The organism is Marinobacter nitratireducens, from assembly GCF_000708045.1.
GTDB classification, from domain to species: Bacteria; Pseudomonadota; Gammaproteobacteria; order Pseudomonadales; family Oleiphilaceae; genus Marinobacter; species Marinobacter nitratireducens.
Window position 1 is genome coordinate 1 of record NZ_ANIE01000004.1, and the last position, 56,598, is coordinate 56,598.

General features: G+C 57.8%; 53 protein-coding genes (1 of these 53 only partly in view). 21 read left to right on the top strand and 32 right to left on the bottom strand.

Annotation, left to right across the window (positions count from 1 at the left end; genetic code table 11):
• Window positions 1–193: 193 nt before the first annotated feature.
• From D777_RS06320 to D777_RS06360, 9 genes are all read right to left on the bottom strand, one after another.
• Window positions 194–907 carry a Crp/Fnr family transcriptional regulator gene (locus tag D777_RS06320; RefSeq protein ID WP_036129647.1) on the bottom strand — a complete coding sequence of 238 codons (714 nt, stop codon included), beginning with the start codon at window positions 905–907 and terminating at the stop codon, window positions 194–196.
• Window positions 908–1,075: 168 nt separating this feature from the next.
• Window positions 1,076–2,590 carry a nitrite reductase gene (locus D777_RS06325; protein WP_081849482.1) on the bottom strand — a complete coding sequence of 505 codons (1,515 nt, stop codon included), beginning with the start codon at window positions 2,588–2,590 and terminating at the stop codon, window positions 1,076–1,078.
• 43 nt (window positions 2,591–2,633) lie between these two features.
• Window positions 2,634–3,470 (bottom strand): uroporphyrinogen-III C-methyltransferase, encoded by an 837-nt coding sequence (gene cobA, locus D777_RS06330; protein WP_036129648.1) that lies wholly within the window; start codon window positions 3,468–3,470, stop codon window positions 2,634–2,636.
• A gap of 11 nt (window positions 3,471–3,481) precedes the next feature.
• The gene (gene nirJ, locus D777_RS06335) at window positions 3,482–4,678 is read right to left on the bottom strand and encodes a heme d1 biosynthesis radical SAM protein NirJ (RefSeq protein ID WP_036129649.1); all 1,197 of its coding nucleotides are present in this window, start codon (window positions 4,676–4,678) and stop codon (window positions 3,482–3,484) included.
• 13 nt (window positions 4,679–4,691) lie between these two features.
• The gene (ahbB, locus tag D777_RS06340) at window positions 4,692–5,225 is read right to left on the bottom strand and encodes a siroheme decarboxylase subunit beta (protein ID WP_160171426.1); all 534 of its coding nucleotides are present in this window, start codon (window positions 5,223–5,225) and stop codon (window positions 4,692–4,694) included.
• Window positions 5,200–5,691: an Lrp/AsnC family transcriptional regulator gene (locus tag D777_RS06345; RefSeq protein ID WP_051668978.1), complete on the bottom strand. Its 492-nt coding sequence runs from the start codon at window positions 5,689–5,691 to the stop codon at window positions 5,200–5,202. The genes ahbB (D777_RS06340) and D777_RS06345 overlap by 26 nt, the downstream gene beginning before the upstream one ends.
• Window positions 5,675–6,214, bottom strand: a complete 540-nt coding sequence (gene ahbB, locus D777_RS06350) for a siroheme decarboxylase subunit beta (RefSeq protein WP_051668979.1) — start codon at window positions 6,212–6,214, stop codon at window positions 5,675–5,677. The genes D777_RS06345 and ahbB (D777_RS06350) overlap by 17 nt, the downstream gene beginning before the upstream one ends.
• Window positions 6,211–6,675, bottom strand: coding sequence for an AsnC family transcriptional regulator (locus tag D777_RS06355; protein ID WP_036129650.1), 465 nt, complete (start codon window positions 6,673–6,675; stop codon window positions 6,211–6,213). The genes ahbB (D777_RS06350) and D777_RS06355 overlap by 4 nt, the downstream gene beginning before the upstream one ends.
• A gap of 26 nt (window positions 6,676–6,701) precedes the next feature.
• Complete coding sequence (locus D777_RS06360; protein WP_036129651.1) at window positions 6,702–8,426, bottom strand: nitrite reductase; 1,725 nt, start codon at window positions 8,424–8,426, stop codon at window positions 6,702–6,704.
• Window positions 8,427–8,641: 215 nt separating this feature from the next.
• Here D777_RS06360 and D777_RS06365 point away from each other — a divergent pair, with 215 nt between their 5' ends.
• The 5 genes from D777_RS06365 (at window position 8,642) to D777_RS06385 (ending at window position 12,129) form a co-directional block, all read left to right on the top strand.
• The gene (locus D777_RS06365) at window positions 8,642–8,998 is read left to right on the top strand and encodes a c-type cytochrome (RefSeq protein ID WP_201443347.1); all 357 of its coding nucleotides are present in this window, start codon (window positions 8,642–8,644) and stop codon (window positions 8,996–8,998) included.
• Between the two features lie 67 nt (window positions 8,999–9,065).
• Window positions 9,066–10,250, top strand: a complete 1,185-nt coding sequence (locus D777_RS06370; protein WP_036129970.1) for a cytochrome D1 domain-containing protein — start codon at window positions 9,066–9,068, stop codon at window positions 10,248–10,250.
• Window positions 10,251–10,269: 19 nt separating this feature from the next.
• Complete coding sequence (locus tag D777_RS06375) at window positions 10,270–11,004, top strand: PhnD/SsuA/transferrin family substrate-binding protein (protein WP_051668980.1); 735 nt, start codon at window positions 10,270–10,272, stop codon at window positions 11,002–11,004.
• Window positions 11,001–11,789, top strand: a complete 789-nt coding sequence (locus tag D777_RS06380) for a CbbQ/NirQ/NorQ/GpvN family protein (protein ID WP_036129652.1) — start codon at window positions 11,001–11,003, stop codon at window positions 11,787–11,789. The genes D777_RS06375 and D777_RS06380 overlap by 4 nt, the downstream gene beginning before the upstream one ends.
• Entirely contained in the window at window positions 11,755–12,129 is a 375-nt protein-coding gene (locus D777_RS06385) for a hypothetical protein (protein WP_036129653.1), read from the top strand. Before D777_RS06380 ends, D777_RS06385 begins: the two co-directional genes overlap by 35 nt.
• A gap of 173 nt (window positions 12,130–12,302) precedes the next feature.
• On the opposite strand, the gene D777_RS06390 is transcribed toward D777_RS06385, so the two are convergent.
• Genes D777_RS06390 through D777_RS06415 form a run of 6 tightly spaced genes read right to left on the bottom strand, consistent with a single transcriptional unit; the run spans window position 12,303 to window position 17,854 of the window.
• The gene (locus D777_RS06390) at window positions 12,303–12,542 is read right to left on the bottom strand and encodes a cytochrome C oxidase subunit IV family protein (protein ID WP_036129654.1); all 240 of its coding nucleotides are present in this window, start codon (window positions 12,540–12,542) and stop codon (window positions 12,303–12,305) included.
• Between the two features lie 12 nt (window positions 12,543–12,554).
• A complete protein-coding gene (locus D777_RS06395; RefSeq protein WP_036129655.1) occupies window positions 12,555–13,133 on the bottom strand; it encodes a cytochrome c oxidase subunit 3 in 579 nt (192 codons plus the stop codon).
• A 2-nt stretch (window positions 13,134–13,135) separates the two neighbouring features.
• Entirely contained in the window at window positions 13,136–14,959 is a 1,824-nt protein-coding gene (locus tag D777_RS06400) for a nitric oxide reductase activation protein NorD (protein WP_036129658.1), read from the bottom strand.
• A 9-nt stretch (window positions 14,960–14,968) separates the two neighbouring features.
• Window positions 14,969–15,922, bottom strand: coding sequence for a 4Fe-4S binding protein (locus D777_RS06405; protein WP_036129660.1), 954 nt, complete (start codon window positions 15,920–15,922; stop codon window positions 14,969–14,971).
• A 56-nt stretch (window positions 15,923–15,978) separates the two neighbouring features.
• A complete protein-coding gene (locus D777_RS06410) occupies window positions 15,979–17,394 on the bottom strand; it encodes a cbb3-type cytochrome c oxidase subunit I (RefSeq protein WP_036129662.1) in 1,416 nt (471 codons plus the stop codon).
• A 10-nt stretch (window positions 17,395–17,404) separates the two neighbouring features.
• On the bottom strand, window positions 17,405–17,854 hold the full coding sequence (locus D777_RS06415) for a c-type cytochrome (protein WP_036129663.1): 450 nt from the start codon (window positions 17,852–17,854) through the stop codon (window positions 17,405–17,407).
• 190 nt (window positions 17,855–18,044) lie between these two features.
• On the opposite strand from D777_RS06415, the gene D777_RS06420 reads away from it, so the two are divergent.
• Entirely contained in the window at window positions 18,045–18,962 is a 918-nt protein-coding gene (locus D777_RS06420; RefSeq protein ID WP_036129665.1) for an AEC family transporter, read from the top strand.
• Here D777_RS06420 and D777_RS06425 read toward each other — a convergent pair.
• From D777_RS06425 to D777_RS06440, 4 genes are all read right to left on the bottom strand, one after another.
• Complete coding sequence (locus D777_RS06425) at window positions 18,959–19,606, bottom strand: cation diffusion facilitator family transporter (protein ID WP_036129667.1); 648 nt, start codon at window positions 19,604–19,606, stop codon at window positions 18,959–18,961. The genes D777_RS06420 and D777_RS06425 overlap by 4 nt on opposite strands.
• A gap of 75 nt (window positions 19,607–19,681) precedes the next feature.
• The gene (cadR, locus tag D777_RS06430) at window positions 19,682–20,146 is read right to left on the bottom strand and encodes a Cd(II)/Pb(II)-responsive transcriptional regulator (protein WP_036129669.1); all 465 of its coding nucleotides are present in this window, start codon (window positions 20,144–20,146) and stop codon (window positions 19,682–19,684) included.
• Between the two features lie 24 nt (window positions 20,147–20,170).
• Window positions 20,171–21,502: an ATP-binding protein gene (locus D777_RS06435; RefSeq protein WP_036129678.1), complete on the bottom strand. Its 1,332-nt coding sequence runs from the start codon at window positions 21,500–21,502 to the stop codon at window positions 20,171–20,173.
• A complete protein-coding gene (locus tag D777_RS06440) occupies window positions 21,495–22,154 on the bottom strand; it encodes a response regulator transcription factor (RefSeq protein ID WP_036129680.1) in 660 nt (219 codons plus the stop codon). Before D777_RS06440 ends, D777_RS06435 begins: the two co-directional genes overlap by 8 nt.
• 198 nt (window positions 22,155–22,352) lie before the next feature.
• Here D777_RS06440 and D777_RS06445 point away from each other — a divergent pair, with 198 nt between their 5' ends.
• From D777_RS06445 to D777_RS06475, 7 genes are all read left to right on the top strand, one after another.
• Window positions 22,353–22,910 (top strand): cupredoxin domain-containing protein, encoded by a 558-nt coding sequence (locus D777_RS06445; RefSeq protein WP_036129682.1) that lies wholly within the window; start codon window positions 22,353–22,355, stop codon window positions 22,908–22,910.
• A 77-nt stretch (window positions 22,911–22,987) separates the two neighbouring features.
• Window positions 22,988–24,724, top strand: a complete 1,737-nt coding sequence (locus tag D777_RS06450) for a copper resistance system multicopper oxidase (RefSeq protein ID WP_036129683.1) — start codon at window positions 22,988–22,990, stop codon at window positions 24,722–24,724.
• 68 nt (window positions 24,725–24,792) lie between these two features.
• A complete protein-coding gene (locus D777_RS06455; RefSeq protein WP_406564764.1) occupies window positions 24,793–25,464 on the top strand; it encodes a copper resistance protein B in 672 nt (223 codons plus the stop codon).
• A gap of 167 nt (window positions 25,465–25,631) precedes the next feature.
• Window positions 25,632–25,985, top strand: a complete 354-nt coding sequence (locus tag D777_RS06460) for a hypothetical protein (RefSeq protein ID WP_036129687.1) — start codon at window positions 25,632–25,634, stop codon at window positions 25,983–25,985.
• Between the two features lie 10 nt (window positions 25,986–25,995).
• Window positions 25,996–27,351, top strand: a complete 1,356-nt coding sequence (locus tag D777_RS06465; protein WP_036129695.1) for an APC family permease — start codon at window positions 25,996–25,998, stop codon at window positions 27,349–27,351.
• A gap of 26 nt (window positions 27,352–27,377) precedes the next feature.
• Entirely contained in the window at window positions 27,378–27,620 is a 243-nt protein-coding gene (locus tag D777_RS06470; RefSeq protein WP_036129697.1) for a hypothetical protein, read from the top strand.
• Window positions 27,613–29,922 carry a heavy metal translocating P-type ATPase gene (locus tag D777_RS06475; protein ID WP_051668981.1) on the top strand — a complete coding sequence of 770 codons (2,310 nt, stop codon included), beginning with the start codon at window positions 27,613–27,615 and terminating at the stop codon, window positions 29,920–29,922. The genes D777_RS06470 and D777_RS06475 overlap by 8 nt, the downstream gene beginning before the upstream one ends.
• A 63-nt stretch (window positions 29,923–29,985) precedes the next feature.
• Here D777_RS06475 and D777_RS18000 read toward each other — a convergent pair whose 3' ends face one another.
• On the bottom strand, window positions 29,986–30,171 hold the full coding sequence (locus D777_RS18000) for a hypothetical protein (RefSeq protein WP_160171427.1): 186 nt from the start codon (window positions 30,169–30,171) through the stop codon (window positions 29,986–29,988).
• A gap of 687 nt (window positions 30,172–30,858) precedes the next feature.
• Here D777_RS18000 and D777_RS06485 point away from each other — a divergent pair.
• The 4 genes from D777_RS06485 to D777_RS06500 all read left to right on the top strand — a co-directional run bounded on the left by D777_RS06485 (window position 30,859) and on the right by D777_RS06500 (window position 37,163).
• The gene (locus D777_RS06485) at window positions 30,859–32,109 is read left to right on the top strand and encodes a TolC family protein (RefSeq protein ID WP_227501699.1); all 1,251 of its coding nucleotides are present in this window, start codon (window positions 30,859–30,861) and stop codon (window positions 32,107–32,109) included.
• A 24-nt stretch (window positions 32,110–32,133) separates the two neighbouring features.
• Entirely contained in the window at window positions 32,134–33,429 is a 1,296-nt protein-coding gene (locus D777_RS06490; RefSeq protein ID WP_036129706.1) for an efflux RND transporter periplasmic adaptor subunit, read from the top strand.
• Window positions 33,426–36,554, top strand: a complete 3,129-nt coding sequence (locus D777_RS06495) for an efflux RND transporter permease subunit (RefSeq protein WP_036129708.1) — start codon at window positions 33,426–33,428, stop codon at window positions 36,552–36,554. The genes D777_RS06490 and D777_RS06495 overlap by 4 nt, the downstream gene beginning before the upstream one ends.
• Window positions 36,555–36,689: 135 nt before the next feature.
• Window positions 36,690–37,163, top strand: a complete 474-nt coding sequence (locus D777_RS06500; RefSeq protein ID WP_036129711.1) for a hypothetical protein — start codon at window positions 36,690–36,692, stop codon at window positions 37,161–37,163.
• Window positions 37,164–37,174: 11 nt separating this feature from the next.
• Here D777_RS06500 and D777_RS06505 read toward each other — a convergent pair whose 3' ends face one another.
• From D777_RS06505 to D777_RS06530, 8 genes are all read right to left on the bottom strand, one after another.
• Window positions 37,175–38,698: an FAD-binding domain-containing protein gene (locus D777_RS06505; RefSeq protein ID WP_036129714.1), complete on the bottom strand. Its 1,524-nt coding sequence runs from the start codon at window positions 38,696–38,698 to the stop codon at window positions 37,175–37,177.
• Window positions 38,698–38,841, bottom strand: a complete 144-nt coding sequence (locus D777_RS18305; RefSeq protein WP_081849484.1) for a DUF2256 domain-containing protein — start codon at window positions 38,839–38,841, stop codon at window positions 38,698–38,700. Before D777_RS18305 ends, D777_RS06505 begins: the two co-directional genes overlap by 1 nt.
• Window positions 38,842–38,905: 64 nt before the next feature.
• Window positions 38,906–39,814 carry a cation diffusion facilitator family transporter gene (locus D777_RS06510; protein ID WP_036129717.1) on the bottom strand — a complete coding sequence of 303 codons (909 nt, stop codon included), beginning with the start codon at window positions 39,812–39,814 and terminating at the stop codon, window positions 38,906–38,908.
• Window positions 39,815–39,941: 127 nt separating this feature from the next.
• On the bottom strand, window positions 39,942–41,144 hold the full coding sequence (locus D777_RS17815) for an SO2930 family diheme c-type cytochrome (protein WP_051668982.1): 1,203 nt from the start codon (window positions 41,142–41,144) through the stop codon (window positions 39,942–39,944).
• Window positions 41,145–41,207: 63 nt separating this feature from the next.
• Entirely contained in the window at window positions 41,208–42,701 is a 1,494-nt protein-coding gene (locus D777_RS17820) for a parallel beta-helix domain-containing protein (protein ID WP_051668983.1), read from the bottom strand.
• A gap of 199 nt (window positions 42,702–42,900) precedes the next feature.
• A complete protein-coding gene (locus D777_RS06520; protein WP_036129719.1) occupies window positions 42,901–43,938 on the bottom strand; it encodes a helix-turn-helix domain-containing protein in 1,038 nt (345 codons plus the stop codon).
• Between the two features lie 56 nt (window positions 43,939–43,994).
• Complete coding sequence (locus tag D777_RS06525) at window positions 43,995–44,579, bottom strand: SCO family protein (RefSeq protein ID WP_036129721.1); 585 nt, start codon at window positions 44,577–44,579, stop codon at window positions 43,995–43,997.
• The gene (locus D777_RS06530) at window positions 44,576–45,418 is read right to left on the bottom strand and encodes a cytochrome c oxidase assembly protein (protein WP_036129724.1); all 843 of its coding nucleotides are present in this window, start codon (window positions 45,416–45,418) and stop codon (window positions 44,576–44,578) included. Before D777_RS06530 ends, D777_RS06525 begins: the two co-directional genes overlap by 4 nt.
• Window positions 45,419–45,535: 117 nt before the next feature.
• On the opposite strand from D777_RS06530, the gene D777_RS06535 reads away from it, so the two are divergent.
• The gene (locus D777_RS06535) at window positions 45,536–47,224 is read left to right on the top strand and encodes an HAD family hydrolase (protein ID WP_036129728.1); all 1,689 of its coding nucleotides are present in this window, start codon (window positions 45,536–45,538) and stop codon (window positions 47,222–47,224) included.
• Here the strand turns inward: D777_RS06535 and D777_RS06540 are convergent.
• A complete protein-coding gene (locus D777_RS06540; protein ID WP_160171428.1) occupies window positions 47,166–48,458 on the bottom strand; it encodes a type 2 periplasmic-binding domain-containing protein in 1,293 nt (430 codons plus the stop codon). The genes D777_RS06535 and D777_RS06540 overlap by 59 nt on opposite strands.
• 57 nt (window positions 48,459–48,515) lie before the next feature.
• Window positions 48,516–50,048 (bottom strand): cryptochrome/photolyase family protein, encoded by a 1,533-nt coding sequence (locus tag D777_RS06545; RefSeq protein WP_036129730.1) that lies wholly within the window; start codon window positions 50,046–50,048, stop codon window positions 48,516–48,518.
• Window positions 50,049–50,259: 211 nt separating this feature from the next.
• Here D777_RS06545 and hemN point away from each other — a divergent pair, with 211 nt between their 5' ends.
• The 3 genes from hemN to D777_RS06560 all read left to right on the top strand — a co-directional run bounded on the left by hemN (window position 50,260) and on the right by D777_RS06560 (window position 53,115).
• Window positions 50,260–51,678, top strand: a complete 1,419-nt coding sequence (gene hemN, locus D777_RS06550; protein ID WP_036129732.1) for an oxygen-independent coproporphyrinogen III oxidase — start codon at window positions 50,260–50,262, stop codon at window positions 51,676–51,678.
• A gap of 178 nt (window positions 51,679–51,856) precedes the next feature.
• A complete protein-coding gene (locus tag D777_RS06555; RefSeq protein WP_036129979.1) occupies window positions 51,857–52,396 on the top strand; it encodes a sigma-70 family RNA polymerase sigma factor in 540 nt (179 codons plus the stop codon).
• On the top strand, window positions 52,396–53,115 hold the full coding sequence (locus D777_RS06560; protein WP_036129981.1) for an anti-sigma factor: 720 nt from the start codon (window positions 52,396–52,398) through the stop codon (window positions 53,113–53,115). The genes D777_RS06555 and D777_RS06560 overlap by 1 nt, the downstream gene beginning before the upstream one ends.
• 57 nt (window positions 53,116–53,172) lie before the next feature.
• Here the strand turns inward: D777_RS06560 and D777_RS06565 are convergent, their stop codons facing one another.
• Window positions 53,173–55,218 (bottom strand): hypothetical protein, encoded by a 2,046-nt coding sequence (locus D777_RS06565; protein WP_036129735.1) that lies wholly within the window; start codon window positions 55,216–55,218, stop codon window positions 53,173–53,175.
• 94 nt (window positions 55,219–55,312) lie between these two features.
• Window positions 55,313–56,598 carry the 3' portion of a methyl-accepting chemotaxis protein gene (locus tag D777_RS06570; RefSeq protein ID WP_036129737.1) on the bottom strand. 745 nt of this gene lie beyond the right edge of the window, so the window shows 1,286 of its 2,031 coding nt (coding positions 746–2,031); its start codon lies off the right edge, out of view; its stop codon occupies window positions 55,313–55,315.

Here is a 56,598-nt window from a genome sequence, read left to right on the forward strand (position 1 = left end):
GGCCTCAATTTACCCAAAACACGGAAGGAATTGTCCATACAAGTCGCTTAAGGTCGTTCCCGGCCTATCGTCCGTCCACCGGACGCCACTGTCGTGGCGCCGCTTAGCTCAGCGTTATCGCTCCATCTGAATGTTCGCTTTGCGACCTAAGCGAACACTAGGAACCTGAACGAATGAGGCGCTAACGGCTTAGTTACCGCGGGTCGCTGGTCCGAGCGGTACGGGTTTTCAGTCGTGAGTAGGTGGCCGGAACTACGCCCAGCCAGGACGCCAGTTGATTATCCGGTACCCTTTTGACCAGCTCCGGATACTCTTCCAGCAGGAGTTGGTAACGCTCTTTTGCGGACATCGTGTGCTTCCGGAATTCCCTCATGCTTGTCAGCTCAGCCAGTTCTTCGGTGAGGGCCAGGGCAAAGGTCGGCCAGAGGCCTTCTCCATGGGACCGGATTGCCGAGCGGAAGGCGGAAAAGTCTGCAACCCAAGTGGTTACCGGGGTAACCGATGTCAGGCACAGGGTATTCCGGACGGTTCGGGTTCGCCCGAATACGGGCCAGACGATATCCCCTTCGGTGAAGAAATGGTGAACCGACACCTTACCGCTGGAAGCCTCCCGGAATAGCCGCAGGATTCCGTGCTGAACGAGATAGACGTTCCGCCAGGGAGTGTCGTGCTTTTCAAGATTGCTTTCCATGCCGACCCGTTGTTGATGGAACAGGCGGGATAGGTCGTTGAGCATCCGGGTTTCCGGATCGCTTGGGTTGTCACTCAGTCGAATGCCAAACACTCGGCTTAGGCCGTTCAGCAATGCTGTCGAACTGGGGGCATTGTCCGGAAGGGCGATGTCCGGATTCTGCTCCCCCAGCAAACAGGGCGATGAGCTGACGTCGGGCCTGAAATGGGAGTTCATAGCGTTGACCCTGATAAAATTGATTAGGTCATTATCGTATCAGTTGGTCATCTTCTGAAATGACTTAAATCATTAACGCTATTTGACCTGGTCGATTAATAGTTCAGGGGTTATCGAGAAATGGGGATAACCGCACGCGGCCCGGGACATTTCGTTCGCCGGATGACTCTAGTGACTGGTGCCTTCCTCGTAGTGAGTCTTGTTCCAGACGTTGTATTTGCCGGAGGGCTTGTTCATGGGTATCCGTTTCTCTTCCTCCAGGGTCTTGGCGTCATAAACAATGACCGCGCCGTCTTCATCCCAGATGCTTAACAGCAGTTTTTTACCGTAGCGATCGAATTCCACATGGGCGGCGACCTTGCCCGGTGCCGGCTGCAGGGTTTTGACGATCTCCAGGCTCTGCTTGTCGATGATGTGGACCTTGTCCTTGTTGGTTCCGAAGAACACGTCCACCCAGGCGTAGGGGGAGTTCTCGTGGCTGCGCATGAAGAACCCGGGGCCCTCGGTTTTCAGGGTCTTGATGACTTCCCATGTGTCCATGTCGATGATCGAGACTGCGCCGGTCCGGAAGTGGGGAGTCGCCATGACCCGGTGGCCCTGGTATTCCCAGGTGATTCCCGAGCCCAGATGGGGCATGCCGGGAAGGGGAAGTTCTGCAATGGTTTTGCCGGTATCCAGGTTGATGACATAGCCGCGTTTGCCGTCTCGGGCAGCACCAATTACGTGCTGGTAGTCCGGATCAAAGAAGAAGTCGTCGAGCCAGGTGTCTGTCTGCATCCGCCGGACATCCGGCTTGCCATCGCTCACGGTGATTTCCCAGGCTTCGGGGATATCTTTCAGCGCTGCGATGAAGCTGCCCCTGGGCGGGGCGGCGTATACGGCGCTCACGCGGGAGCTGTCGCCGGTGTCGTTCTCAACCGGGATAACGTCCATCAGTTCCAGGTTTCGTGCGTCGAACAGCACCAGTGAGTGAGGCAGGTAGTTGGCAGCCATGACGTATTGGCCATCGGCTGACACAGCGATGTTGCGCATGTTGATGCCCGCCCGGACTTCCGCCACCACTTTCAGGTTGTATAGATCGTATTTGGTGATCCAGCCGTCCCGGGAGCCAAAGTACACGTAACGGCCGTCCGGGCTGTATTTGGGGCCGCCGTGAAGGGCATAGCGGCTCTGGAATCGGTGGATGGGTTCCATCCGGTCACCGTCCATCAGGGTGACGTGGTGGTCGCCGATTTCCACCACCAGGAACAGGTTCATCATGTCGGCTTTGTACACCGGCTTGTCAGGAAGGCTGCCTTCCGGGTGCGGCAATAAATGGCTGGACTGTATCTCGTTCCGGTCCCACTCCGGAGAAACCGCTGGCGGCTGATAGATGAACTCAGCCAGCGCAGTAATGGAGCCCTGGTCCAGGGTGTCGCCAAAGGCGGGCATCTGGGTGGCCGGGCGACCGTTGGCGATGGTTGTTTCGGCGTCCGCCCGGCGCAGGCGCGACAGGTTTTCCGGTAACAGGGCGGGGCCCATGCCACCGAGGCGCTCGGCTCCGTGGCAGCTGGCGCAGTGCTTTTGGTAGAGCGACTCGGTGGATTTCGAGCCCGCCGCCAGGCTCGGGAGCAGCACCAGGGTGCTGATGGCGAGAGCCAGAATGGGCTTCAGTGCGCGGATTGGGCTTGGTCTTGCGTGCATGGGTCGTTGCTGCTCCGGTTAGTCGGGTCGTATTGGCTGGCGGTTATGCCTGCTGGGTCAGGGCACTGTCCCAGCCTGCCTGGCCGGGGCGCGCCAGCTTGTTCGCCAGTTGCACCACTTCGCCGACGATGATCAGCGTCGGCGGTTTGAAGTCTTCCTGGCGAATGGTGTCTTCGAGCTGTTCCAGTGTGGTGACGGTCATGTGTTGCATGGGCGTAGTGCCGCGCTCGACCAGCGCCACCGGACAATCCGGGCTGAGGCCATGCGCGGTCAGCTCACGAACGATTGTTGGAGCATTGTGCAACCCCATGTAGAACACCCGGGTCTGTCCCGGCGCCGCCAGAACGGCCCAGTTCAGCTCCAGAGACTGATCGGATTTCCGGTGCCCGGTGACGAAGGTCACGCTCTGGGAGTAATCCCGATGGGTCAGTGGAATGCCGCAATAGGAGGCGCACCCAGCGGCGGAGGTGATGCCGGGCACGACCTGGAAGTCCACGTCGTTGTCCACCAGGAATTCTGCTTCCTCGCCGCCGCGACCGAAAATGTAGGGGTCGCCACCTTTGAGCCGGACCACCCTTCGCTGCTGCATTGCCAGCTGGACCAGAATCTCGTTGGTCTGTTCCTGCGGCACGTAATGGCAGCCGCTGGCCTTACCGACATGAATACGCTCGGCCTGAGGGTTGACCAGTTCCATGATCTGGGGGGAGACCAGGCGGTCATACACCACGGCCTCGGCTTGCTGAATCAGCATCAGCGCCCGAAGGGTCAGCAAACCGGGATCACCGGGGCCGGCGCCGACAATGGCCACTTCGCCTGGGCGCAGTGGTTGCTCCGCCAGTTGAAATTCGACCAGGCACTTCTTCCGTTGAATGGGGGGCATGTTGCGGCTCCTTAGAGGTTATTGACCGGGATTTCGATGGCCGGAGCCGCAACCCGTCGGGGGATATCCACCACCCCGATTTCGTCGTTGGTGAGGTAGCAGCCGGGATCTTCTTCCCAGAAATCCCCGGATACGCTATAGGCCCTGACTCGGGTGTTGCCGTTACAGATGGCCAGGTAGCGGCAATCGGCGCAACGGCCCTTGACCGGGCGGGGTGATTGCCGGAATCCCAACATCAGGTCGTCGGATGCTTCGGACCATATCCTGGAAAACGGCTTGTCCCGGACATTTCCGAGATCGTAGTTCCACCAGAACGTGTCGGGATGGACGACGCCAAGGTTATCAATGTTGGCGATATTGACCCCTGAGGCATTACCTCCCCAGAACCTGAGGCGCTGGGCCAGCGCCGGCACCTGGTTCGGATAATGTTTTTTTGCCCATTGCAGCAGGAAAGGGGCGTCCGCATCGTTATTGCCGGTAACGTACTCGCGATGGATGCCGCGCTTGAGTTCGTCGTGGCAGTGATCAAACAGCAGGTTCATGGCCTCGCGGGTCATGTCATACCAGGCATCCCGCTTGCGGTTGCGTCCGCCACGGCCGGAGTAGTTCAGGTGTGAGAGGTAGAACTTGTCGATATCGTGCTCATCCAGTAGCGCGAGGATGTCCGGAAGTTGCGGGAAATTATCCTGGGTCAGTGTGAACCGAAGCCCAACCTTGATGCCGGCCTGCTTGCAGAGGCGGACGGCCTTCATGGAGGCGGCAAACGCGCCCTGTTTCTGCCTGAAGTCGTCGTGGGTTTTCTCCAGGCCGTCGATGCTGATGCCGACGTAGTCGTAACCAGCCCGGGCAATCCGGTCGATGTTGGTCTCGTCGATCAGCGTGCCATTGGTGGACAGGCCGACATAGAAGCCCATGTCTCTGGCTCTCTCCGATATGTCGAAGATGTCCGGTCGCATCAGGGGCTCGCCGCCGGACAGAATCAGCACTGGCACACCGAAGTCTTTGAGATCATCCATCACCGTGTAGACTTCATCGGTACTGAGTTCACCCTTGAAGTCGATGTCCGCCGAGATCGAATAACAGTGTTTGCAGGTGAGATTGCAGCGGCGAATCAGGTTCCAGATCACCACTGGCCCCTTCGGCTTGGGAATGGGACGCACCGGGGTCGGTTGCATCAGGCTCTGTATATACCGTGTCATTCGGAACATAGTGGTTCTCTCATCAGGAGCCGTTTTTTTTGAGTCTCAGCCCGGTCTTTTTCAGGATCGCCGAGCTGTAGAGAATGGTGTGGCCATGGCAGGCGTCACCCAGCAGAGTGCGGATTCGATCGGCTTTCGACTCCACTTCGTCCCGGCTGGTACCGTGAACCATGGCAAACAGGTTGTAAGGCCAGTAGGGCAAGTGCCTGGGGCGGCGATAGCAGTGGCTGACAAACAGCAGTTCGCCAACCTGACGGCCCAGCCGCCCGATGGCCAGTTCGTCGATATCCCAGACCGTCATCCCGTTGTAGCGATACCCAAGGCGATAGTGGTCGGGCACGGCGGCGACGCGCCGGATAACACCGGCTTCCTGCATCCGTTGGAAGCGGGCCAGCACTTCGTCCGCAGGCATGTTCAGTTTCTTGCCCAGAGCGTCCCAGGGATCAGGCACGAGGGGGAGCCCGCTCTGGGTCGCGAGAATAAGCTGACGGTCCCGGTCGCAGAGGACGTAGTCCTCAACCGTGGATTGCTCAGACGGCAAAATGGAGACGGACATGGAACTCCTCCTCCTTGGGCATGTTGTAGACCGGGAAACCGGTTACTTCCTCGATTTGTTCCAGCACTTCAGCAATGCGTTCTTCCGCTTCGGTGGCCACCACAAACCACATGTTCAGCTCGTGTTCGCGTCGATAATTGTGGGCAACTTCGTCGAACTCATTGACCTTCGCTGCAATTCGGTCGAAGTCGTCTTCGGGAAGGCGCATGGCCGCCAGGGTGAGGCCTCCGCCCATTTCTCCAGCGTGGAACATAGGGCCAAACCGAGTGAGTATGCGCCGGTCCAGCAGGGACTTGAGGGTGTCCAGGAGTGCCTGCTCGGAGGTGCCCAGTTCCTGAGCGATGGCGGCATAGGGATGGCGCTCGAGGGGCATCCCGTGCTGCAGGCGATTGATCACCTGGCGTTCGAGTTCGGTAAAGTGCGGGCGCTCAAGGTTCCCAAGTGCCCGTTCAGTCATGACTGACATAACGTCCTCCGCATTGCCGGTAGGCCTTGGTGCTGAACAGCACCGAGTGGGGGAACTTTTTCAGATGGGCGCTGGCCACCAGGCTCTCCAGTTGAGCCAGGACCCGTTGGCGATCAACGCCGTGAATCATGCAGAACAGGTTGTAGCGCCAGTCCGGTAACTGACGTGGCCGCTGGTAGCAAAGGGTGACGAACGGCGCGCTGGAAATCGCCTCTGCGGCAGAGCCGACCCAGGCATCCGGGATATCCCAAACCACCATTGCGTTGGCGGTATAGCCAAGAGTTCGATGTTTGACCACCAGGCCCATGCGCTTGATCAGACCCTGTGCCTGCCACTGGTCGACGGCGGTGATGACTTCCCGCTCGGTGAGCCCGGTCTGTTCGGCCAGGGTCTGGTAGGGACGTGCGGTCAAGGGCAGCCCCTTTTCCAGATGCTGCCTGAGCCGCAGCAAGCCCCAGGCACTGATGGCGCCCCGGCCTGCGACGTCGGGCACGACGGCCAGGTAGTCGATGGAGGTGTTCATGCCAGTGCCTCCCAGTCGATGTCGAAACCGAGATCGATGTGGTACTGCCGCACCATGGGGAGTCTCAGCATCGGTAACCGTAACTGGTGTTCGAGTTCGTCCAGCCGCTCGTCCAGGGTGTCTTCGTCGGGCGCGGTCATGACGAACCAGAGGTTGTAGGTGTGCTCGCGGGCGTAATTGTGATTGACGCCCGGAGCGCGGTTGATTCGGGCCGCAACCAGATCCAGCTGCTCGGTTGGTGCTGCCACCGCTGCAAGGATGCTGGCGCCGGCCCGGTGGTGTTCAAATACCGGCCCGACCCGGCTGATGACCTGGTGATTCTGGAGTGATTGCAATCGATCGATGACCTCACTTTCTGGAATGTCCAGCTGCTGAGCCATTTCCTGAAATGGCCGTTCGCACACCGGCAGATTCCGTTGGTACAGGTTGATCAGTTGCTTATCGGTATTGTCCAGTTTCATCGGTGTCTCCTCCGGGCCGGATCCGATCAGTACACGTCGTGCTGGGTGTTGTAGACGTTGAACTTGCCGGTTGGGGTTACCAGCCGCTCGTCCTTGATCACCTTCTTCAGCTTGCGTGTCTTGTCGTCGACAACCACGATGGCGGATTTCTGGTCTTTGGCATTCCAGACGGAGAACCAGACCTCATCGCCAGCCAGGTTGTACTCCGGCTGCACGACCCGCTTGGGACCTTCGCCCACGTCCGCCCATTCTGCGATTGGCAGAACCTCGTAACCGGCGTCCAGATTGTTGACATCAAAAACCGCGACACTCTGACTGACGGCCTCTGCCGGGTTGAGTGCTGTGTCCACATAAAGGTTCTCGGACTTGGGATGAGTCTTGATGAACAGTGAACCACCGCCCTGACCATCGAGCGTGCGCACCACTTTCCAGGCGCTGTCCGGATGACCTTCAGGGTCAGTACCGATTAGCTGAATGGTTTGGTCACCCAGGTGGCTGGTTGCCCAGACCGGCCCAAACTCCGGATCAACGAAGTTGGCGCCACGGCCCGGATGCGGGATCTTGCCGACGTCGACAAGGGCTTCCAGATTACGGTCCTTGGAATCCACCACCGCGATCTTGTTGGACTGGTTGGCGGCGGTCATGAAGTACCGCATGCTGCTGTCCCAACCGCCGTCATGCAGGAAGCGGGCAGCGTCGATGGAGGTAATGTCCATGTTGTCCAGGTCTTCGTAGTTCACCAGCATGATCTTGCCGGTTTCCTTGACGTTGACGATGAACTCGGGGTTTTCATGGGAAGCCACAATGGCGGCAACACGCGGCTCAGGATGGTATTCCTGGGTGTCCACGGTCATGCCTCGGGTGCCGACAATTTTCTTCGGCTCCAGAGTCTCACCATCCATGATCACGAACTGGGGCGGCCAGTAGGTGCCGGCGATCGCGAACTTGTCTTCGTAACCCTTGTACTTGGAGGTTTCCACGGAGCGGGCTTCCATGCCGACCTTGATCTTGGCAACGGTATCCGGCTCTTCCATCCACAGATCCACCATGTTGATCAGCGCATCGCGTCCGATCACGAACAGGTAGCGTCCAGAGGCGGACATCCGGGAGATATGGACGGCGTAACCGGTATCAATGATCTTGGCGATTTCGTGGGTGTCGCCGTCAATCAGTGCGATCTGGCCAGCATCCCGCAGAGTCACGCTGAAGACGTTTTTCAGGTTCAGGTCATTGAGCTGCTTCTTGGGACGCTTCTCGGGAGGCACGATGACTTCCCAGGTTGCCTTCATGTCGGCCAGGCTGTACTCGGGCGGCTGGGGTGGCTCGTGCATCACGTACTTCGCCATCAGCTCGACTTCGTCTTCGCTCAGATCGCCGGAGGTGCCCCAGTTCGGCATACCGGCCGGGGATCCGTAAGTGATAAACGCTTTCAGGTAGTCGATGCCCCGCTCCTGGGTGATGTCGGGCGTCAGGGGTTTACCGGTCGCGCCTTTGCGAAGTACCCCGTGGCAGCCTGCGCAGCGCTGGAAATAGATCTGTTTGGCTTTTTCGAACTCGGCGTCCGTCAGATCAGGAGCGCCCGGAGAGCGAACGATTCTGGCGGATTCCGGTTCAACAGCACTGGGAGCGCCCTCATACGCTGTGCTGGAGGGATCCGGGTCTTTGGGAGCGGCATGAGCTGTCAGTGCGCCGAAGGATGCGACGGCAACAGCCAGTGCCAGTGGCTGGAAAAGTTTGTTGGTTACTCTCATCAGGTCTCTCTCCTTGGATTAAAGAGTCCCTGTAGGTTTCGCTTCTTTTGACTCTTGAACATTGATTAATGTCAGATGAATGTTATTTATCGGCGGACTACCCGAAAGGGGGTATGCCAAATGATTTCTTGTGTTCGTTTGTTGGGTTAACCAATATCAAGGATGATTGAATAGGGCGTTGCGACGATGCAGGAAAACCTTGGGGAGAGCAGGCTTTGAACGATGGACTTCCATACCGGTTGATCGGCTTGGTCTGGACTCTGGCGGTTGCTTTGAGCCCGGCGGCCCTGGTGGCTTCACCGGAAAGCCGGCCCGGGCAGGAACTGGCAAACCTGGTGCTCCAGGATTGCGGGTCCTGCCACGGCATGACTCTGAAGGGCGGCCTGGGGCCCGCCCTGAGACCTGATGACCTCGAAAACCGTTCGGTGGATGCTATCGCAGCGATCATTCGCGATGGGGTTCCCGGTACCGCAATGCCTCCCTGGAAGCCCCTGCTTGCACCTGAAGATATTGAGTGGATCAGCCAGCAACTGAAGGCCGGTTCTCTTGTCTCGACACGAGTCTCGGATTGAACCTGACATTGAATGACCAACCGGAGGCCAAAGCGCCATGTATCTGATTCGGAATGTTCGGCTCCTGATGGTGGGAGCGTTATTGCTGTTCGGTTTGCTGGGTTGCCAGAGCCTGGGTGATACGACAGCTTCCCGCCCGCTGATGGGTACCGGTGATCTGGGCCTTATTGTCGAGCGGGCGACAGGGTCGGTGCTGGTGATCAATACCACCCGGCATGAGCTCCTCGGGCGCGTTGAGGGGCTTGGTGATTTGTCCCATGCCTCGGTGGTCTACTCCCGGGATGGTCGCTTCGGCTACGTGTTTGGTCGCGACGGCGGATTGAGCAAGGTCGATCTGCTGACCCGGACACTGGCTGGCCGGGTCGTCCAGTCGGGCAACAGCATCGGCGGCGCCATTTCCCAGGACGGCCGCTACGTGGCAGTTTCCAACTACGAGCCAGGCGGTGTGAAGGTGTTCGACAGCAACACACTTGAATTGGAAGTGGAGGTGCCGGCCGTTTACGTCGGCGAGGACGGTGGGCCCGCGCGCTCGAAGACCGTAGGCCTTGTGGATGCGCCGGGCAACCGGTTTGTGTTCAGCCTGTTCGATGCCAATCAGATCTGGACCCTCGACATGGCTGAAGACACCCCGCAGATTGTCCGCCTTGAGGCGGGCGATGCGCCCTATGATGCCCTGATCACGCCGGACGGTCGTTATTACATTGCCGGTTTGTTCGGTGAAGATGGGCTGTCCATGCTGGACCTCTGGCACAGTGGCCAGGGCGTGACTGAGATTTTGCCTGGCTATGGCAAAGGGGAGCAGAGGCTGCCTGTATACAAGATGCCCCATCTGGAGGGCTGGGCGGTGGCCGATGGCCGTGCCTTTTTCCCGGCCGTGGGACATCACCAGGTTCTGGTGGCCAACACGGAGGACTGGTCGCTTTCGGATCGCATTGATGTGCAGGGCCAGCCGGTATTTGTGATGGCCAGCCCGGATAACCGACAGATCTGGGTCAGCTTTGCGCACCCCAGGAATGATGTGATTCAGGTGATCGACAGCCAGACCCTTGAGGTGATCAAAACCCTGGAGCCGGGCAAGGCAGTGCTCCATATGGAATATACTCCGAGGGGGGAAGAAGTCTGGGTCTCGGCCAGGGACAGCAACCGGGTGACGGTCTATAACACCCGGACCCTGGAGCCGGTTGCGGAACTGGAGGCCGAAAAGCCCAGCGGTATTTTCTTTACCAGCCGGGCCCACACTCTTGGTCTCTGAGAGACAACCCAGGTGGATCATGGCTGGCGTCCTGTTGATGCTGGTCACGCCTGATCCGGCCAGTGCCGACGGAAACGGCGTGGTGATTGGGGTGGTCTCCGACAAGCAGCAAGCCGTGGTCGCACATAACCGGATGACGGCTTACCTGCAGCGGGCGGGCTGCAATGCCACGGTCAGGATCGGGAGTAGGGTTGAAGACGCTGCTCTGGTGTTTCACCCGGGGGAAGCCCCGGCAGATCAACGGTCGGTATTACTGGCCGCCAACCGGAAGAGCGAGTTGCCCCGGTCGGTCTGGGTCAGCCGTCGCACCGCAGGCGTGCGTTCGCTTTCGGAGCTTGAGGGCCGGGATCTGGCTGTTGTTTCGGGGCCCGACCCCGTGGGTTCCGATCAGGCCCTTGCCGCGTTGGCCGACGCTGGTGTCACCCCTGCCGGGGAACAACTGTATCAAACCGGGGATTTCAGCTCAGCGCTTGGCCTGGTGCTGCACAACAACACCCATGCGGCCGTCTCGGAGTCAGGCTTTGTAGAGCCGATGCTGGAGTCCAATGACCTGGTCGTGAACTGGGTCGGTGACAGGATGCAGACCGGCGGGTGGTTCCGGGGGGAGAGTTGGGATCTCTCGGCCGTCGTGTGTGAGGATGCTCTGGCGGCAATGACACGTTCAGATGATCGCCAGATCTTTGCGATTTTCCCGGAATGGGTTCATGGTTTTATCAGGCCTGAGGGCCTGAAAGCAGAGGAAGGTTCAAAATGACGTTCTATCAGCCGGTCGGCAATGAGATCGATCTTTTCCAGGCCGCGGCAGACAACGGGCTGCCAGTACTGATCAAGGGGCCGACCGGGTGCGGGAAAACCCGGTTTGTCCGTTATATGGCCGAGAAACTGAACCGGCCGGTGTATACCGTTGCCTGTCATGATGATCTGACAGCCGCGGATCTGGTCGGCCGCCACCTGATCGGCCCCGACGGTACCTACTGGCAGGATGGTCCACTGACACGGGCCGTTCGCGAGGGCGGCATCTGTTACCTCGACGAAGTGGTGGAAGCCAGAAAAGACACGACCGTGGTGCTGCATCCGCTGGCGGATGATCGCCGCGAGCTGCCCATCGAACGCACGGGAGAGTTGCTCACCGCAGCACCGGGCTTCATGCTGGTCGTTTCCTACAACCCCGGTTACCAGAGCCTGCTCAAGGGCATGAAACCCAGTACCCGGCAGCGCTTTGTGTCCCTGAGATTTGATTATCCGTCGGAGGCTGAGGAACAGCTCATTGTTGCCGAGGAAGCCGGCTGTGATCGGGACCTGGCGGCACAACTGGTCAGCCTGGCTTCTGCTTTGAGGAATCTGAAGGACCACGATCTGGAAGAAGCGGCGTCTACCCGCCTGCTGATTCACACAGCGATGATGATCAAAGCCGGTTTGCCTCCGCTGGACGCCGTTCGGGCGGGCATGATCGAGCCGTTGTCCGATGACGAGGCAACCGTGGCTGCACTCATGGAGGTGGTGTATGCAGTATTCGGGAGGCCGGGAGAAGGCCGCTAGTGGCGCGGTTGTTCCGGTTGTCTGGTATTTGCTGAATCTGTTGCTGATTCCGGTCATCGGGTTTGCGGTGCTGGCTTGGTTTTACCTGTGCCGGAGTGGAGAGAACCCTCTTCGGCGAGCCCATACCCGGGCTTCGTTTTTTATGTCCATAATCGGTGCGTTTCTGATCGGATCGGGCGTTGCCTTGGCCTGGCTTGCCTTCGGCAACACCGGTCACTTCTGGACGTTTGCCCTGGTTTGGGCAATTGTCCTGCACACCGGGTTCGTTTTGTGGGGAGTGGTTTCCCTCGCATTCGCCATGTCTGATAAGCCGCCGTTGTTTCCGGCTGGATTGTTGTAGCCTGAGCGGATTGGAGTTAGAGGCTTTGGAAAGGGCTGTCCAAAACCCGCTCCTTCGGCACGTCCATGTGACGCTTGAGCTCCGCCATCCATGGCTCCGCACAGTTTTGGACAGCCCTTTCCAAAACCTCTTTCCACACTCTTGAGTTATCGCCTTACTGAGTGGCTTTTTCTTCAGCCCCAGGTACGAAACCCTGAGATAACCGCGACGACCACTGGCGCCCACGCCTGGGCCGCCAGTCTCCAGCCCCGTGGCGCTTTTCGCATTTCCATGAAGTGATCAACAAGTAGCATTGCTTTCATGACGACAAGGCCAAACACCAGCCACGCCAGAAAATCAGCTCCCATGCCGGTTTGCAGCGCGACCACAGGCAACGCAGTGCAGATCATCAGTGTGAGGTAGATCGTCAGCATCTTTTCATCTCGTTACGCCAGCACATAAACCATCGGAAACAGCACCAGCCAGACCAGATCCACCATGTGCCAGTAGGAGGCACCGGATTCCATGCCGTTCATGTCGCTGCCGTCGTAGTCGCCGCGGCCGACTTTTACCGCAAGCACGACCAGGATGATCTGCCCCAGCACAACGTGCATGAAGTGGAAGAAGGTCAGGAAGAAATAGAACATGAAGAAGGTGTCGGTGCCGAGGTTGTAGCCGAGGCTGTAGAGGTCACTGTATTCCCAGAGTTTGCCGAGGGTGTAGACGCTGGAAACCGCGATGGCGAGCCATAATCTCAGGTGGCTGCCGGGCCGGCCATGGCGAAGCTGGTGGACGGCAGTGGCGACGAAGTAGCTGGCGGTGATCAGGGCAGCGGTGTTTAGCAGACCGATCCAAGGATGCAGGACTTCCCGGCCGGCGTGGAAGGTGGCCGGGTCGAGGCTGCGGGCGACGGTGAAGCCGATGAACAATATGCCGAAGACCGCCAGTTCGGCGAAGATGAACATCCAGACCGCGATGTCGCCAGGCAGGTGTCGGGTCTTGGTCGTTGCTGATGCCGTGTTCATGGTCACCGGGTCAGATTCAGGTAGAGTTTGGGTAGCTGCAGCGGGAGCTGCGCCGGGTCGCGGATGACGACGTAGTTGTTGCTGCCGAAGACGTAGGGCAGGTATGCGCTGGCCTCGTCATCAATGGTGACACAGAACGGCGTAAGGCCGGCCTTCTGGGCTTCCTGAACCGCCATTCGTGTGTCCTCTATGCCGTAGCGTCCTTCGTAGAGGTCAAGGTCGTTCGGTTTGCCATCGGTGAGCAGCAGCAGGATTTTCTGGTGTTCGTGGCGGCTCTGGAGCAGCCGTGTCGCTTGCCGGATGGCGGTGCCCATACGCGTATAAAAGCCCGGTTCCAGGGCCTGGATTCGGCCGCGAATGGTGCCGGTGTAGGCTTCGTCGAACCCCTTGATGTGATGAAAGCGCACGTGGTCTCGTCGTCTCGAGGAGAAGGCGAACAAGGCGAATGGGTCCCGGCTGGCGCTCAGGGCCTCGCTGAGCAATTGCAGGCCATCCCGGGCAACGTCGATGACCCGCTGGTGGTTGTTAATGTAGGACTCAGTGGACAGCGACACGTCGGCCAGTACCAGGCAGGCGAGGTCTCGCTGGCTTTGCTGGCAGCGGCGGAACAGCTTCTGGTCGATGGCGCCCTGGCGCTGGCGGTGCTGTACTTCCCGCTCCAGGCAGGCATCCAGATCCAGCTCTTCTCCCTCTACCTGGCGCTTCTGCCATTGCTTGAGTGGTTTCAAGGCGCTGAACTGACGTTGCAGATGTTTGGCGGGCCGCCGCAGGGGTTCTGGTAGCTCAGCAGGCTGCGCATCCCGTGCCAGCATGGGTTGCAGGCAGCAGAATTTCTCCCGGTAAGTCTGCCTGCGCCAGTCCCATTCCGGCAGGTGGATGCCGGGGCCGAGACGGAGGTCATCGTTTTCCTCGGATGGCAGGTCCAGATCGAACTTGATGGACGCCGAGGTCTCGCGGCGATCACTGGACACCGACATCATGTCCATATCGTCCGCCACGGCTTCGGCATCCTCTTCTTCCGTGTCGTCGCCGGCCCTGTCCACCGGAATAAATTCGGTCCATGAGAACAGGCTTTCCAGCCGGAAAATCATCAGCCCCTGGTCCCGGTCGAAGGCTTCGACCCGTTCAGCCTGGCGGCGCTTTCGTTTTTTCGCCAGACCACCGGGGTTGCTCTGATTGGTGTCATCGTCACTGATCTGGCTGGCCGAGACGGCCTTATCCAGGGCCGGGTAGAGCCACAGTATTACTGGCCAGGGATCGTGGGCCGCTCCGGGAAGGTTAGGAACGCTGCCCGGATGAATGAGGGCCTGACGGATGGCGTCTTCCCGGCGGGCTTCGTCGGTGGGCAGGTCCTCCGGCTGCGGTCGCCATTGCAAGGTGTGGCTGACCAGACGTTGATAAAGCCGTTCAAGCCCCGGCCACCGCGCCAGCAGGTTTTCCACCATCGTCTGGTTGTCGGTAAACCAGTCGCCGTCATTTGGTTGGGGTGAGGCCGCCAGGGCAGCCAGCCACAGGTACAGGTCCCGGTTGAGTTCCCGGGACGGAAACAGGGCGATTCGTTCCGGCAGGCGCAGATTCTGTTCGTCGCGCCAGGCCAGTTCAAACTTCCGGTGGGTGCCCGCCAGTTTGTGCAGGAATCGGCGACGCAGGCGGAAATGCCGGGGCTCGGCGGTCACCAGACTCAATGCCGGGTCGCCACCAAGCGCCCGGAACAGCACCCCCAGAGGGCGCGCCTCGTCTTTCAGGGTGACGGCGTGCTCAGGAAACTCTCCGAGAGCCTGGCGGGTGATGTATTCGTGCCATTTGTAACCAACCCATTCTTCCATATCAGCTCCTTATCCGCCCCGTCGACCGGCGGGTTCACTGTCCAGCTGGTGGACCGGGATCAGTACGGTCTGTCGGTTGGCTTCTCCCGGCTCCCAGTGCAGCAGACTCCCCTCGGGATTGTTCTTCTGAACCTCGCGGCATGCGCTGACGCATTGCAGGCATTGGGTACAGGTGAATTTCGCCCGCTTGTGGCTGCGGGTTGGCAGCCGCATGGGGCAGGCTTCGTCACAGGCTTTGGTGCAGTCCCGGCAGGCGGCGGCCCGCTCGGTGTCGAAGGTCACCATGCGGGCCCGTCCGTTGGTCATCCAGGCAATGCTTTGTACCACCCCGAAGGCACACCCGTATTTGCAGAACAGGTGGCGGGCAAACAGGAAATCCAGGGTGAACAGTGTGCTGGCAACGCCCAGAAATACAGCGGGATAAAAGCCAAGGTTTCCGGTTATCAGGTCGGTGTACAGCGGAATCGGTGGCAACAGGTACGACAGCATGGCCAGCGCCCAGGAAAAGCCAATCAGTCCGCACACCAGGGTCAGGCCAGCCCAGTGAATGGCCTTACCCCGCCGCCCCTTCTTCAGCGCCTCCCAGAGAGTAGGACGGCCGGTGATTCGGGTCATCAGGTGGTTGACCGTTTCCACTACCGAGAAGTGGGGGCACAGCCAGCCGCAGTAAATTCTTCCCCATCTCCAGGCGACCCACAGGACCAGGGGCACGAGAACCAGAATGGGAAGTATGAACCAGAACAGGATCTGGCCAGCGACATCGGCCGGCGAGCTTTGAGCGACCCAGGTCAGATCCAGATTAAAAGACAGTGGAAACCCGAAAACGATAAACCGGGTTTCGGTCAGGTCATAACGAAAAAGGTTTAACGCTGGCGCAAGCAGGAACAACAGGAAAAAACCGCTTCGGGTAACCAGCCGTTTGGTTTGGAGTCTGTCCTTGTGTTGGTTAGCTTGAGCTTGCATGGTGTTGGCCGGATGTTGGCAGGGCCGGGGTAAACCACGGCCCTGCTCGGGAGGGATCAGGCGTCTTCGGTGGCAGGGCCACGGACTTCTTCAGCCGGGGATGCCTGCCCCTTGATGAAGAAGCTGCTGAAGTACACCGCGAGGCCGCCAAGGAAGAAACAGCCGGCCACAAGTCGCATCCAGTAGAACAGCGAAATGTTGTCCTGGGTGGCCATGAATGAAAGCGCCTGGCCGCTCTCCGGGATGCGCTGCAGCCAGACCTGCAGGATGCCAGCGCCGGTCAGGAACAGGGTGATGAAGACCATGGAGATGGTCATCAGCCAGAAGCCCCACATTTCCAGTACCTGCGCGGTATTGCTGTTGCCGTAGGGTCGGCCCCGCATGATCGGCATGGCGTAGGAGATGATGGTCAGCACGATCATCACGTAGGCACCATAGAACGCCATGTGGCCGTGGGCGGCCGTGATCTGGCTGCCGTGGGTGTAGTAGTTCACCGGCGCCAGGGTATGGAGGAAGCCCCACACGCCCGCACCAAGAAATGCCATCACGGCAGTACCCATGGCCCAGAGCATGGCCGCTTTATTGGGGTGGTTGCGCCGGCGACGGTTGATCATGTTGAAGGCGAACAGCACCATCATGAAGAATGGCAGCGGCTCGATTGCCGAGAACACGGAGCCCAGCCACAGCCAATACTCGGGCGGCCCGATCCAGAAGAAGTGGTGGCCGGTTCCAATGATGCCGGATATCAACGCCATGGCGATGATGACATACAACCATTTCTCAATGACTTCCCGGTCTACCCCGGTAATTTTAATCAGTACATAGGCCAGGATGGCGCCCATGATCAGTTCCCAGACACCCTCAACCCAGAGATGAACCACAAACCACCAGAAGTACTTGTCCAGGGTCAGGTTGCTCGGGTTGTAGAAGGAGAACAGCCACAGGGCGGCGAGGCCAACCAGACCGGTGACCAGAACGATGTTGACCACGGTCTTGCGGCCTTTCAGGGCCGTCATCAGGATGTTGAACAGGAACCCGACCGCCACAATGGCAATGCCTATCTTGGTGATGGTGGGCTGTTCAAGGAACTCCCGGCCCATGGTGGGCAACAACTTGTTCATGGTGACATCCGCCAAGGTGGCGTAGTCCACCAACAGGTAACCGAGGATGGTCAGGGTGCCTGCCACGGCAAAGACCCAGAACAGGATCCAGGCAAGCAGAGGACTGTATAGTTCAGTCTGGGCTTCTTCCGGCACCAGGTAGTAGGTGGCGCCCATGAAGCCGAACAGCAGCCAGACAATCAGCAGGTTGGTATGCACCATCCGCGCAACGTTGAAGGGGATTTCAGGGAACAGAAAATCTCCCACAACGTACTGGAGCCCGAGCACCAGGCCGAACACAATCTGGCCGGCAAACAGGATCAGGGCAAAGATGAAATAGGGCATGGCGACCCTTTGGGATTCGTATCTCATGTCGGTTCCCTCAGCCTTCGATGTTGGGTGGCCAGTTGTTGTCATCGATCTTCGAAGTCCATTCCAGGAACTCCGCCAGATCCTCAATTTCCTGGTCGGTCAGGTTGAACTGCGGCATTTGCCGGCGACCTGGAACGTTGGTCGGCATGGCATTCATCCAGGCGTTCATGAAGGATTTGAAGACCTCGGAATCCCCGGCCCCACGGCGGTCGAATACGTTGGCGAGTTCAGGAGCAAAGTAAGCGCCTTCTCCCATCAGCGTATGGCAGCCAATGCAGTTGTTTTCTTCCCAGACATGTTTTCCCCGGACAACCTGCTCGGTGATCTGGTCCCGGTTATCTCGTTCGGGCATGGCCCGTGATTGGGTGTCAAAAGTCAGAGCCAGGAACAGCAATACGAAGAAGGCACTGCCCCCCAGGTAAATGTTCCTGGCCATGCTTTTGGTAAAGCGCTCGGCCATTGGTCTCTCTCCTTGGTCGTTTTGGAATACCTGACTACAGCACTAGGATATAAAGATTCATCTGAAATGCTGTTGATGATTGTCAAGCATGGCCATCCATCACACCATTGCGCTGGAGAGTTACCTCTGAAGGGATAGTTGATAGAATCTGCGGCCCAATCCGAATTCATTCCTGATCCCCGGAGCCCTCATGGCCGCAGCGCTGGCGTTGTTTCTCAAGTTGATTCCCCTGTATGTCACCGTTGCTCTGGGGTGGATTGCGGGGCGTTACCTGGAAGCCAGTGGCCGACATATAGCCGGCATCATGCTCTACATCATCACGCCGTCGGTGGTGTTTTCCGGAGTGATGGCGGCTCCTTTATCGCCCGCGGTGGTGCTACTGCCGTTGCTGGTGTTTGGTATCTGTTCGGTCATGGGGCTGCTCCACCTGACACTAGCCCGCAAGGTCATTCATGACGGCAGCGCGAGCATCATTCCGCTGAGTGTTGGTACCGGGAATACCGGCTATTTCGGTATCCCCGTAGCCCTGCTTTTGTTTGGCGAGGAAGGGCTCGGGCTGTATATCGTCTGCATGTTGGGCACCACCCTGTTCGAGAACTCGGTGGGTTTCTATCTGGCGGCAAGGGGGCGTTATGAGCTCAGGGATGCGTTAAAACGGGTGGCGAAGCTGCCTTCCGTATATGCCTTCCTGGCGGCTGTGGCACTGAAGCTGGCCGGTTTCGAAATACCGGATATCTTTACGCCCCTGTTTGATAATCTCCGCGGTGCCTACAGTGTGTTCGGCATGATGATTATCGGGATGAGCATTACGTCATTCCGCGGGCTGGCCGGCAATATCCGGTTTACGGGTATGGCTTTCTTCGGAAAGTTTGTGTCCTGGCCGCTGGTTGCCCTGACACTCTGGTGGCTGGATGCCAATGTGTTCGGTATCTACGAAGCGGCGGTGCATCAGGCGATATTCCTGATTTCCATCACCCCGATCGCGGCCAATACCGTCGTTATCGCCACCCTGCTGGATACGGCGCCCAAACAGGCAGCAGGGACGGCACTGCTGAGCACCCTGTTTGCCCTGCTGTATATCCCGGTGATGATTTCCCTGGCACTCTAGCGGACGTGTTCTGAGGTGGCGGGCGTGGCACAGGCCCGGGCTTCAGACATATCCTGGCGGGCATGGCGGATGACGCTGGTGCCGGCTGTAACAGCCAGGGTGCCCATGATGGCCGCGACGATCAGGTCAGGCCAGGCACTGCCGGTGCCGAATACCCCAAGTGCTGCGCCCATGACGGCGATGTTGCTGATGGCGTCATTACGGCTGCATAACCACACCGAGCGCATATCCGAATCGCCTCCCCGGAAGCGGAACAACATCACCGCGACACTGACGTTGGCCACCAGCGCCAGCAGGCCCACGGCTCCCATGGTCAGTGGTTCGGGAGTAATTCCACTCTGAACGACCCAGACCGCGCGGATCCAGACCACCAGCCCGAACACGGTCATGGTCAGCCCTTTCACAAACGCCGCACGCCCACGCCAGAGCATACCCATCGACAGCACGCTCAGAGACAGCAGGTAATTGGCGCTGTCTCCAAAGAAGTCGATGGCATCCGCCATCAGGGAAACAGAGCCGGACTGAATACTGGCGAAGCCTTCCACCAGAAACATGGCGAGATTGACTGCCAGGGCAATCCACAGGGCCTTTCGGAAGCCCGGTGCGGGGGATTTGGGTTCAGGTGCGGAGCAGCTGCAGGCCATTGTCGTCTCCTGTGTTTCGATAGCCTGCATTAAAAACCCTGTAGCTGCTATAGGGTCAAGCGTCTGTGAGCAGGTTTATTTGTGGGCCTGGCCGTGGGTGCCCGGTACATGGTTTTCGCTACCTTGCTGGCCACCTTTCAGTTCGCCGAGTTCTGTGGCCAGACCGTCCAGTATTCCGCATTCACTCACGGTGCGCCCTTCGGTGCAGGCGGATTGGAGGCGAACCAGTGTCTGTTCCAGGCTCTTGAGCTCCTTGAGGCGTTCGCGGACATGATGAAGGTGCCTGGCCAGCAGGGCGTCCACATCACTGCAATCGGCTTCGGGTTGATCCGCGAGACGGATCAGTTCGCGGATTTCATCCTGAGCCATATCCAGATTGCGGCAGCGCTTGATGAACAACAACCGATCCAGATGGGCCTGGCGATAGCTGCGATAGCCGCTTTGTTCGCGATCCGGTTCGGGCAATAAACCGATCTTTTCATAGTAACGGATCGTCTCGACCGGAATGCCCGCGGTTTTCGCGATGGCGCCAATTCTCACTGCTCACTCCTCAGGTAATTCAGGTCAGCTCCAGGGGATGTCGACGGTTGCCAACAGACCGCCACAGGTACCTGTGGCGAAGGTCAGTTTGCCGCCATAACGCTCGGTTATTTCACGAACGATTGCCAGCCCCAGACCGTGGCCGGGGATCTGCTCATCCAATCTTAGCCCTCGGGTGCCGAGTGATGCCAGCGACTCTGAGCTTACGCCTGGGCCATCGTCATTCACCAGAATCTTCATGTGCTCGTTTACTTCCTGAAGCGAGAGCTCAACCGTGCTGAGTGACCACTTGCCCGCGTTATCAAGGAGATTGCCCAGGATCTCATTCAGGTCGTGTTCTTCCAGGGGCCAGCGGCGTTCTTCCGTCAGGTCGGACGACAGCTCAAAGGACTTCTCCGGGTGCAGACGACCGAGCATCCAAAGCAGATCTCGCGCCTGGCATACCGGATGGGCGCTTTTCCCGACCTGGGGACCGGCAAAGCGACTACGGCGCATTTCCGCCTCAAGTTGCCTGTCGATATCCCCGAGACGCGCGACCATCTCTTTCCTCAGGTCCGCATCCAGCGGGCGGCTGGAGTCTTCAAGGGTTTGCCGGACGGCGGCAATCGGAGTCTTGATGCTGTGGGACAGGTTGGCGAGGTTATCCCGAGAGCGTTCAAGCCGCTGGTCCAGAGAGTCCAGCAGTTGGTTCAGTTGCAGCACCAGTGGCCGGAATTCGTCAGGTGCCTGAACGTTGATTCTTGATATCTCGCCTTCCTGAAGTCGTTTCAGTGCAGCTTTCAACGTCACCACCGGTCTCAGAGAAAAATTGATGCCGAGCCAGATAACCCCCACAAGGAGCAGGATCAACAGAATCGAGACGATGGCTGTCCAGGCATGGAGTTCTGCCTGGCTGCTCTTCAGCGCGTCCAGGTCTTCCGACACGATGACGACGATGGGGTTGCCCTCTACTGTGAATGATTGCCGAAAGGCCAGAATGTCAGAGGGCGCATCGGGGACATCCAAGTCATGCAGTCTGACACTGCCATCCTGCTCGGCCCTCAGTATTGGAGAGAGCAGTGGTGTCCAAGCAGCGGGGCTGATCAGGGTTTTGTCTGGCGAGTGAATGGCGAAGGCATGGTGAAAGACGTCCTGAAAATAATCTCCGGTTTGAAGGGTGTCTATATCCCCCCGGGACTGGCGAATCTGGTGCTCGAGGAAGGCTACCTCGTCCTTGAGCCGGCTTTCGACAAACTCCTGTGCCATTCTCTCGAGTAACAGGCCGTGGACCAGCCAGGCAAGGGCCATCAAGCCGATGCCCGCTGGCAGAAGCAGTACCAAAAGGGCGGCTTTCACCGAGGAAGGCTTGCTAAACATTGAACAGATAGCCCTGACCACGCCGTGTGGTGATGGTGTCTGCGCCCACCAATTTCCTCAGCCGTCGGATATAGGCCTCGATGACATTCTCATTGGGGCTGTCGTTGAGGTTGTAGAGCTGCTCCATCAGCTGTTCCTTTGAAAAAACATGCCCGGGCCGGCTCATCAGGCAACGCAGCAGGCGAAATTCCGTTCCCGTCAGGCTGTGTTCGCTTCCGTCGTCCAGTTTCAGGCTTTGCCGGTTTTCGTCCAGTTCAAATCGACCTGCTTTTACATGGGACTGTGGTCGCCCCTCGCTTCTACGCACAATGGCATGCAGACGGGCGATGAGCTCCTCGGTCTGAAAGGGTTTGGCGAGGTAGTCATCGGCACCCGCCTTCAAACCATTGACCTTGTCCTGCCAGTCGCCCCTGGCTGTGAGGATCAGAACCGGAAAACTGACGTTGTTTGAACGCCACTGCCGAAGCACATCAAGCCCGTTGCCATCGGGCAGCCCAAGGTCGAGAACGCCCACCCGATAGTCTTCCTGCTTACCGAGAATTTCCGCTTCTCGAGCCGTGCAGGTGCTGTCGACACTGAATCCCGCTTTCTCAAGCTGGCTTTCAAGCCCTTCAGCCAGAAGGCGGTCGTCCTCAACGAGTAAAAGTCGCATCGCGTATCCCTTGGTTGGCGTTTGATTGGCGGCGCCAGTATCGCTGAACAAGCTGAATCCAGCCTGAACAATATTTAGTTCGGTATTTTCAGAAAGAATTCAGGTTAGTGCGAGATGGTAGCAACCGTTTCTGGATATTGCTCAATTTTCCTGGGCACCTGTGTTGAACCTTGTAACCTAAATTGTGGAGAAAACCCGATGAAAATATCCAAGTTCTGTCTTGCAGCGGCTGCGATGTCCCTTTCCGCGACTGCGTTTGCTGGCGGCAGCCATGGTGGCGGCCACGGTGGTGGCTTCGGTGAAGCTGGCAAGGCCGAGGACGTATCCCGGAGCATCCAGGTGGAAATGTTTGATAACTACTTCGAGCCGGAAGCAATCGAGGTGTCCCAGGGCGAAACCGTGCGTTTCGTTATTGAGAACAACGGCAGCCTGGTACATGAGTTCAACATCGGTACCCCGGAAATGCATGAGGCACATCAGAAAGAAATGATGATGATGGTCGAACACGGCGTGATCCAGGGCGGCAAGCTCAATGAAGACATGATGAACATGGACATGGGTAACGGCCACACCATGAAGCATGACGATCCCAACAGTGTTCTGCTGGAGCCAGGGCAGAAGAAGGAGATTATCTGGACCTTCAGCGCCAAAACCAGCATGGAATTCGCCTGCAATGTTCCGGGCCACTACCAGTCCGGCATGTACGGTGATGTTAACTTTGGTGGCGGTGCCGATACCCACGCCAGCGCTCACTGACAGCCTACCTTTGTCAGTTGAAATGGGAGCCACCTCAGACGTGGCTCCCAAAGCAGTATTTCAGGAGTAACCACGCAATGACTAAAAGCCTCGTGGCGGGAGCTCTCGGGCTCCTTATGCCAGCACTGGCGCTCGCCGGTGAGTACAACATCTCTGTCGATCGCGTCATGATCGATACCGGAGATTTCGTCAAGGAAGGCATTGGCTACAACGGCTCGTCTCCGGGCCCAGTGCTTCGGTTCAAGGAAGGGGAAGACGTCACCATCAATGTGACCAACAATCTGGATGAGGCCACCTCCATCCACTGGCACGGCCTGATTCTGCCATTCGATCAGGACGGTGTCCCGGGGATCAGTTTCGCCGGGATTCCGGCGGGCGAGACCTTCACTTACACATTCCCGGTTGTGCAGAGCGGTACCTACTGGTTTCACAGTCACTCCGGCTTCCAGGAGCCCAATGGCGCCTATGGTTCGATCGTGATTGAGCCGAAAGGCCGTGAGCCTTTTCGGTATGACCGTGAGTATGTGGTTCAGCTGACCGACAAGCATCCCCATGACGCGGCCCGGGTTATGCGTAACCTGAAAATGATGCCGGACTACTACAACCGGAAGCAGCAGACAGTGGGCGATTTCTTCTCGGATGTCTCCGAGCATGGTTTCATGAATGCCCTCAGCGATCGCATGGCCTGGGGCGACATGCGCATGATGAAAGCGGATGTCGAAGACGTTCAGGGCTTTACCGGGCTGATTAACGGTAAGGGGCCGGATCAGAACTGGACTGGTTTGTTCGAGCCGGGTGAGCGCATTCGACTGCGGTTTATTAACTCCTCGGCGATGGCCTACTTCGATGTGCGGATTCCCGGCCTGGATATGACCGTGGTGCAGGCCGACGGCAACAATGTGCAGCCAGTGACTGTGGATGAGTTCCGTATTGGCGTGGCGGAAACCTACGATGTGATTGTCCGCCCCAAAACCGAGGAGGCCTTCACGATATTTGCAGAATCCATGGGCCGTTCCGGCTACGCCAGGGCCACGCTGGCACCCCGGGAAGGCATGGAAGGACCGATTCCATCGCTCCGTGATGCGCCCCTGCTGACCATGGCCGACATGGGCGGTATGCACGGTATGGATCATGGCAGCATGGACATGGGTGAGGATGACATGGCCGGCATGGACCACTCGTCAATGGCCGATGACGGTATGAAGTCCATGGGCGATAACCAGATGGATCATTCAAGCATGGCGGGTATGGACCATGGCTCAATGATGATGTCCGGAAACGGCGCTGAGGATCCGTTCTACGCCAAAGGCAGTGGCCTCGTGCCGACGGCGGCAAACGGCGGGAAATTCCTGTCCTACGCCGATCTGAAAGCACAAAAACCGTTGTATGAGGACCGGGAGCCCACCCGTGAAATCGAGCTTCGCCTGACCGGCAACATGGAGCGATACAGCTGGAGCATCAACGGCGTTAAGTACGAAGACGCAGAAGCCATCAAGCTCCAGTATGGCGAGCGGGTTCGCTTCAAGTTTGTCAACGAAACCATGATGACCCATCCCATGCATTTGCACGGCATGTGGTCGATTCTCGATACCGGTGCGGGTAAATGGAACCCGGTCAAGCACACCATCAGCGTTCAGCCCGGGACCACCGTGTTTATGGAGACGGAAGTGGATGCGCCTGGTCAGTGGGCATTCCATTGTCACCTTTCCTATCACGCGGCCTCCGGCATGTTCAGGAAGGTGGTTGTCGAGGGCGGGCCAGATCAGGGCAGTAACGCTGGCGTCAAGCAGGAACAGGTCGGAGGTGATGTATGAATAACCTGAAGCTGTCCGCACTGATGCTGGCCATGGCTCTGCCTGCAACCCAGGTTATGGCATCGGATATGCCGGTGGATGATTCCGGTCGTAAAGATGCGCTTCATTTGTGGGGCGTTCAGTTCGAGGAACTGGAATACCGGTATAGCGATGATGACGAGGAACTCGGTGTCTGGAATGCCGATGCTTTTTACGGCACCGACGAGCTGAAGTTCCGGTGGCTTGGCAAAGGCGAATACGCCATAGAGGAGCAGGCCTACGAGACGCTGGAAAACCAGCTGGTGCTACAGACACCGATATCGGCCTTTTTCGATGCCAAGGCCGGGGTCCGTTTTGATACCCCGGAGGGACCTGACCGGACGTATGGTGTGCTGGGTGTAACGGGCCTGGCACCGCAGTGGTTTGAGGTGGACGCTAATCTGTACGTGAGCGATGAGGGCGACACCTCTGCGGCATTGGACGCTGAGTATGAGCTGCTTCTGACCAATCATCTGATTCTGTCCGCGGCATTGGATGCCACTGTTGCGTTCAGCGAGGATGAGGAGATTGGTGTGGGGAAAGGTCTGGTATCAACCGAAACCGGACTTCGACTGAGTTACGACCTCATCGATCGGGCACTGTCGCCGTACGTCGGGGTTGTGCATGAGCGCAAGTATGGCGATACCGCGGATTTTGCCAGGGCAGAGGGCGGCAGCACTGAAGACTGGTTTGCCGTCATCGGAGCCAGAGTCGCCTTCTGACCGGGTGAATTGATAACCAAAAGAAACGGGCCCAGGAGCATCCTCGGCCCGTTTTTTTATCTTGATCCGAATCAAGTTCGCGCCAGTTGTAAGGATGTTTTCAGCTGCAGTTCAGCTACCGGTGTTGTGATGACGATGAACACAGTTGGAAAGGGAGGAGTGTTGAAATGACCAAAGCCCATAAACCAACAAACCAGGAGCCATTCCTGTTGCGTCGCAAGCTCGCTGTTGAGGGGCTCAGTGATACTCAATGGGAGGATTTCATCGATGAACTCAACCACCATCCCTGCGTGGATTTTGCCGAACGCAAGGCGGGCAACGTCCTGAGGATTACCTACGATGGTACTCACTGGACGGTCGATGAGACGCTGGAGCTGATTGAGAGTCACGGGGGAAAACTGAAAGCAGGCTGGTGGGCCCGTCGCAGACTGGCGTGGTATCGGTTTACTGATGACAACGTCAGGGCCAACGCCAAACATGAGCCTTTCTGCTGTTCAAAAATTCCACCGATGAAAAAGTAGAGGAGGTTGAATGAGTCAGGAACAGGATCGGACAACCCACTACAAAGAGGGCAGCCTGACCCTACCGGGAACTGTCATGCTGGGTACCGGTGTCATGATTGGCGCCGGTATTTTTGCACTGACGGGCCAGATGGCGCAGATGACGGGCGCCTTGTTCCCCCTGGCGTTTCTCGCAGCGGCTGTAATTGTTGCGTTCAGCGCCTATTCCTACATCAAGATTTCAAATGCTTACCCTTCTGCTGGCGGCATTGGAATGTATCTGCATAAGGCATACGGCGACCGATTGCCAACCGCGTTCAATGCTTTGCTGATGTATTTCTCAATGGTTATCGCCCAGAGCTTCCTGGCCCGAACGTTTGGCTCCTACACCATGCAATTGTTCGGAGGCGACGAAAGCGGCCGCATGGTTCCCATTCTGGGGGTAGCGCTGATTCTGGCTGCCTTCATCGTTAACCTGCTTGGTAATACGCTGATTCAGGGCGTGGCTTCATTCATCGGCATACTGAAAATCGGGGGCATCCTCGTGATCGGGCTTGTGGGAGTGGGGCTGGCGGACAGCATCGTCGTTGATTTCTCAAGCGCTGAACAAGGTGGTGTTTTCGGAAACTTTCTGGGCGCAACGGCCCTCGGAATCCTTGCATTCAAAGGCTTCACGACGATTACCAATAGTGGCTCGGAGGTGAAAAATCCCCATCGTAACGTGGGGCGTGCCATCGTGATTTCCATTGCAGCATGCGTTGTGATTTATACCCTGGTGGGTTTCGCTGTTGCCAGTAATCTGTCTCTGAGCGAGATCATTGAAACCCGGGACTACTCCCTCGCCGCTGCAGCGAGGCCGGTTTTAGGAGATTACGGAGTCTGGTTCACTGTTGCCATCGCGATGATGGCCACCGCAGGCGGCATACTGGCCAGTATCTTCGCCGTATCCCGAATGCTGGCGATGCTGACCGAAATGAAACTCGTGCCCCACAGCCATTTCGGCATGCCCGGCAGCATCCAGAAACACACCCTGGTGTATACGGTGGTTCTGGGGCTCGTTCTCACGGCATTTTTTGATCTTTCACGGATTGCTGCGCTTGGAATTGTGTTTTACCTCATTATGGATGTTGCCATTCATTGGGGGGTCCTGCGTTACCTGCGGACGGATATCGACGCCCAGGCCTGGGTGCCCGCTACGGCCATTGTTCTGGATTTGTTGGCACTGGGCGGTTTCGTCTGGGTCAAACTCCAGACGGATCCGATCGTCATCGGTGTCGCCGTCGCCACGATGATCGTGATCGCGATCGGCGAGAGGGTCTTTCTGGCAAGAAGAGTGAATACCAAGGCGTCCGGACATGAAGGGATGCATGGGCATCATCACCATTAAACGGGAACGGAACAGGAGAAACACCCATGATGGGTAATGGAACTTTCGGTAATGACATGTTCGGCAACAGCATGTGGGCTGGCCACTGGCTCTGGATGCTGGTCATTGCCATTGTGGTTGTCATACCAGCCTGGCGGATCTGCCAGCGCACCGGGTATCCGGGGTGGATGGGTATTCTGATACTGATTCCGGTGGTAAACCTGTTTTTACTCTACTTTATCGCGTTCTCGGAGTGGCCAGCGGCCAGACGGGGAGGATCCGATGTCTGAGCTTGCTGCCAAGGACCCGGTCTGTGGAATGTCTGTTGACCCCCACACCGCTGAGCACAGGCGTCAGCACTTGGGCAAAACCTGGTATTTCTGTTCAGAACATTGCCAATCGAAGTTTGATGCAGAGCCGGACCGCTACCTTCAGGACCGCCAGAAGCCGGAGGAGGCGGTAGCGCCTGGCACTGTGTACACCTGTCCCATGCACCCGGAAATTCGTCAGGAGGGGCCCGGCGATTGCCCGATTTGCGGAATGGCTCTGGAACCGGAACAGGTCAGCCTTGATGGAGGCCCGTCAGAGGAGTTGCGGGATATGACCCGGCGGTTCTGGGTCGGGTTGGTGCTTGCACTGCCTGTGGTGGTGCTTGAAATGGGCGGACATCTGATCGGGCTTGACCGGATGCTCTCCCCGCAGACGTCCAACTGGATTCAGTTATTGCTGGCCACACCTGTTGTGCTCTGGTGTGGCTGGCCGTTCTTTGTGCGGGGCTGGAAGTCTGTGGTTAGCCGGAGCCTGAACATGTTCACGCTTATTTCCATCGGCACCGGTGTCGCTCTGATCTATAGTCTGGTGGCGACTCTGGCGCCTCAGATTTTTCCTGACACCTTTCGGCAGGAGGGTGGCTCAGTCGCAGTATATTTTGAGGCTTCAGCCGTTATCGTTGTCCTGGTGTTACTTGGTCAGGTGCTGGAGCTGCGGGCGAGAGAAAAAACGTCCGGTGCCATCAAGGCTTTACTGGATCTGGCTCCGGCGACAGCCCGGAAGCTCGATGAACATGGCGGTGAATCCGATGTGTCGCTGGACCAGGTCAGTGTGGGGGACCGTTTACGGGTGAGACCGGGAGATAAAGTGCCGCTGGATGGTGAAGTTCTTGATGGCAGCTCCAATGTGGATGAGTCAATGGTCACGGGCGAGCCTCTGGCGATCAGCAAAAAGGCGGGTGACCAGGTTATCGGGGGCAGCATTAACCAGCAGGGCAGTTTCATCATGCGGGCTGACAAAGTCGGTCGGGATACGATGCTGTCCCAGATTGTCCAGATGGTGGCAAGTGCACAACGAAGCCGGGCACCGATTCAGGGGTTGGCTGATAAGGTGGCAGGCTGGTTTGTGCCTGCGGTCATCGCGGTGGCCGTTGTGGCATTCGTGGTCTGGTCCGTATTTGGGCCGACTCCGCCCATGGCCTTCGGCCTGATTGCTGCGGTCAGCGTATTGATCATTGCCTGTCCCTGCGCTCTGGGACTGGCCACGCCGATGTCCATCATGGTCGGTGTCGGTCGTGGCGCTCAAATGGGCGTGCTGATCCGTGATGCAGAAGCGCTGGAACGTATGGAAAAGGTCGATACGGTCGTTGTGGATAAAACCGGTACCTTGACTGAAGGTAAACCTCGGGTGACCCAGCTGGTTCCGGCTGAGGGTTTCAGCGAGGGGGACCTGATGCGATTTGCCGGAGGTTTGGAGAAAGGCAGTGAGCACCCGCTGGCTCATGCCATTCTGGACAAGGCTGAGCAGATGGGGCTGCAACTCCCCGATGCGAAAAATTTCGACTCCCCTAACGGCAAAGGGGTGACAGGAACCGTTGACGGACACAGAGTGTTGCTCGGGAATCGATTGCTGATGGTTGCCGAGCGCGTTGACACCGCCGGATTTGAAGAGAAGGCAGAGCACTTGCGCGGGGATGGTGCTACGGTCATTTTTGCATCCGTGGATGGTTCCATTGCCGGCTTGCTTGCCATTGCCGATCCCATCAAGGACACCACTGGAGCTGCCATTTCTGCTTTGCAGAGCGACGGCATCCGCGTTGTCATGCTCACTGGTGACAACCGCACGTCAGCCGAGGCGGTGGCCCGTAAGCTTCATATTGACGAGGTTGAGGCGGAAGTGCTGCCGGAACATAAGGGGCAGATCGTCAAGCGTCTCAAGGAGGAAGGCCGAACCGTTGTCATGGCGGGCGATGGCGTTAACGATGCACCGGCACTTGCAACGGCGGATGTGGGTGTTGCCATGGGAACCGGAACAGATGTAGCCATTGAGAGCGCCGGTATAACGCTGCTGAGGGGAGACCTGATGGGGATTGTTAAAGCTCGCCGCCTGTCTCTGGCGACCATGTGCAATATCCGTCAGAATCTCTTTTTCGCATTCGCCTATAACTCTGCCGGTGTTCCGATTGCCGCCGGAGTCCTTTATCCGGTTGCGGGGATACTCCTGTCTCCGATTTTTGCCGCAGCTGCGATGTCATTGTCGTCGGTTAGCGTCATATTCAATGCACTTCGCTTGAGGATCGTTAATCTGGAACGTAATCGGTAGTATATAAACCGCCAGGTAGTAACTATCTGGCGGTTTATATTAAAGAACGTCTGGGTTAGTTTTTTATTTCTCCCGCTCTATATTTGTATGCTTTTCCGGGTTTTTCTGGCAATGCATCGTTGAGTCTGCTTTGGTTTCTGATTTGTTGGGATAGCTTCTCGCTTCGTTGATTCGGTCAGCTTGGCCAGAATTTGCTGATGCCATTGCTGAGAAGAACACTATTGCAGTGGTAATAACGATCTTTTTCATGATTATTCACCTCTCATGCACGATATTTTGGCTTGTTCAGGTTGATTTAAGGTTGCTGTGGTTTACTCATCCATGTCCAGGCACACAATGACCAGATTTTCTGGCGTTTGACGTGTCTGCGTCTCCATGAGTTAACTTCGCCGCAGGGAGTCCTGCGGCTTTTTTCCTACTTCTCGATAGCTTGGTGGTACGCCATTCCCTTGGCCGTTGCGATCATTTTCCGTCTGGCTTCCATACCGACCTCCGAAAGACCGTCCTGCGTCATTTGCCGATGAAGACGACGCATGTCTTTATCCTGAAGAATGTTCTCGACTTTATGGGAAGTGCTGTCCGAAATTTGGGGGGCATTTAAGTTCTTATGATTCGTCATGTTTGTTGCGAAAGCTGATGTTGAGATGGCTGATGCGATAATGAGTGTATATGTGAATTTCACGTTTACTTCCTCCGGTGTGTGTTCATTTTCATTTGATCACTTGACTCTGAATTTTGTCTGAAAATGTATAAATAATTTTTTTTAATGTTTGTTTTTTTGTGAGTTGAGGTGGGTCAATTTTTCGGTGTTATATAAATAAATTCAGTTTCGGTTCAGAAATGCCTCATAAGATCTCCGCTTCTGAAAAGAATGGTGGAGATATGTCGTTGATACCTCTTGCTCAAATAACTAATGCAATGATACTGAGTGCCCTGTTGGCGCTGAGCTTGCCTACCTGGGCGCGCCCCACATTGGACTTGCGCAAGGCTGTGGAAGAGGCCGTGAAGAATGATCCATGGTTGCAAAAGAGCACTCTTTTTCAGCAGGCTTTTATCGATGAGTCGGTTGCCGGTGGAACGCTGCCTGACCCGCGAGTGACCCTGGGCGCTGCCAACCTGCCGGTAGACACTCTGGACTTCGGGCAGGAAGGGATGACCCAAGCCACGATAGGCGTGACACAGACCTTCCCCCGAGGGGAGAGCCGACGGCTGAGCAGTGCAGCAAACAGCAGCCGGGCAGCGGTTGAAGCGTTCCGACGGCAGGATCGTCGGGCCAGGGTGAAAGAAACGGTGACCTTGCTTTGGCTGGAACTGTGGGAATCCCAGCAGAGCATCCAACTGATCGACGAAAACAGGGGACTGTTTGAACAGTTGGCGGATGTCGCCGAGGCGGGCTATGCGGCGGCGACATCCGGGTCACGCCAGCAGGATGTGATTCGTGCCTCTCTTGAAATCACTCGGCTCGAAGATCGAGTGACCCGTCTTGAGCAAACGCGGGCGTCCCGACAGGAAGCGCTGGCAGAGTGGATACCCCCCGTTCAGGCCATGCTTCCGGTCACTTCTGATGTACCGGAATCGCTGCTGTCTCCGTTAGCGGGAGAGACGCAGAAAACCTCCCCTGCTGCCCTGGTGCACCACCCGGCTGTTCGGGCGACAGATCAACTCATTGACACCCAGGCAATCAAGGTCGATCTGGCCCGCCAGGCCTATCAGCCAGAGTGGTCCGTCTTCGCCAGGTACGGATATCGGGATAGAACGCCGGGAGGTGAGGCTCGTTCTGATCTGTTCTCCGTCGGTATCGGGTTTGATGTGCCTCTGTTTACGGGGCCGCGCCAGGATCGGCAAGTGGGTGCCTCTCTTGCCAGGCTGGAGGCAGCGAAAACGGATCGAAGTCTGCAGATAAGGCGGCTGCGCGCGAATGCGCGTTCTAGTCTGTCGGTCATCGCACATCTGGACGAGCGGATTGCCTTGTACCGCGACGATCTGCTTCCCCGAATGGAAGAGCAGGCCAGTGCCGCACTGACGTCTTATGACAACGATGCCGGTGACTTTGCCGAGGCCGTCAGAGCGCGCATTGCGGAGCTGAATGCCCGCATCGAGTTGATCGAGATGCAAGCAGAGCGCGCGAGGCAGGTGGCAGCCTTCAATTACCTGACCGCGAGTTCAGACGATATCCCTACCTATTAATCATTCGTTACCAGGACTGATCTAATGGCTAATTTTATTCGCCCTCTTGGTTTTGTGGTGCTCGGCGGTATTGCAGGAGCAGCGATTTCCTACGGCCTGCTTGGGCAATCCCCCGCAGCAGAGAGTACCCCCGCAGAGTCCGCCGCGCCGGATAAACCCCTCTACTGGGTCGCCCCAATGGATCCGAATTTCAGAAGCGACAAACCAGGCAAGTCGCCCATGGGAATGGACCTGGTGCCAGTGTACAAGAAAGACGGTTCTCAGAAGGATTCCCCGGGTATCGTCCATATCTCCCCTGCTGTCATGAACAACCTGGGAGTTCGTACCGAGGGTGTTATTCAGGGGCGTTTGCCCAACAAAGTCGTCACGGTTGGGTACGTGCAATACAACGAAGACCAGATGGCCCATGTCCATCCCCGGGTTGAAGGCTGGATTGAGTCTCTGTTGGTTAAAGCCGAGGGCGAAAGCGTGGAAAAAGGCAAGCCGCTCTACACGCTGTATTCGCCCAAGCTGGTCAATGCCCAGGAGGAGTTGTTGCTGGCCCTCGACCGTGGGAGCAAACGTCTGATCAACGCCGCCGAAGAGCGGCTGGTTGCGCTCAATATGCCGGCCTCTCTGATCAGGGTGTTGAAAAAGACCCGAAAGGTTCGCCGGACGATGACCGTCTACGCACCGGCCTCTGGCGTAATCGATAACCTGAACGTGCGGGAGGGTATGTTTATCAAGCCCGGGGACCGGGTTCTTTCGATAGCGGCTTTGGATGAGGTCTGGGTCATCGGAGAAGTCTTTGAAAGCCAGTTAGCGGCAGCGGAGCCCGGCAGCCGAGTACGGATGAGTCTGGACTATATGCCCGGGCGACAGTGGAGCGGCAAGGTGGATTACCGCTACCCCGAGATCAATCCCCAAACGCGCACCGCGAGGGTGAGGATGCGCTTCGATAATTCTGATGGTGCCCTGCTGCCGGGAATGTTTGTGCGCCTGGATATCAATGGTGAGCGGCGGCAGCGACACACACTTGTTCCCCGGGAAGCCATTATCCGGACCGGGCGGAGCGATCGCCTCGTGCTGGCCTTGGCCTCAGGTGGATTCAAATCCGTGAACGTCAGGGTCGGGCGCATTGGAGAGCGCTATGCCGAGATTCTTGAGGGAGTGTCTCCGGGCGATGAAATCGTAACCTCTGCCCAGTTCCTGATTGATTCCGAGTCCAGCAAAACGTCTGATTTTCAGCGTATGGCCGCGCCGCGGGCCTCGATGGGGGGTGGAATGGAGAATGGGGGAATGGATCACAGCAAGATGAAACATAGAGGCGGGCAGTCATGATCGCGTCCGTGATTCTGTGGTCTGTGCGAAATCGATTCCTGGTGCTGCTGGCAACCATGCTGCTGACGGGGTTCGGACTGTACTCGCTGAAAGAAACGCCGGTGGACGCACTACCGGACCTCTCCGATGTGCAGGTGATTATCAAAACCAGTTTCCCCGGGCAGGCACCGCAAGTGGTGGAAGATCAGGTGACCTATCCCTTAACAACGGCGATGCTTTCGGTACCTGGTGCCGAGACGGTCAGGGGTTATTCCTTCTTCGGCGACTCCTACGTTTACGTCATCTTCGACGAAGAGACCGATATGTATTGGGCCCGCTCCCGGGTATTGGAGTACTTGTCTCAGGTAGCCCCGAGCCTGCCTGACTCGGCCAGGCCGCAACTCGGACCCGACGCAACCGGGGTGGGGTGGGTCTATCTCTACGCCCTGGTTGATCGGACGGGAGAAAATGATCTGGGGCAACTGCGGAGTCTCCAGGACTGGTTCCTGAAATACGAACTGCAAACGGTTCCCGGCGTCTCGGAAGTGGCTGCGCTCGGCGGCATGGTGAAGCAGTATCAGGTCAGAGTCAGCCCCGAGAAACTGCGCGCCCTGGGTATTCCCCTGTCTCATATTCAGAACGCGATCAAGCACGGGAACCAGGAGGTGGGTGCCTCTGTGATCGAGATGGCCGAGGCCGAGTACATGGTACGCACCTCCGGTTATATCCAGTCCCGTGAGGATCTGCTGGCCATTCCCCTGGGGTTGGACGTTAACGGTACCCCGGTGTTGCTGAAAGACGTTGCCAGTGTGGAGTTGGGGCCGCAGATGCGCCGCGGTGTCGCCGAGCTGGATGGCGAGGGTGAGACCGTTGGCGGTGTGGTCGTGATGCGCTTCGGTGAGAATGCCCAGCAAACCATTGATGGTGTGAAGTCCAAGCTTGCGGAGCTGCAGTCCAGTTTGCCGGAAGGGGTCGAGGTGGTCACGGTTTATGACCGCTCCGGCCTTATCGAGCGAGCCGTGAATAATCTCTGGTACAAACTGCTTGAGGAATTCCTCGTGGTGGGACTGGTGTGCGTGGTCTTCCTGTTCCACGTCCGCTCTTCCCTGGTCGCTATTCTCAGCCTGCCAGTCGGTATTCTGGCGGCCTTTATTGTCATGCACTGGCAGGGCATCAATGCAAACATTATGTCTCTCGGAGGAATCGCCATTGCGATTGGCGCCATGATCGATGGGGCCATTGTCATGATCGAGAACATGCACAAGCACATGGAGCGAACCCCACTAACGCCGGAAAACCGGTGGGATGTCGTCGCCAGGGCGGCCTCCGAAGTGGGGCCGGCTTTGTTCTTCTCGTTGCTGATTATCACGGTGAGCTTTGTTCCCGTCTTTGCCCTGGAGGCCCAGGAAGGCCGGATGTTTGCCCCGTTGGCATTCACCAAGACCTATGCCATGGCGGCCAGTGCTGCCCTCGCGGTCACACTGGTGCCGGTGCTGATGGGGTACTTCATTCGGGGAAAAGTGTTGCCCGAGCACAAGAACCCGATCAACCGGATACTGGTTAGCGGCTATATGCCGGTCCTCAAACTGGTGCTGCGCTTTCCGAGAACCACGGTCTTGAGTGCCGGTCTGGCGTTGCTGGTGGGCCTGTGGCCGGTTACACAGATTGGGAGTGAGTTTATTCCTCCTCTGGATGAGGGCGATCTGATGTACATGCCGACGACCTATCCCGGCATCTCGATTGGTAAAGCCCGTCAGCTCCTCCAGCAAACCGACAAACTCATCGCCACGGTTCCCGAGGTGAAAACCGTGTTCGGCAAAGTCGGGCGTGCCGATACGGCAACCGATCCGGCTCCGCTGACCATGATTGAGACGTTTATCCAGCTCAAACCGAGACAGCAGTGGCGGGAGGGCATGACCACTGAGAAACTCAAGCAGGAACTCAATGGCCTGATCCAGTTCCCCGGTGTTACCAATGCCTGGGTGATGCCAATCATCACCCGTATCGACATGCTGGCGACGGGCATAAAAACGCCGGTCGGGATCAAGGTGGCGGGGCCGGATCTGGCCGTCATCCAGAGCATCGGGAAGCAGCTTGAGGACATCATGGCTGCTGTACCCGGCACCGCGTCCGTCTATTCAGAGCGTGTCGCCGGAGGGCGCTACATCAAGGCCGACATCGACCGCGAACGTGCGGCCCGTTATGGTCTCAACATCGCCGACGTGCAACAGGTTGTTGCTTCGGCAATCGGCGGGATCAATGTGTCCCGGACGATTGAGGGGCTTGAGCGTTACCCCATCAACCTGCGTTATCCAGAAGACTACCGGGACTCCCCGGAAAAACTCGAGCAGCTTCCCATCGTAACGGCGTCCGGGCAGAGAATCGCGCTGGCGGATGTTGCCGATATCCGTATTGAGGACGGCCCTCCCGCCATCAAGAGTGAGAATGCCCGTTTGAATGGCTGGACCTTTGTCGATATTGAGGGCGTGGATGTCGGCAGCTATGTCGAGCACGCAATGGATGTGGTTGGCTCGGAGCTGGATCTGCCGGCAGGGTACTCCGTGACCTGGTCCGGCCAGTATGAATATATGTTGCGCGCCAAGGAAAAGCTGACCTATGTGGTGCCGCTGACGCTGGCCATCATCATTATTCTGCTATTCCTGAATTTCCGGCGATTTGCCGAGGTTGGCATCATCATGGGAACACTTCCTTTCGCGATGATCGGCGCGGTGTGGCTGATGTATCTCCTGGGTTACAACTTCTCCGTTGCGGTCGGCGTCGGGTTCATTGCCCTGGCGGGCGTTGCGGTGGAGATTGGCGTCATCATGCTGGTGTATCTGAACCAGTCCTACGACGCGATGCTGGAAACCTGTGCACAGAAAGGCGTGACACCAAGACGGGAAACGCTCCGTCATGCCGTGCTACACGGTGCCGGACTGCGGGTTCGGCCGGTCATGATGACCGCTGCGGCCATTATTGGAGGCCTGGTGCCGATCATGATTGGCGGCGGTACCGGCTCTGAAGTGATGGGACGCATTGCAGCACCGATGGTGGGCGGTATGGTGACGGCGGTAGTACTGGCCTTGCTGGTTATTCCCGTGGGGTATTTTCTCTGGAAGTGCCGCTCGATTCCGGGTGAGAGATGAAGCGAACGCCGGTGTTATTGTGATCTTTTGACGGAGGTCAACTCCGGGGTCAAGCGTCGGGAAAATTCAGTTTGAATTCAGCCAGAGCGCGCCTAATGTTCATGAATGCCCACTGGTAAAAGTTGGAGTGTGATCATGATGAATTTGAAGCGATTCGCATTAGTTACCGTTTTGGCCGCAAGCCCTGTTCTCGGGTTCGCCCATGGTTCTGAAGGTTCCTGGCAGGGCCACGGCCCCGGCATGATGATGGATCAGGAGCAGATGGAGCGTATGCACCAGAACTGGTCCCGCATGGACGAGATGATGGATGAAATGCCGTCAACGGGCTCGGCCCAGCAACGACGGCAGTTGCTGGAGCAGCACCGTGAGACCATGGAAGAGCAGATGGAGCTCATGCACAAGAATATGATGGGCCCGGGGATGATGGACGGTGCAGGCATGATGGGGCAGGGCATGATGGGGAATTCATCGAACGGAAATTCCGGCTCTGAAAATGCAAAGGGAATGGGGACCGAAGAACGCCTGCGTTTTATGGAAGAACGGATGAACCAGATGCAGTTGATGATGGAGCAGATGCTTCGACATCAGCAGCGTCTGGATCGAGAGTAGCGGCAGAAAGGTTAATCAAATAGCGGCAGTTGCCCACTGTTCGGTGCGCTGTCCGGGACGTTTGGGCGCCTCTGCACCGGCCCTTTTCGACTGCCGTGGCGATTCAGTACCCGTTCTGTTTCGCCTAGGCTGACGCGTTGTTTTCGGAAGTCGCCAACGGCTTTCCGCGCCCGGCGGGCAGCCTGCTCATGATCGCAAATCGGAGCAACATAGGTATTGCCGCCAAACCTCTGTCTCTGCGCCGGCGTCATCAGCCAGGGCGTGTGGATCATTTCTGACGGCAGACCCGCCAGTTCCGGCACCCAGCGGCGGATGAATTCACCCTCGGCGTCCAGTTTCTGGCTCTGCAGAACGGGGTTATAGATCCGTAGGGCGTTGATGCCGGTAAGCCCGCTCTGCATCTGGGCCTGAGGGTAGTGAATCCCGGGTTCAAAATCTGTGAACAGTGTGGCCAGGTGCAGGGCGGGCTCCCGCCAATGCAGCCAGAGCTGGTAGCTGGCCACGGCCATCAACATCGCCCGCATCCTGAAATTGATCCAGCCGCAATGGGCCAGAGCGCGCATGCAGGCGTCCACCAGGGGCCAACCGGTTTGTCCTTCCTGCCATCGCTGCAACCGCTCGCTGTCGTTCGGCCCGGATTTGAGCTGTTCAAGTTCCCGATGCATGGCCCGGAACTCCAGTTCCGGCTCGTCTTCCAGTTTCTGAATGAAGTGGCAGTGCCAGTGCAGTCTGGAGCGGAAACTGGTGAGGCTTCGCTTTTTTCTCGACAGGGTACTGCGGTGAGCGCCGGTGTCCCTGGCCCGTTGATAGACCTCCCTGAGACTGACGGTGCCATAGGCAATATGGGGGCTAAGCCGGGAGCAGGCTCTGGGGGCGGTCACCGGGCTGGAAATGTTGTACTGGTATCCGACACACCGCCGATCCAGAAACGAGTCCAGTAGCTTCTCTCCCTTCATGCTGCCGCCGGGCTGGCGTTCGGGACATGGCGCCGTATGGCGACATTCAGGCCGTCGATGGCCCGAGGTCAATGACGCTGGTAGCGCGGGCGCTCCCGGCAGGTGATCCGGGCTCTCCAGCACTGTTCCGAGCATGAGGCCGGACCATTCGTTGTCCCACAGATCCCGATCGGGCAGGCGTCGCACAACACCGTGCTGTCGCCATTCGGAATACTCAATGCCATGGCTGTTGCACCATTCGATCACGGCTTTGTCCCGAGCGAACGTCCACTGGCCGCCAGTTTCCTGGTGGCAGAAAACACGGCAAATGCCACCGCTCTCCAGGAGCTGTTGCAGGACCGGGATCATCGAACCGGTCACGATAATCAGATCGCTGCCGAGGCGTTGGAGTTGGTGTTTCAGGTCCCGCAGCGATTCTTCAATGAAATCCCACTGGCGAGCTGAGGTGTCCGGAAGTGACCAGTATTCCTCCTCGACAACATAAAGTGGGATGACAGGCTCCCCCAATGCCGCCGCAGCGGCGAGGGGGCCGTGATCGCGGGTTCTCAGGTCTCGCTTGAACCATACAACCGTGGCCATCAGGTGTTACCCCGTGTCCGTCGGCAGCGTTCGCTGCAGTAGCGCACATTGTGCCAGTCACGGGCCCACTTCTTGCGCCAGGCAAACGGCCTGCCGCAAGTGGGGCACAGTTTGGTTGGTAAGTTCGGTTTTTGATGGGCCAAAGCACGGTTCCTGCCAGAGTCTACGCCTTGATACGTCGGCCACGAGGCAGGAGATCAGACCAGCTCAGCAATAGGCCATGTTGGGGCAGTTGCTGGCCGATCGCTCCCACTGGATTGTGACGTGAACGATGTTGAACTCGTGGGCCAACATGTCGGTTGCCCGTTCAATCACCTTATCGTCCCCGTCCGGATCGGGTTTCACCAGGTGCACGGTAAGGGCGTTTTCTGTGGTGCTAAGCCCCCAGATATGAAGATGGTGTACAGACTCCACGCCAGGAAGCTGCCGCAGATGCTCAGATACCGCTGCCGGATCTATGTCTCTGGGTACCGCGTCCATGGCCAGATTCAGCGAATCTTTGAGCAGTTGCCAGGTACCGATGAAAATAATGGCGGCAATGACAAGACTGACAACGGGATCAATCCAGTTCAGGCCGCTGACCATGATAATCAGGCCTGCGATGACAACGCCCACAGAGACTGCTGTATCTGCGGCCATATGCAGAAACGCGCCACGAATGTTCAGGTCTCCTTCCTGGCCTTTAACAAACAGCATCATGGTCACACCGTTTATCAGCACGCCGATGCCCGCCACGATGATGACGGTCATGCCGGCAACCTCAGCGGGTTCGCTGAATCGTTGTATGGCTTCCCACGCGATGCCACCCACGGCGGCAATCAGGAACAGGGCATTGAACAGTGCAGCGAGAATGGTGGATTTTTTGAGACCGTAGGTGTTCCGATCAGTCGCCTTTTGGGTTGCCAGCCAACTGGCAGCCCAGGCCATCAGCAGCCCGAGTACATCGCTCAGGTTGTGACCAGCGTCTGCAAGCAGGGCCAGAGAGCCGGACAGCACACCATAAACCGCCTCGATAACGACAAAGGCCACGTTGAGGATGACCGCCAGGGCAAAGGAACGGTTGTGGGTGTCGAAATGATGGGCGTGGTCATGGCCGTGATTGTGGTGACTGTGCATTCAACGAACTCCGCTGCGTCGTGATTTGTCTCCTATTGAAAAGTCTGTAGTAGCTATAGGGTCAAGCCATGATTTCCATGGAGCCCGGGCGCTTTCGAAAACGCCCGGACTATTGCAGTGCCAATCCTCAGGGGGTGGTGCAACTGCCGGTCATGTTGTCGATCCAGGCGGCGATCAGTGTCACGCCCTCGTTGTGGACCAACGCGCGACCAATCTCCGGCATTCGGTCACCGGGTTGCGTGCTGCTGATCCGGTAATGAATGATCGACTCCTGTGAGTTGCCCGGGTCGATATCAAAACTGAGCGCGCCACCGCCATAGGCCACCGGCCGTTTGCAAACGCCATGGGCAAACTGGTTGGCTTCAAAATCACGCCAGTATTCGAGGTTGAGTCCGGTGTTGCTGGCTCCTCCTTCCGGGCGGTGACAATGCGCGCAATTGATGTCCAGGTACCCCTTGGCCAGATCCTGAATCTCGGCAACGGACTTGCTGTCCAGGTTCTGCATGTCTGTGTCCTGATAGGCAGGTGTTTGCGGGACGCTGCTGATGTCGCTGGGCAAGCCGGAAAGAATACCGACCTCTTGCCAGTACACCAGTTGATTACGGACCCCCTCTGTACCGTAATCGAAATCCCGGTTCAAATGGCGTGCCTTGGGGCCGATCGGCTCAAAACGACTGATAGAGCTGGTCGAGTCCTCTTTCAGCTGGTGGCATTGTTTGCACTGGTTGGTATCCGGGACGTTGTAGGTGAACGGGCCCAGGGTGTTGCCGTTATGAATCAGTTGGCGCTGGCTTGATTGGCCGGCGATGGCCAGTGTGGCCCTGGTCCCTTCGCTGTTCCAGACGTAGGGCAGGGCTGTCCAGCCAGTGTCGCGACGGATCAGGAGCCGGGTTTCAATCAGGGTTTCATTCTCGAAGCCCCGGAATGCGGTATCGTCGGGAAGAGCAAACGTTTTGGCGATGACGGTCCCAACCGGGAAGTCAAAACTCTCGTTTTCGGTATAGGCGGCCTGTTTGCCTTCCGGCACGAATACGAAGCGGTATTTGCTGGCGTAGTCCGTGAACAGGGGCGTATTCAGGTCATAGGGCAGGCCAGTGCCGTTTGCCGCTGTTGTCGGATTGGCTGGATCCTGGAACAGCCGGTAGCTGGCCAGGGAGTCGCAGTTTTCTGTTTCCAGCGCGAGGCTATTGATGGCGCCATCGGTGTTGTCGCAGGCCGACACCTGAGGTGGAGGCGTTTCCGCTGAATCACCGCTACCGCCACCACAAGCGGCCAAAGAAACCAGAGTAGCAATCAGCCACGCTCTGGCAATCAGTGTTTTTCTGTTCATGAGTCGTACTCCGGGCACCCACGCCCATGTCAGGGGTGGGTGCTTCATTCTTAGAGGCGTTGCTTAAAGTGCGCAGGAAGCCGCGCTGGCATCGCCGGTTTCGTCACTGGCGCAGCCATAGGAAATGCCATTGATGGTTGCCTGGGCCGGTGCCAGTCGTGCAGGTGCGGTGCCGCAGCTCAGCAGGTCAGACTGGGTTGCCTCAAAGAGCAGTCGTGCCTGAGGTTGCGGCGGATCAGCCTGCAAACCGTTGGCGGGATCGGTGGGGTCGGTGCCGTACACCTGGCCGAAACTGAGGTCACCGTTAGCTGAGGCACAAATCGCATCACCTTCTCCGAAGGGGGCGCCGAGCAGCGCGGCAGCCGAACCACTGTTGGCCATCAATTCGCCGATGCCGTCGTAAAGCACGGTTGGCATGCCGCCATGCAGTGCGGTGTATCCGGTGATGATGTCGGCGATCAGGTTGCCGCGTGGGTTGGCGCCGGAATCGCTGATGGTGTTGTCATGAAGGCTGATGTTCCGGGGTACCGGCTGCCAGCCGTCGTCTACGACCGGGCCGTATTCCGCGTAGCCATCGGCTGACAGCATCTGGTCGTCGGCCAGCAGGTAGCTGGTAATGGCCACAGAGAGGGTGTCGTGCCCCTTGACGGTGTTGTTGTACACCTCAACATCGGGTGTCGAAAGCACGATGATTCCAGTGCCCGGTGGGACGATATGTACACCGGCGGCAAAATCGCTGGTGTTGGCGAAGTTGTCGGTGTTGTTGTCTTCCACCAGGTTATCAAAGACCCGGACATTCGACCCGTAGTAGCCTTGGCCAATGGGAAGGTCGAACACCAGGATACCGCCTGTATTGCCGCGGGCCACGTTGTCGTAGACATCGGCATTGACCGAGTTCTCGATTTCGATACCAGCGACATTCTCCACGGCAACGTTGCGACGCACGACGATGTTTTCGGCCTGCCCGACATAGACGCCAGCGTCGGCAGAGCCGCGAACGTAGGAGTCCTCAATCAGAATGTTTCTGCTCTGAACAGGGTAAAGACCGTAGGCCCCGTTTTGTTCGTCAAGGGCGCCCTCCCAGACGGTGGCAACGTCGTCGAGGATAATGCCATCGGTATTGATCAGCTTGATGGCGTTGTTGGGCGCCTCATACACTCCCAGGTCCCGAATTTCGATGTCCTTACCGTTCTGGACAAAGATGCCATCGCCACCGGTCGAGTCGGTGAAATCGAGGATGGTTTTGTCTTTACCGTAGCCAAGGATGGTGATGTCCGACACCGGGGTGCCCGAGCCGCTTGAATCGCCATCGAAGGTCAGGGTGTCAGAAATTTCGAACCGGCCCTCAGGAAAAACAATGACATCGCCGCTTTCGGCCGTGATGAATGCTTCTTTTGCCGCACGAGTGAGATCGTCTGCAGGAAGCATGATCGCGTTTTCAGGGAAGGTCGGTATGCTTTGGGCGCTGCTGTCAGAATCAGATCCGCCGCACCCGGTTAGCGTCAGGGCCAATCCGATTGCAGCCGGCCCGATGCGCTTGCCATAGCCTACAGTCATTTGAGTCGTCTCCGTTGTTTTTATTGATTGCCCGATTGGGTCCGGGCCAAATCACAATAAGAGGGCCGGATTGCGGGTGGCTACAACAACGGATATGCAGATGTAATCAAAGAGTGTGCAGATCTTTTAAACGGTATATGGAACAAAGGGTTATGAAGTGGTTTTGGGGTGTTTTGCTGGCCTTCCCAAAATGTTGAATTCAAGAATCTGCACACACGGTTTGGGGCGTTTCACCTTGCCGGTAGGCGGATGGTGTTGTCTGCATGATGTCTCTGAACGCTCTGTTGAAAGAGCTCAGTGTGCGGTATCCGACATCCAGGGAGATGTTCAGGATCGGGGCGTCCGGTTGTTCTCGAAGATGCCTTGCGGCTTCGGCAATGCGCAGTTGATTGATATAGTCATTGAAGTTGCGGTAGCCCAGAGTTTCGTTGATCACCTTGCGCACCCGGTACTCCGGGATACTCAGTTCTGAAGCCAGCCTTTTCAGGGTCAGCTTTTCCTCTTTGTAGAAACCTTCTGCCATCAGGATTTGGAGCTGACGGGCATCTTCCTGTGACTTCTCACCGTTTTCTGACAAGGGCTCCGAGCTGACCGGGTTCTCGGTGCTGGCAGATGGCTGTGGTGCCAGATCCAGGAGGCCCTCTCTGGTGGAGACAAAACAAATGAGTATCGTGAGGGCTGCCAGGCTCACGATGGTTCCGCGGCTGGCTTCGTGGTAGAGACCAAAGTTAAGGCTGACTGTCGCCACAGTGACAGCCGTTCCCATCACCAGCAACAGAGCAAGCCTCGCTTTGCGCCGTGTCTCCACAAGATCGTCACGCCAGTGCCGAACAACGTAGAACAGGCCATGCAGTACGATGACGTATTCGAACCATCGGCAGAGCTCCCAGCCAAGGAATACACCCCAATCGGGCCAGGTGCCCGCTTCAATAAACGGGCGCGAGAACGCGGGTGATACAAAGGTATACAGCGCCATGCCCCCCCAGACAGTGAACAGTTTGGGGCGCGTTGCAAAAACCACCTGGCAGAGCAGCCAAAACAGTGCCGGCAGCGTGGTTTGCAGGTCTGATGTGATCCATCGCCAGTTTGCCGGTATCAGGGGATCGATCAGGTAGGCCGATGTGGCAATCAGAATCAGCAGAAAGAGTTGGCCAACCCTCACGTGCCTGAGGTCCCTCAGGGAGATGAGAAACAAAGATGCCAGGCAGCCAAGGCCGAACCCCGTCAGAGCATACATAGTGATCAACCGTTTTTTTATGAGTCTTGTTCTTGTCGGTCGTCAAGTATACCCAACTAGCGGGCCAGCTGTGACAGGTCCTCGCTGATTTGTGCGGTGGTTAGCCCGGGGCGGATCAGCAGTCGGGCTTCACCCGTGCGGTCGAACACATAGACCGCGCTGCTGTGGGAAACGTTGTAATTTCCCTCAGCGTCGGGCTCGTCATAGCCGAAGGTCGTTCGGTAACGCTTGGACAGCCTGCGCAGGGCGTCTTCGGCGCCGGTCAGGCCCACAATCCCCTCACCAAAGAACTGCACGTAGCTTTGCAGCCGTTCTGGCGTGTCCCTCTCAGGATCGACACTGACAAACAGGGTGGTGACATCGTCACGGTAAGGCTCGGGCAGTTGCCGGATAGACTGACGGAGACCGGTGAGGGTGGTCGGGCACACATCCGGGCACGAGGTGAATCCGAAGTACAGCAGCCGGAGTGAGCCGCTGGAGTCTTCCTCCGTCACGGTGTTGCCGCCGGTGCCCGTCAGCTCGAATTCCAGCGGCGGCATCAGGCCGCTGATGTCCTTCGCGTGCCAGGTTTCATTTCCGCCTGAACAACCGCCCAGACTCATTGCCAGCGTTAGGAACGGGAGAGCCAGCCAATACCTCATTGCGCATTTTCTCCTGCCAGTGAGCGGACCCCAACGACTTTTCCATCCTCATGCATGGCCCGCCTCAGAACAATAAGAATACCGATCACACTCATCATCGCTGGTGGTATCCAGGTCAGGAGGCCTCCGAGGAGTTGATCGGTTTCCGGTGCCATGGGCCAGGCGCGACCGCAGACCTCGTACACGTCATAAACCATGCCGCGGGAAAATACGATCCAGGCGCCAAGCACCATCTGCGGAATGGCGACCAGTGCCAGGATCAGAATGCGTTTGCCGTAACCCAGAGCACTGGTGGTGGCCGGGGATCTGGGATCGAACATCAACCACCAGAACAGCAAACCATCCAGCAACATGCTCCAGTTCATCAGCCAATACAGCGAGCGCGACAGCATGGCGTCGAAATGGATGGGTGGCCATAACCAGAAATAGATCAGACCGACGAAAAGGAATGCGGCAATCACCGGTTGTTGCAGACCACGATAGAGCCAGCCAATAGGGCGGAGCCAGCTTTGCAACGGCGGTGCGATGCGCTCGGACCAGAAACGAAAAACAGGCAGCGGATTGGAGAGGGCGATCAGGAACGGCCCCAGATGATGCAGGATCAGGTGCTGCCCCCGGTGCACGAAGAACATGTACTGGGAGTAGTAGTCGAAACGGGTCTGCATGACCCCGTAGCAAAGCAACAGGCCGATCAGGAAAGCGGTGATGCGCACAGAGCCGGGCCGGCGCTGCTCTTCCATGTTCAGAAGCGCATAACCGTAGGCCAGCAACACCAGGGCGAACGCCAGGATTGTCAGCGGTGAGAAGTCATAGGGCGCCAGAACGCCGAAATCGGGCATGGAATCCACTCTGTGTGCAAACCCGGCCAACCGGGTTTATCTTTTTATTATAGAACTGAGTGTTGACCCCAGAGTCCCGGATTGCAAGGGAAATCCTTCCTGATAAGGAGACCATTGATGACGCAGTTCAAGGATGCCATTTCCCCGCCCTCGGTGCTGATTTTTGACTGGCACGGCACGCTGGTGGATACCCACGACGCCATGTTCAGCGCCATGGAAGACATGCTCCCCCAGCTGGAAGAGCTGGAATTGGTGGAGCGACTCTTACCTGAGGATAAATGCCGAACACAGGATGATGCACGGCTGGTCCGGTACATCCGCATTTTCCGGCGTCTGCATCCGCGCATTCTGGCAGAACGCCGGGTGTCCCGGACCGATATATTCAACGCCATTTTCGGGGACGATCGCGATGCCAAACTGGTCGCTCACAATGCCTACAATGCGGCCTATCGAAAATACTTTGGCAAGGTCAAACCGTTCCAGCCGGGGGCCTACGAATACCTGTCCGCGTTAAAGGAGATGGGAATCAAGCTGGCGGTGTCCACCAACCGGAACCGGGAATTTCTGGACAAGGAGCTGGAGATTGTCGATGAGGGTCGGTGGCAGCACCTGTTTGATGCCACGGTCTGCGCGGACGATGTCACCGAATACAAGCCGGACCCGGAAGTGATCACCAGAACCCTGGAGAAGCTTGGATTGCCGGTTGACGAACGGGCCTGGTACGTCGGGGACAGTTATGTGGACATGCTCACGGCGAGTAAGGCGGGCGTGGCCCGGGTGTTCTATAACGGTGCGTGCTGGGAGCCGGATCGAATCGCCAGCTGGTTTTCCCACCGTGATGCTCCGACGGCGATACTGGATAGCTTTGAGGACTTGCTGGATCTGCTGGCGCTTCTGGAGCGCAGCCATCCCGAGCACTTTCTGCAGCCGCCTTCGGATGTTCGCCCCAAGCCATTCCCACCTCCTCAGCGGCCAGAACCCCGGGTAGAGGCAGACTGGCACCCGGCTGTCGTCAAGCTGATCCGCCCGTCGGTGGTGCTCTTCGACTGGCACGCGACCCTGGTGGACACGCTGGACGCCATGTACCACGCGGTTGATGACATGCTGCCGGAATTCCACAAGCTGGATCTGATGGATCGTATGGTGGCTCCCGAAGACAGTAAAACGCCGGAAGATGCACGGCTGGTCGCCTATGTGAGGGAATTTGCGCGCCTGCACCCGAAGGTGAAAGCGGACCGTAAAATCTCCCGCACGGATATCTTTGAAGTGCTGTTTGGAGAAGATCAGGAAGCAAAGCAGGTCGCACACCGGGTCTTCAATTATCATTACCGGACTCACTACGGCACAGTGAAAGCGTTCGAACCTCGAGTGAGGGACGTGCTGGAAGGTTTGCGGCGCCTGCACATGCAGGTCGGGGTTATTACCAATCGTGACCGGGAATTTTTTGAGCACGAACTTGCAGCGGTGGAGGGAACCGGCTGGGTTGAACTGTTTGATGTGGATGTCTGCGGCGATGACACGCCGCTACGAAAGCCCCATCCGGATCAATTGCTACTGGCGGTTCAGAAGATGGATTATCCCCCGGATCCCAGTGTCTGGTACGTGGGCGACAGCACCACCGATGTGATCGCAGCCAAGCGTGCGGGCATGACGTCGGTTTTCTTCAATGGCGCGCAATGGGATCAGCCGTGGCTGAACCGGATATTTCCCGGAACCCACAAGCATCCTGACAAACCCGATGTGGTGGTTAACGATTTTTCTGAATTCTGGGCGCTGGTCCTGGCGTGCGAGGTTGGTCCGCCGTAGGGCCTTGGGCCTCACCATCACCGCTCTGCAGCGCGGGTTCGATGTTCAGGCCGATGGCAATGGCGCCAATCGGGGTGTTGCTTCCTTCGGGAGTAACGGCAGCGCTGATCATGATCTGGAATCGTTTGGTCGAGGCGTCGTAGCGGATTGGCGAAATATACAGAGCATCATGCTCTTCCTCGGATGGCTTCATGATACGGCGGAACTTGGCTTCGTCGCCTTGCCAATAATCCGAGGTGAGCTGGCTTATGGCGCTGAGTGTCCCCATGCTGTTCATCAGCAATACCTCGGTCACCAGTGTCTCATGGTTTTTTTGCCAACCCTTGAGTGCGTGAGAGCTGGGGAGGTCGAGGATTCGGGATGCCAGTTTTGAGGCATGATTAGGGGCAAGTGCACGCCACTCGCTGTCCAGGGTCAGTGCTTCGGCAAGGGTGTCGACTTGGGGGCCGGTGTCCAGGGCCTGTCTGAGGTCGACCGTTGCGTTGAGGTCAGCAAGCAGATGCGCAGCCAGCTGTTTGACATGCGTGCGCTCCTGCATCGACAGTGTCAGGGTATCCTTCGTACATTCCGGCAAGGCTTTATTGAACCGGTCCAGGAACCCCGGGTGTGAGTAGGTGAAGGCTTCGGCGAGATAAAGGTGCAGAGGCGCGTATCTCACAAAGGTAGTGTGCAGGTCGGACTCCTCAGCGTGCATGTTTGTCATGACACGCTCGTCGAGGAGTGCGACGTCAATGCGGTTTCGTTCAAGCAGGGCGAGCAACTGTTGGGCAGACGTCACTCCGAGGAACACGTTGTAGTTATTGGCCAGCAACCACGCCTGTTCGTTACTGCCTGAGACGACACCAATTCTGGCGTCTCTGCTGATCGGCCCTGGTGTGTTGGAAAAAAAATACCATTTCTCGAGAGAGACCGGGTCACTCCGTCTGGCGATGGCGTCGAGCTGAGCCGAAGGATCGACTGCAAAAAAGCCATCGACCAGATTCCTGGCCAGGGAATGAACCGCTCTTTTTTGCGGTGCAATCTGTATGCTGGTCTCCCAGCCTGCTTCCCGCGAAGCGCAGCGAATGGTTTCGGTCGTTTCGCCACGGACAGTGGGCTTCGAGATCGGGCCCGAGGAAACCTGATAAGGCGGGGCCAAAAACGTATAGAGGCTGAGATCCGAAGAAGACGCCTGAGACGAGACAACAAAAAACAGCGCCAAGGCTCCGATCAGTAAAGACCGTCGTTCCATCATCACCACCATTCATTCCATTTGTCGGCGCGACTTGAGTTTTCAGCTTAGCAGCTGCTTCTAGATCTGCTCGATGTTTTCCAGCAGGGTCTCTGCGCGGGCAATGATTTTTTCTTTCCTGCCGGGGTCCTGTCTGTCCCAGTTCCGGTACATCATGCCCATTCGTGGGTTGCCAGAGAACTGATCACGATGCCTGTCGATGAAGTGCCAGTACAGGGCATTGAATGGGCAGGCGTCTTCTTCCGTAGCCTTTTTGACCTTGTAGTGGCAGTTGCCGCAATGGTCCGACATTCGCTGGATATACTTGCCGCTGGCGGCATAGGGCTTGGACCCGAGATAGCCACCATCGGCATGCATCACCATGCCCAGCACGTTGGGAAGTTCGACCCAGTCATAGGCGTCAGCGTACACGGCCAGGTACCAGTCGCAGATCTCTTCCGGCCTGACGCCGGCCAGCAAGGCAAAGTTGCCGGTCACCATTAACCGCTGTATATGGTGGGCATAGGCGTTCCGGCGTGTCGCATCGATGGCTTTTTGCATGCAGCGCATCCGGGTGTCGCCGGTCCAGTAGAACCAGGGTAGCGGGCGGTTGTTCCCGAGACGGTTCTCCTTGGCGTAATCGGGCATGTGGAGCCAATAGATGCCCCTGACAAACTCACGCCAGCCGATGATCTGGCGAATAAACCCTTCCACGGCGTTGATGGGCGCTTGGCCCGAGTGCCAGGCCTGAGCGGCGGCTTCGCAGACCTCAAGTGGGTCGAGAAGTCCGCAGTTAATGTAGGGAGACAGGATCGAGTGAAATAGCCAGTCTTCGCTGTCCGATATGGCGTCCTGGTAATCGCCGAAGCAGGGCAGTGCGAAGTCGATGAAGTGATCCAGCGCCGCCCTGGCATCCTGTGATGTGACTGCAAAATGGAAGTCTTCGGTAGTGCCGAAGTGTTCCGAAAAGTGCCGATCGACCAGGGTAATGACCTCTTGCGTGGTCTTGTCGGGCTCGATGCGGAAAGGTGGGGGCGCGCCGGGCTTGCCGCTCCACTTTTTCCGGTTGTCGGCATCGAAGTTCCAGTGACCGCCTTCAGGGGCACCCTCTGGCGTCATCAACAAGCCGGTTTTTCGACGCATTTCCCGGTAGAAATACTCCATGCGAAGCTGTTTCCTGCCGGAGGCCCAGTCAGCAAATTCCTGCTTGCTTGCGATGAAACGGGTATCGGGGCGGATATCGACCGGAAGTCCGAGCCTTGAGGGCCAGTTGCTGATCTGTTCGTGCAGACGCCACTCTCCGCATTCCGTCGTGATCACCCGATCTGGAGCGAATGAGTGAACTTGCTTAGCGACAACAGATTCAAGGCTTTTGAACGAACTGTCCGGGTGGTATTCGTGGTAGTGAACCTTCCAGCCCTCGCGTTCGAGGTGGTCGGCAAAATGGCGCATGGCACTGAACAGCAGTACCAGCTTTTTCTTGTGATGATTGGTATAGCTGGCCTCGTCACCGACCTCCGCCATCACGATCAGGTCGTTTGTCGGATCGGCTCCTTTGAGGGCACTGATGTCGGTGCTGAGCTGGTCGCCGAGTATGAGGATCAGATTGGCCATGGTCGCCGCATTGCTCCGTTGTAAGAAGGTCTCACCCTTTGTGGGTAGTGAAGATACGCCAACAGCGCAAAGGTGGTTCAGGGAAGAGATTGGTAAACTGGTAAACAGGTTTCAGGTGACACGAGTCAAGGCGGGCAGGATCCGCTTCACCTAGACTGAGCAAATTCCGGCCGATGGCCCCTTATTCGTTTTTTCAGTTCAGGTTCTGATTATGCCTCATACCTCCGCTGCCGCACCCACCGAGTCTGCGCTCCCCACCTTTATCTGGGACGACGCACTGATTCGCCGATATGATCTCAGTGGCCCCCGCTACACGTCCTACCCCACAGCGGTGGAATTCACGTCGGATTATAGTGTGGAGGATATGGTGAAAGCTGCGGGTCGCAGCAAGGCCAGTGGTCGCCCCCTGTCCCTGTATACACACCTGCCGTTCTGCGCGCATCTTTGCTATTACTGTGCCTGTAACAAAGTGATCACCAAAAAACGTGACAAGGCGATGCCCTACGTCGAACGCTTGCTGAAGGAGGCGGCCATCCAGTCGAAGCTTTTCGGCGCGGACCGTCCCGTTAAGCAATTGCATTGGGGCGGCGGTACACCCACGTTCCTGCCAAGGGACGTCATGCAGCACCTGATGGCCGGTTACGGCGAGCTGTTCAACCTGCAGTCCGGCGAAGACCGGGACTACAGCGTCGAAATTGATCCACGGGAAGTGGATCAGGACACCTTGCCGACACTGTGGGAGCTTGGCTTCAATCGCATCAGCCTCGGGGTGCAGGATGTGAATCCGGAAGTCCAGAAAGCGGTCAACCGGATCCAGCCCAGGGACATGACCGAGTCAGTGCTGACGGAAGCCCGCCGGCTGGGCTTCCGGTCCATCAACCTGGATCTGATCTACGGTTTGCCTTACCAGACGCCAGAGAGCTTCGCTGAAACCCTGGAGGCGGTTCTGGAAATGTCACCAGACCGCCTGTCGGTGTTCAGCTATGCCCACCTGCCGGACCGTTTCTACCCACAAACCCGGATTCAGGCGGATACGCTGCCAACGCCGCAGCAGAAACTGACGATTCTCCACAACACGATCAATCGCCTGCTCGAAGCCGGGTACGAATATATTGGCATGGACCATTTTGCCAAGCCGGATGACAGCCTGGCGGTTGCCCAGCGGGAAGGGCGCCTGCACCGGAATTTCCAGGGCTATACGACCCATTCCGATTGCGATCTGGTCTCCCTCGGTGTATCGGCCATTGGCCAGACAGACGATGCCTACTTCCAGAACAACCATGATCTCCCGGCCTGGGAAAAAGCGATCGATGCCGGTCAACTGGCGATCACGCGTGGTGTCGGTCTGACACGGGATGATCGACTCCGCCGCTGGGTGATCGGCCAGCTGATCTGTCAGTTCCGCCTGGACCGCCAGCAGTTTGCAAACGAGTGGAACGAAGACTTCGATCGCTATTTTGCCGATGAGCTGAACCGCCTGAAACCGATGGTTCAGGACGAGCTGATTGCTGATGATGGTTCCATTCTGCAGGTTCAGCCGGCGGGCCGTCTCCTGATTCGCGCAATCTGCCAGATTTTTGACCTCTACCGGAAAGAGGGCGCAAGCCAACGGTTCTCCCGGATTATCTGATTCGGACTGAATTGCCTCCAGCGCTGTGATTTATCCGTACTAGACTGTAGGACTAAACCAAAAGCGATGAGGGCGTTGAGTGGGATCAAGAGACCTGGTTTCTTCGGAGGTTGCCGCTGCGGGTAGCGGTAAACGTGAAAACGAACCAAACGCGGACAATTTTGACTACGATGGTTGCCTGAGGGCGTGCGCGGCCGGTGACAAATCCGCCTTGAGAGCGCTGTATCTGCGTGAGAGCAAACAGTTGCTTGGCGTGGTCACAAGGATAGTGCGTGACCGCGCAAGGGCTGAAGATGTGCTTCACGATGCGTTTGTGCGGATCTGGCGTCGCGCCTCTACGTTCGATGCGTCCCGGGGTGGTGGTCGTGGTTGGGTTTACACCGTCGCCCGAAACCTGGCCCTCGACTTTGTGCGGGGGGCTGGCAAACATTCCGGTTCCGAACACCAGGCCGCTGATGATGAAATAGATTCCCTGGCTGATCCCGATGATACGTCCCGCTGGCTGGAAAAAGTCGGATCCTCCCACTGGGGCGGGGACAGTGCGCGATTGCAGGAGTGCCTTGAACAGCTGGAACCCACGCCCCGCGCCTGCATCTTTCATGCTTATGTAAACGGTTATTCGCAGTCCGAAATCGGCGACCTGATCGGTGCGCCCGTGGGCACCGTCAAGTCGTGGATAAAGCGAAGCCTCGTGGCGTTGCGGGGGTGCATGGGATGATGAATCAACATGATGATATGAGCACGGATGAAATCGCCGGGCATTATGTGTTGGGAACGCTCGCCGAAGAGGAGCGGCGCCAGGTTGTTGTCCGGCTCAGTGAGGATCAGGAGCTGGCTGATGCCGTGCGTTACTGGCAGGAACGTCTTGTCGGCCTTTGCGATGTAGCGGAGCCCGTGGAGGCGAACGATGCGGTCTGGGAGCGAATTTCTTCCTCCATTGATCAGTTGACGGCGTCCTCAGCTCCGGAGGACGAAACGTCCTCATCCTGGTTCGTGTCGTGGTGGAATAACCTGGCGTTCTGGCGGGGCTTCTCGGCAGCGGGCTTCGCCTGTGCGCTTGCGCTTGGTATTGCCTTGGCGATCTACCAACCGAGCTCGCCCAGGTACATGGTTGTACTGGCAACGCCGGAAGGCCATTCACCGGGTTGGGTGGTGCAGGCCAGCAATTCACGCAAGCTAACCCTGAAAGCCCTGGGCAGTTTCGAGGTTCCCGAGGGTAAGGCCCTGGAGTTCTGGACCAAGGCGGACGACTGGGACGGGCCGGTATCGCTGGGGCTCGTTGAGCCCGGGCAGCCAATTCAGATCTCCCTGGACGACTTGCCACCACTAGAGGAAAACCAGCTGTTTGAGATCACGCTGGAAAACTATGGCGGATCGCCTATCGGACGTCCCACCGGGCCGATTCAGTTTATTGGTCGGGCGGTGACGCCTATCTGATCTGGCAGTAACAAAAAGCCCGGCACGAAGCCGGGCTTTTTTATGATCGCTACCCGATCAGAGTGGGTTGATGATGATGGACTCCGGCGCCGTTGCTGCGAGGGTGTCACTCGGTGCCACGTTACCATTGAACGACGGGTCGGTCAGGAAGTCCCGCCAGACCTGGATAGTGCCGTTTGCCTTCTCAGCCACGTAGAGATCCTGGCCGTCAAAGGCGATGTCCACCGGGTTACCAAGGCCGGTCACGTCAGCGAGGGTACCTGGATTGGCAACTCGTTTGCCGACATTGGTGAGGCCATCCGCGTTTGAGGCGGTCGGTAGTGTCATCAGAGCACCATCACTATTGGATGCGCCAGAGCCAACATCGGCGACGATGAGGGTATCGGACGCCTGGTCATAGCGGATGCCATGCAGGTTCGTGGGTGCTGCAAAGGCTACGCCGCCAGATGCAGGCGTGATAATGCGGTCTGGCCCTCCGGCCCCCATATCCCCCGAGAATCCGTCATACGCGGCCACTGTGCCGTTGGTCAGTGCCACAAACAGGGTGTCCAGGGATGGCGCATAGTCGCTGTCCCAGGGGGCCACTCCGTTGGTGTCGACGACAACCGGTGTGGCGTTGCCGCTGTCACAGAGGCTGAATACCAGCACTTCTGCACCACCCTGCTCAGCGACGATCATCACGCCCAGATCGTCAGCCAGCTCAATGCCTTTTGGTGAGAGCAGGCGGGTGTTGCTGCCGGTAATCTGGCGATCCCGTGACATGTTCAGGCTATCCGCCGGATCCCGACTGTCGATGGCACCGACCACCGCGATGCCGCTGTTGGCCTGGGTGCCGTCGTCGTAGGTCAGGTAGGCGTTGCCGTCTCTGTCGAGCGTGATGTTCTCGGCGCTGGTCAGTCCCGAGGTGAACGCCAGGGCTGAGGCATCCAGATTACGGGAGGTCAACTGAACATTGGCGTTTGCGCCGGGGTTACTGGTGTAAAGCAGCGAGTAAGGCGTGTTGCTGTCTGAAATGTCGGTTACGCCGGGAGCCGGCATCAGATTCTCCACCACCTCGATGGATTCCGGGGCCGGAGTGTCCAGCACAACATCCGCAGCGACATTGCCTCCGGACGCTTCGAAAATGTTGCGATAGACCAGCAGTGCGCCGCCATCATTGGCTTTCTCGGCAATGCGTACGTCGGTGCCCGTTAACTGCAGGTCCACCGGATTGCCGAGCCTCGTCATGCTGCCTTTGAAGGTTGTATCCGCGGCGACGGTGCCGTCGGCGGTGCTGGCATTGCTGACCACATACAGCTTACCGTCGGTGGCGGAGCCCGCCTGTCCCACATCGGATACAACCAGGCGGTCGCTGGCCGTGTCGTAATCAATCCCATGCAGGTTCACCGAGGTCTGATCATCGTAATCTGTGATCGCAAAGACTCGGGTTGGGCCGTTGGCTGAGACGGTGAAATCGGCGGTGAAATCATCGAACACGCCGACGGTACCATCGGTAAGCGCGGCAAAAAGACGGTCACTGGTAGCGTCGTACACGATATCCCAGGCATTGGCCGGCAGGGCAATCGTAGCGACAGGCGCCACGTTACCCGCAGCGGAGTCGCCAAACACCAGCAGTGTCTGGGCGCCGACATTGGCGGCTACGGTCAGGCCGGCAGAGGCAATGCGTGCAATACCTTTCGGGCTTGCCAGGGTTGTATTACCTCCGGTGATTTCGAAGCTGGCGTCCGCTGAGTCACGGGTTGGCGCGTTACACGAGGTGACGATTCGCCCGGTACTCATCAGATCGCCTGCCTGCACCAGCCGGGCTGAGGGCGTCACCAGCAGTCCTTCGTTGGCACCGGTGCTGTATGTATTGAGCAGGCCAAGGTTTTCGTTGCGCACTCTGACGTTGGTGTCTCCACTGCCGCTGTTGCTGGCCACGTAAATCCGGGCGCTGGCAAAGGCCGGGCTGCCGTCCGGACCGCTGACGCCAATCAGGCCTTGAGCGCCATCATCGCCGTCCAGGGTGCAGCCGGAGAACGTGATCGTAGCGCCGGCAATCGCAACGGCAAGAAGGTGCTTGGAAAAGGGATGCTTCAGGCTTTGTTTCCGTTCGTTCCGCATTGCTGATTCCTCGTTGTTTTGTTGTCCGTTTACAGGCCCGGCTCTTTCCGGGTGCTGTAAACGGACTACGGGGAAGCAATGAATTTGGAGGCAGTCAGATTGCCTGGCTGTTTGCAGGCACCCTGAACTGGTTGGCCAGATCCTGAAGTTGTCGTGCCAGATCCGCCTGTTCTGCGGTGACCTGGGTGATTTCCTGGGAGCCGGTCAGGGCCAGGATGGCCGACTCGCTGATGGATTCCATATTGCCTGCCAGCTCCCGGGTAACGGCGACCTGCTCCTCTGACGAGGCGGCAATCTGCGTTGCCATGTCCGATATGCCATTCACGTCCGTCAGGATCTCGGCAAAGGTGGTTTCCATCTCGGAAGCCTGCTGGCTGGTTTCGTTGGCCAGGGTATGAGCGGTGGTGATGGATCGGCTGGCACTGTCGGTGCTTTCTTTGAAGCTGTTGATGATGTCTTCTATCTGTGTGGTCGATTCGTGAGTCTGCCGAGCGAGGGCTCTGACTTCATCTGCGACGACCGCAAAGCCTCGGCCATGTTCTCCGGCCCGGGCGGCTTCGATGGCGGCATTGAGTGCCAGCAGGTTGGTCTGGTCAGCGACGTTGCGGATGACATCCACCACATCGCTGATGGAGCTGCTGCGTTCTTCCAGCTCAGCAATCACCTGATTCACGTCCTGAACCGATCTGGCGAGATTGCGAATCCGGGAGACCGAGGCATGCAGAACCTTCTCGCCATTCTGGCTCTTCTCCATGGCGCGTCGGGAGGCCTCGGCAACCTGCTGCACATTGCTGGAGATTTCTTCCGATGTGGCCGACAGTTCCTCGGTTGCCGCCGCAACCTGTTCAATCTGTTGCTGCTGATGTTTTACCTGCTCGGCATTCTGGCCCGCCGTTGAACTGGTTTCCTCGGTCGCGGTGGCCAGCTGGATGCTGGACCGGTCGATATGAAGCAGCGCGCGGCCAAAATGGCCGAACAGTTCGTTGACTGCGGCGGCGATAACGCCGTTCTCGTCCTTGCTCAGAACCTCTACCGGACTGCTCAGGTCCTTGTTGTCCATGGCATGGCGAACACCTGCCAGCAGACCGCTGACTTGCCGGTGGATGCTTCGGGTAATCATGAACATCATCGAGACAACAAGAAGCATTGCGCCCGCTGCAATGGTCGAAGCCAGTATCAATCCTTGTTGGGCAGACGCCACGTCCGAGTCAGCCAGGCGTTCGATCTGAGTGAGAAGCCCGGACCGGATGTCGTTCATGGCATCGATTCGATCGGTTGACGTGGCAAACCAGTCACCACTGTCGAGTCCGTACAAGCCCGATGGGCTGGCCATCAGTGTCTCCCGCATTGTCTGCATGGCCTGGGCTTCGTGGCGTTGGG

Bases quoted from the DNA above. Each gene is read 5' to 3' on its own strand.
- D777_RS06465 (WP_036129695.1), top strand. From the start codon at position 25,996: ATGAGTCAGGAACAGGATCGGACAACCCACTACAAAGAGGGCAGCCTG.
- D777_RS06520 (WP_036129719.1), bottom strand. From the start codon at position 43,938: ATGTATGCTCTGACGGGGTTCGGCCTTGGCTGCCTGGCATCTTTGTTT.
- D777_RS06540 (WP_160171428.1), bottom strand. From the start codon at position 48,458: ATGATGGAACGACGGTCTTTACTGATCGGAGCCTTGGCGCTGTTTTTT.
- D777_RS06360 (WP_036129651.1), bottom strand. From the start codon at position 8,426: ATGAGAGTAACCAACAAACTTTTCCAGCCACTGGCACTGGCTGTTGCC.
- D777_RS06535 (WP_036129728.1), top strand. From the start codon at position 45,536: ATGACGCAGTTCAAGGATGCCATTTCCCCGCCCTCGGTGCTGATTTTT.
- D777_RS06440 (WP_036129680.1), bottom strand. From the start codon at position 22,154: ATGCGACTTTTACTCGTTGAGGACGACCGCCTTCTGGCTGAAGGGCTT.
- D777_RS06405 (WP_036129660.1), bottom strand. From the start codon at position 15,922: ATGCAAGCTCAAGCTAACCAACACAAGGACAGACTCCAAACCAAACGG.
- D777_RS06475 (WP_051668981.1), top strand. From the start codon at position 27,613: ATGTCTGAGCTTGCTGCCAAGGACCCGGTCTGTGGAATGTCTGTTGAC.
- D777_RS06390 (WP_036129654.1), bottom strand. From the start codon at position 12,542: ATGCTGACGATCTACCTCACACTGATGATCTGCACTGCGTTGCCTGTG.
- D777_RS06435 (WP_036129678.1), bottom strand. From the start codon at position 21,502: ATGTTTAGCAAGCCTTCCTCGGTGAAAGCCGCCCTTTTGGTACTGCTT.
- D777_RS06425 (WP_036129667.1), bottom strand. From the start codon at position 19,606: ATGGCCTGCAGCTGCTCCGCACCTGAACCCAAATCCCCCGCACCGGGC.
- D777_RS06370 (WP_036129970.1), top strand. From the start codon at position 9,066: ATGGTGGGAGCGTTATTGCTGTTCGGTTTGCTGGGTTGCCAGAGCCTG.
- D777_RS06400 (WP_036129658.1), bottom strand. From the start codon at position 14,959: ATGGAAGAATGGGTTGGTTACAAATGGCACGAATACATCACCCGCCAG.
- D777_RS06560 (WP_036129981.1), top strand. From the start codon at position 52,396: ATGAATCAACATGATGATATGAGCACGGATGAAATCGCCGGGCATTAT.
- D777_RS06395 (WP_036129655.1), bottom strand. From the start codon at position 13,133: ATGAACACGGCATCAGCAACGACCAAGACCCGACACCTGCCTGGCGAC.
- D777_RS06525 (WP_036129721.1), bottom strand. From the start codon at position 44,579: ATGAGGTATTGGCTGGCTCTCCCGTTCCTAACGCTGGCAATGAGTCTG.
- D777_RS17820 (WP_051668983.1), bottom strand. From the start codon at position 42,701: ATGACTGTAGGCTATGGCAAGCGCATCGGGCCGGCTGCAATCGGATTG.
- nirJ (WP_036129649.1), bottom strand. From the start codon at position 4,678: ATGTTCCGAATGACACGGTATATACAGAGCCTGATGCAACCGACCCCG.
- D777_RS06460 (WP_036129687.1), top strand. From the start codon at position 25,632: ATGACCAAAGCCCATAAACCAACAAACCAGGAGCCATTCCTGTTGCGT.
- D777_RS06490 (WP_036129706.1), top strand. From the start codon at position 32,134: ATGGCTAATTTTATTCGCCCTCTTGGTTTTGTGGTGCTCGGCGGTATT.
- cobA (WP_036129648.1), bottom strand. From the start codon at position 3,470: ATGCCCCCCATTCAACGGAAGAAGTGCCTGGTCGAATTTCAACTGGCG.
- D777_RS06410 (WP_036129662.1), bottom strand. From the start codon at position 17,394: ATGAGATACGAATCCCAAAGGGTCGCCATGCCCTATTTCATCTTTGCC.
- D777_RS06415 (WP_036129663.1), bottom strand. From the start codon at position 17,854: ATGGCCGAGCGCTTTACCAAAAGCATGGCCAGGAACATTTACCTGGGG.
- D777_RS06385 (WP_036129653.1), top strand. From the start codon at position 11,755: ATGCAGTATTCGGGAGGCCGGGAGAAGGCCGCTAGTGGCGCGGTTGTT.
- D777_RS06375 (WP_051668980.1), top strand. From the start codon at position 10,270: ATGGCTGGCGTCCTGTTGATGCTGGTCACGCCTGATCCGGCCAGTGCC.
- hemN (WP_036129732.1), top strand. From the start codon at position 50,260: ATGCCTCATACCTCCGCTGCCGCACCCACCGAGTCTGCGCTCCCCACC.
- D777_RS06320 (WP_036129647.1), bottom strand. From the start codon at position 907: ATGAACTCCCATTTCAGGCCCGACGTCAGCTCATCGCCCTGTTTGCTG.
- D777_RS06445 (WP_036129682.1), top strand. From the start codon at position 22,353: ATGAAAATATCCAAGTTCTGTCTTGCAGCGGCTGCGATGTCCCTTTCC.
- D777_RS06510 (WP_036129717.1), bottom strand. From the start codon at position 39,814: ATGCACAGTCACCACAATCACGGCCATGACCACGCCCATCATTTCGAC.
- D777_RS06455 (WP_406564764.1), top strand. From the start codon at position 24,793: ATGCCGGTGGATGATTCCGGTCGTAAAGATGCGCTTCATTTGTGGGGC.
- ahbB (WP_051668979.1), bottom strand. From the start codon at position 6,214: ATGAACACCTCCATCGACTACCTGGCCGTCGTGCCCGACGTCGCAGGC.
- D777_RS06420 (WP_036129665.1), top strand. From the start codon at position 18,045: ATGGCCGCAGCGCTGGCGTTGTTTCTCAAGTTGATTCCCCTGTATGTC.
- D777_RS06450 (WP_036129683.1), top strand. From the start codon at position 22,988: ATGACTAAAAGCCTCGTGGCGGGAGCTCTCGGGCTCCTTATGCCAGCA.
- D777_RS06530 (WP_036129724.1), bottom strand. From the start codon at position 45,418: ATGCCCGATTTCGGCGTTCTGGCGCCCTATGACTTCTCACCGCTGACA.
- D777_RS06500 (WP_036129711.1), top strand. From the start codon at position 36,690: ATGATGAATTTGAAGCGATTCGCATTAGTTACCGTTTTGGCCGCAAGC.
- D777_RS17815 (WP_051668982.1), bottom strand. From the start codon at position 41,144: ATGAACAGAAAAACACTGATTGCCAGAGCGTGGCTGATTGCTACTCTG.
- D777_RS06380 (WP_036129652.1), top strand. From the start codon at position 11,001: ATGACGTTCTATCAGCCGGTCGGCAATGAGATCGATCTTTTCCAGGCC.
- D777_RS06325 (WP_081849482.1), bottom strand. From the start codon at position 2,590: ATGCACGCAAGACCAAGCCCAATCCGCGCACTGAAGCCCATTCTGGCT.
- D777_RS06355 (WP_036129650.1), bottom strand. From the start codon at position 6,675: ATGAAACTGGACAATACCGATAAGCAACTGATCAACCTGTACCAACGG.
- D777_RS06505 (WP_036129714.1), bottom strand. From the start codon at position 38,698: ATGGCCACGGTTGTATGGTTCAAGCGAGACCTGAGAACCCGCGATCAC.
- D777_RS18000 (WP_160171427.1), bottom strand. From the start codon at position 30,171: ATGAAAAAGATCGTTATTACCACTGCAATAGTGTTCTTCTCAGCAATG.
- D777_RS06545 (WP_036129730.1), bottom strand. From the start codon at position 50,048: ATGGCCAATCTGATCCTCATACTCGGCGACCAGCTCAGCACCGACATC.
- D777_RS06495 (WP_036129708.1), top strand. From the start codon at position 33,426: ATGATCGCGTCCGTGATTCTGTGGTCTGTGCGAAATCGATTCCTGGTG.
- ahbB (WP_160171426.1), bottom strand. From the start codon at position 5,225: ATGTCCGTCTCCATTTTGCCGTCTGAGCAATCCACGGTTGAGGACTAC.
- D777_RS06345 (WP_051668978.1), bottom strand. From the start codon at position 5,691: ATGTCAGTCATGACTGAACGGGCACTTGGGAACCTTGAGCGCCCGCAC.
- D777_RS06470 (WP_036129697.1), top strand. From the start codon at position 27,378: ATGATGGGTAATGGAACTTTCGGTAATGACATGTTCGGCAACAGCATG.
- D777_RS06565 (WP_036129735.1), bottom strand. From the start codon at position 55,218: ATGCGGAACGAACGGAAACAAAGCCTGAAGCATCCCTTTTCCAAGCAC.